This window comes from Kutzneria kofuensis, from assembly GCF_014203355.1.
In the GTDB taxonomy this organism is placed as follows: Bacteria; Actinomycetota; Actinomycetes; order Mycobacteriales; family Pseudonocardiaceae; genus Kutzneria; species Kutzneria kofuensis.
Genome location: NZ_JACHIR010000001.1, coordinates 4283484 through 4339662 on the forward strand (window position 1 = coordinate 4283484; position 56179 = coordinate 4339662).

Here is a 56179-nt window from a genome sequence, read left to right on the forward strand (position 1 = left end):
GGCCGGAGCTACTGGGGGCGGTTGAGCGCACGAACGAACGGTTGGAAGCTGCGGGGATCGGTCAGTCGTAGTACGGCGCAGCCGATGCAGTCAGCCCGTGGTTGATGCGGAGCCGGACGGATGGGTAAATGTTCAGGCCGTCCAGCTCGGCCGGCTCGACCCAATGGACTTCGCGGGACTCGCTGCTCGTTCGAGGCTCGCCTCCGACTGGGCTGGCGCGGAAGCAGACGGAGAACTCCTGCCGGACCTCGCCGTCGTCGTAGCTGATGACGTGCGCGGGGTTCGAGTAGATGCCGACCAATCCGGTGACCTCGATGTCGATGCCGGTCTCTTCGAGGGTTTCCCGGACGGCGGTCTGTGCGATGGTCTCCCCCACGTCCTGGCCGCCGCCGGGAATGGCCCAGAGGTCGTTGTCGGTCCGCCGGATCATCAGCACACGGCCGGCGTCGTCCTGCACGAAAGCGCTTGCGGCGGGAACGATGCTGTTCGCCTTCGGCGCGGCGGGGTCGTTCAGGTAGTCCCTCTTCGGCACGTGTCTTGCCTACCACTTGGGCGGCTTGGCTGCCTTCCACACGGTCTCGAAGCTCTCCGAGTAGGAGTCGAACAGGTCCCCCGCTGATAGCCGGCGCAGGTGGAGGGCGGGCGCGTGGGCGGCCTGGAAGCCGTAGATGTGCGGGTTGACGATCATCTCGTCGTCGAACCGGTAGAGCGAGTTGTAGAGCGTGGTGCCGTGGCACCGGATGTCGATGCCGGGCTCGCCGTCCAGCGGCCGGAAGAACGCGAGGGTCTGGCCGATCTTGGCCGCGATGGCGTTCTTGCCGATCCCCTCCTCCGTGCTACGGCGGACGACCTCCCGACTGGCCGGATCGCCGAACAACAGGCGGATCCGTGCGCCGGCCTGTGCCTTCTCCCGGAAAGCCTTGATCAGGTTGCGGTCCTCGGTGAGGAACATCCCCACGTACACCAGCACCTCGACCTCTTCGGCAGCGTTGTCGATCAGGCGCGACCACAGCTCGCGTGGGATCGAGTTGCGGTGGGGATAGACCTTGATGACCTCGGACCCGCCGATCTCAGTTGCCCGCTCGGGCGCGACGGCGTCCGGCCAGAGGTAGTTCTCGGCTTCGCGGACCAATGCCGCGATGGCGTGCCGATGCTTCGCGTACGGCGTTCGTCCCTTGGTGATCCACCGCTCCACGGTCTTCGGATCGACTCCGATGCCGTTCGCCACCTGTTCAGGTGTCAGCCCGTTGCGCAGCAGAGCATCGCGTAGGCGCTCGTTCGGCATCTCAGCTCCGGGACAAGTAGGGACGTCTTGAGGCTAGCAGGACGTCCTCAGAAATCCCGTCGTGCGGTGCTCGCGTCCTGCCGATCGGCCGAAAGTGGACGTTGAAACCGATCGCCGGAGAGCCGGCGGGCAGACGGGAGACGACGCTATGACCACTGCATCCGGAAGCCGGAACGCGAGGAGCCGTTCCGCGGCTCGCCTGTCCATTGCGAACGCGTGACCGGGCAGGACGGCGAGATGCGCGACCTGGTGCACGTCCACCTGACGGCGGACCTGCCGATGCGGGCCAATGCGTTGCCGTTCGCCGATCGGGTCGAGATCAAGCTCGGCAAGGCGTTCCCGGTTGCCTTGATCATCGACCGTCGGGCCTTGGACCACCTGGAGGAGGCCATTCGACAGGGCCGTGCCGGCCTTGCGGCGGCGGAGACCGGGAAGGGGGTGTCCTGATGCTGGTGCTGTGCCGCGAGAAAGACGGCAAGCCGATGGTGGCAGAGGTCGGGTGGTCACAGGTTCCGGTGACGGTGACGGACGTCAGTGAGTTCCACGTGACGGTGAGGTTCGGCGATGGGGCCGACCAGTTGAACCTGGTGTTGGCCCGGGACGTCGCGGCGCGGCTCGTTGCTCGGCTCCTGCCGTTGATGGCGAAACACGTCACCTGGCTCGTCAAGCGGGGCGAGGGCTGATGGCCGATCTGCTTCGGCTCGTGCCATTCCACAAGGAGATCTAGAGATGCCGCACACAAGCACAGTTCGCAATCGTGCCGTGGAGGTGCGAGCTGCTGGCTTGCCGGACGAGCTGAAGACGTCCAAACACCGCCGTGAGTTGTTGGAACTTGTGGCAAAGCTCTGCGAGGCCCGGCGCCCCGACGGCGTCGCCTCGATAGCCACGCGTGTCGGTTGGGTGTTGAACAAGGCTGCGCTGCACTTCGCGCTGGCTGCTGCCTGCGTGGCGATGGCCGAGCTGTACAGCGTCGAAGCGAAAGCGGTGCGTCGGCAGCTCAAGGACAACAGGCCAGACCTGGTGGCTGGCCGTCACGCCGCGAAGGCGCTCGGACCAGCTGAACTGGCCGGTCTGCTGTCAGGGCTCGGCGCTGAGCCGGAGCTCGTCGACGAGAAGGCGCACTGGTATGCCGCGCGCCTGGCCGTGCTCGAAGCGCTAACCAAGAAGTTCAAGCAGGGGGCTGATTGGGAGCGGAGCATCGCGCAGGGCCAGCAGCGTCGCGGCGACAGCTTGATGGTCGGCAGGGCGAGCTAGCAGCGGGACGCGGTCACAGAACCATGCACGTCGAGGGGACAAGGGTGGCGAACGAAGTGCAGTGGACTGAGGAGGACTGGAACGAGTTGCGCGCCCTGTCCTCGCGAGTGGAAGCCCAGCTCAGGGAGGTCAGTCGTCGCCTTGATCGCGTCGAGGAGCACCTGGGCCTGACTGACCGAACACCGCCGACTCGACGGCCGCAAGACGGTCGGTGATCTCGGCCAACGATTCGCTCATACGACGGAAACTGTCCAGCAGCTCACGCGGGGTCGTCGCCGGCTCAGCGTGAGCTGCTGGCTTCTGTACGACGTAGGTGCCCTCACCGTGGCGCGTCACGACCAGGCCCTCATCCTGCAAGCTGTCGAGTGCCTTGCGGATGGTCATTACGGCGCGGCCGTACTTCTCGGTCAGCTCGGTGAGCGACGGAAGCTTGTCGTTGATCTCCACCGCGTCCGACGCGATGAACTGGCGGAGATCGTCAGCGATCTGTTGGTACGCCGGTCGCCGGTCGGTCGGGTCCAAGGTCATGGGCATGACTGTACCGCCATAGCTAGCAGAGATACATATCACCCGATCGGACTAGGCCTTACAGTACTAACACTGCTAGTACAGCTGGTAGTGTCGTTCTCGTCAGGTTGAGAACGACTCCAGGAGGCAAGGCCATGCAGCAGATCCCGGTGAACCTGAGCGGCTACAAGCTCATGGTCACGGAGGAGCCGGCGATGAAGACGCGCACCGTGGACGGGCGGGACGAGTTCGTCACCGACCAGAACGGCGTCACCATGTTCGTCGTCGGGCTGTTCGCGAAGCAGCGGCCGGCGGCCGGTCAGAAGGCCCCGAAGGGCGAAGAGATCAAGGTGACCCTGACCGCTGACCCGGGCGAGGGCTTCGAGGACGGCACGTACGTCGAGTTGATCGACGCGACGGTCACGCCGTACTCGTTCAAGAACGACAAGGGCGAGACCGTCTCCGGTATCGCCTTCAAGGCGACCGGACTCAAGCCGCTGGGCTGACCCTCACCACTCTGGGCCGAGGGCTGATTTCTCACTGATCATCTAAGCCGTTTTCTTGGGCTGCTTGTTCTTTGGCAATTCCACAGTGGGCCGAACCATGCCTGAAACCGGTGCTGTCGTAGCGCACCGGTGGCTTCGTTGGCCCCCGGTCGCACAGATGCCCGGGGGCCTTCGTGGTCGACCACGAGAGCGGCCAGTTGAGCGTGAACGCGTTGTGCGGCAAGGCGTCCCCGCCTTGCTCGGCTGACAGATTCGGCCCCGAACCAGGGGTGATCGCCTATGTAGCGTCTCGCAGCCAACGAACCACGCCGCACGGCGCCTTCCCCTGGTCCGGGGTCTTCCCTTTCGCAAAGGAAGCAGGGGTGAGGCTATGGGCATCGTGCTGGCCGCGTCCAGTGCGACCCCCGGATCGGCGAATGTCCTGCTGGTCCTCGGTGTGGTCGCTGCGGGTGCCACGGCGTTCTTCGTGATGCGGTGGCTCGGGAAGGTCCTCGCGGCGGTCCTGGAGATCGCCGCCGTGATCTTCCTGGTGTGCAAGGCAATCAAGAGCGTGGGCGTCGCCGTGTGGTGGGTCCTGTCGACGATCCGACGGTTCTGGCGGACCTCGGCCGGCGTTCTCGCGCTGGCTTACCTGGTCTCGCTGGTCGGATGGGTGCCGCTGGTGATCGCCCTGGTCACGGCTGCATTGGGCTGCGTCGTCTGGTGGCACGAACACGTGACCACCTTCGAGCGCTTCATCAGCCGGCGGCTGCGGTCCTGGTGGCTGCGGTGGACGATCTACCAGCCGCGCTGGAAGAACTGGGTACGTTCCTGCGGGTTGGCGGTGTACGCCCGTGGCGAGAACCTGGCCGAGCTGGGGCTGCCGTCGATCAAGGCGGTGCGGTCGGGGCCGTCGTGGGACGAGGTGATTGTCCGCCTGGTGCCCGGTCTGACCGTCGAAGACGTCGAGCAGTCCACCCGGGCCTTGGCGGTCGCTCGCGGTGCTGATCGGTGTCTGGTGCGGCAGCTCGGGCCGTCGACGGTGTCCCTGGACTTCCAACGTCGTGACGTGCTGGCTTCGCTGGTCGACTGCGCCACGTTGGACGTCGACGCCGCCGGCACCGATGTCGACCTGGAACGGGTCTACGCGGGGCTGAGCGAGTACTCCCGGCCTTGGCACGTGCCGCTCCTGGCCTGCCACTGGTTGGTGGGCGCGGAGTCCCGGGCAGGCAAGAACTCCTTCACCTGGCAGGTTCTGCGCTCGGTCGCTCCGGCGCTGCGTGACGGCCTGGTCGTGGCACACGCGATCGACCCCAAGGGCGTGGAACTGGCGTACGGGCGCAAGGTGTTCACCACCTACACCGATACGGCGGCTGGCGCCCTCGAACTGCTCGACCATCTGATCGACATTGCCAACGCTCGTAAAGCTGAGCTGCGGGGCAAGGCGCGAAAGGTCGTCATCTCGCGTGAGCAGCCGCTGCACCTGGTCGAGTTCGACGAGATCGCGGCGTTGTCGAAGTACGCCGGCTCCCAGGTCAAGGCCAAGCTCGATCAGCGGGTCGGGCTGCTGCTGACGCAGGCGGCCGCGCTGGGTGTGTGCCTTCGCGGGTACGTGCAAGACCCCGCCAAGGACACCGTGGCGTTCCGGGACCTGTTCACGCGGCGGCTGTGCCTGCGCGTACCGACCGAGCAACAGGTCGACATGGTCCTCGGCGATGACGCCGTCAAGCGCGGGGCCTGGGCACACCGGATTCCGCAGACGCCGCAGGGCAAGGGCGTCGGCTACGTGTTCGGAGAGGGCGTCCGGGAACCGATGCGGGTCCGGATCGGCTGGAATTCCGACCCCTCGATCAAGGAACTGGAGCAGTACGTCACGGCACGCGGACAGGTTCTCGCGCTGCCGGCTGCCGGCCAGACCGATGCCGTCGCCTGAACCGCTCAAACCGTTGACTTCCAAGGAAAGGCAGTCTGCCATGTCCACTCTGGACAAGCTCATGAACGCCTACCGGTCCCACTTCGCGGGCAGGGACCTTCCGGAACCCAGTTCGGTGAACTTCCACGTCGCCCCGGACCGGATCGACGTACAGCCCTTCAGCACGGACGACGTGACGCACCTGGTGAACCTGCTCCGCTGGGCACAGACCCTGAACGGGGTCACCGGCCGACAGTGGCGAACTCCAGGATCCGACAGCCTGCACATCCATCTGTCGGGCCGAACCGACAGCGGAACAAACGTGACGGTCTACGGCGGAATCCCGTACCCGCACGTTGACGGCCTGGTGCGGCTCGCGCCGGGCGAGTCGGAGTCCGTGACCCCTGACGAGGTCTACCTGCTTGCCGATCTTCTCCAGCAGGACGCTGCCTGACGCAGAGAGAGGGGCCGTCGTGTCGGTCGACAAGGTAGCGACCGGGATTCGGTTCGCCGTGGCCGCCGTGCTCGGGCTGATCGGCGCGGCGGCCGGCTTTACCCACACCCACGATTGGGCGGCGCACCACGGTCAAACCGGGTGGCTGGCGTGGGCGGATGCCGTGGTGATCGAGGGCATCTCGGTCGTGGCGGCGTTCGAGATCCACCGAGACCGGCAGACCAATCGGCGGGCTCGGTTCTCGCTCCCGGTCGCGGTGCTGATGGCGGGATTCCTGGTGCAGATGTCCGCCCAGGTCGCTGAGGCCGAGCCGACTCCGGCGGGCTGGCTGTTGGCGGCGATGCCGGCGCTGGGGTTCTTGACGGTGGTGAAGCTGCTTATGCGGCGACTGCCGAGCGAACCGACAGGGCCACAGGCTGAGCCTGAGCCAGCGGCCGTCGAGGGCAAGTCCGCGGTGACCTCGCCACCGTCACGGCTGCGTCTACCAGCACCGATGGCAGCCAAGGTCACCTCGGCCGTCGCGGCTGCCCGGTCTGAAGGGCGGGAGCCGACCATCGCGGATGTGCAGCGCGCGGCCAACGTCTCGGACGGAATGGCCAGCCAGATTCTCGCGTCGCTGACGGCGCAGTAGTCAGGGCCAGGCACGGCAGAAACGTCGTGCCTGGCCCCTTTTTTTGCCCAAATCAAGTTGATCAAGGGGGCTGTTGTGGCTGTGACCCCGTTGTCTCTGGACGAGCGGATCGCTCGTCGTGTCCAGGCCGTTGACTTCCAGGCATGGCGCGCCAAGGTCGAGCGAGTCGGCGGCTGCCTGCACCCGGTCCGCATGTCGGGCGCGTGGCAGGTTCAGGACCAGGCCGGCGAGGTCCTGGCCGCACGGTCCGGGCACATCTTCGCCCCGTGCGGCAACCGGCGGGAGTCGGTCTGCCCCACCTGCTCGGACCGGTACGCGGCCGACGCCTTCCACCTGATGCGGGCGGGCCTGTCCGGCGGGGACAAGGGCGTTCCGGTGTCGGTGGCCGAGAAGCCTCGGGTGTTCGCGACGCTGACGGCTCCCTCGTTCGGGCCGGTGCACAACCGCCGGACCTCGGCGCGCGGCCGAACGATCCCGTGTGCGTGCGGGGAACGCCATCACGAGGCAGACCCCCGGGTTGGGGCGCCGCTGGACGCCGGCACCTACGACTACGTGGGCGCGGTGCTCTGGCAGGCGCACGCCGGCAAGCTGTGGCACCGGTTCACCATCGCCTTGCGCCGCAAGCTCGCGCACGCGGCCGGGCTCACGGTCCGCGAGTTCAAGGACCACGCGCGGCTGTCGTACGCCAAGGTCGCCGAGTACCAGCGGCGCGGCCTGGTCCACTTCCACGCGATGGTCCGCGTCGACGGGCCCGGCGGACCAAGCGACCAGACGCCGGCGTGGGTGACGGCCGAGCTGCTGACTGATGCGATCGTTGCGGCGGCCGGCGCGGTCCAGCTCGACATCAGCCGGCCTGACGGTGCACCGTTCAGCCTCACATGGGGTCGCCAGGTCGACGTCCGTCAGATTCGGCCGACCGCTGCGGCTGAGGTCGAGGACGAGCGGGGCGAGATCTCCGAACAGCGCCTGGCGGCCTACGTGGCGAAATACGCCACCAAGGGCACCGGAAAGAGCGAAGCCGCGGACCGACCGATTCGTGGACAAGTCGACATCGATCACCTCGACGTCACGCCACACCACCGCCGGATCATCCAAACCTGTTGGGACCTCGGCGGCCTCGCCGAATACGACGAACTGAACCTGCGGAAGTGGGCGCACATGCTCGGCTTCCGGGGGCACTTCCTGACGAAGTCGAAGTACTACAGCACGACGTTCAAGGCCATTCGCGGAGAGCGCTCGGCGTTCCGGGCTGAGCAAGCGCTCGAACGCCTCGGCGTCGATCCGGACTCCGTGGTCGTCGTCAACCACTGGGACTTCGCCGGCATCGGCTACGCCAACGACGCAGAGATGGAGCTCGCGCACGGCATAGCCGAACGAAAGCGGCAACTACGCAAGGAGGGGAGGTAGCGACATGGGCAAGCTGTGGGGGCCAAAGGAACTGGCGGATTTCCTCAACGTTCCGCTTCAGACCGTCTATCAGTGGCGCACCAAGGGATACGGGCCGCCTGGTCGGCGGATGGGCAAGCATCTTCGCTATCTGCCCGCCGATGTCGTGCGCTGGGTCAAAGATCTACCTACGGGGGCGTGAGTCATGGGGCATATCCAAGACCGGTGGTACAACAAGGTCCCAGACCCGAAGAACCCCGGAAAGACGAAGATGGTGCCGACGGCCCTGCATGGCAAGGGGCTGCGGTACAAGGTCCGGTACATCGATCCCAACGGCGACGAGCGGTCGAAGTCCTTCCCGGACAAGCAGAAGAACAAGGCGGAAAGCTTCCTTGTCGAAGTCGAGTCGGACAAGCGTGAGGGCAAGTACGTCGACCCGAACGCCGGAAAGATCACCTTCAAGGCGCAAGCGGAGAACTGGCTCCTTGGCTACTCGCCCGACGCAGCCACTCGACAGACTGTCAGGAGCAGGCTTCGAAGTCAGCTGTACCCGTTCTTCGGCGAGATGCCGTTGTCGTCCATCACCCCGGCCGTGATCCGCAAGTGGCTCGGCAGCCTGGAAGAGCAGAACCTTGGCGGGACGTACAAGGCGGTTCTGTTCGAGATGGCGTGCTCGATCCTGAACTCTGCCGTGGACGACAAGCGGATTCAGGCCAATCCCTGCAAGGTGCGCAGCATCGTCAGGCCACAACGTCAGGTGCGCAAGGTCGTCGTGTGGTCGGACGAACGTTTCCAGGCTGTTCGCGGTGGTCTGCCCGAGCGATACCGGGTGGTGACATCGCTGGGAGCAGGGTGCGGGCTGCGACAGGGCGAGATCCTGGCCTTCTCGCCCGACGACATCGAGGAGAAGGCTCACCGGATCAACGTCGTCAGGCAGATCAGAGTGATTGATCGAACGTTGGTGTTCGCGCCGCCCAAGCGGAAAAAGGAACGCCAGGTCCCGCTGTCCTCGGCGGTCCGGAAGTCGATCAGGGACCACCTCAAGGCGTACCCTGCGGTTCCGGTGACGCTGCCGTGGGGCAAGCCATCGGGCGAGTTGGTGACCGTGAACCTGCTCCTCGTGCCAGAAAGCGGCGAGCTGTACACCGGTGACGAGTTCGGGAAGGTCATCTGGCAGCCGGCGTTCAAGCGGGCCGGCCTGACGTACATGAAGCGACAGGACGGCATGCACGCGATGCGGCACCTGTTCGCCTCGGCGCTGCTGTCTCAGGGAGTGTCGATCAAGGCGTTGGCTGACTACCTTGGTCACGCCGATCCGGGCTTCACGCTCCGGACGTACACACACCTGATGCCCTCGGCGCACGACAGTGCTCGTGCTGCGGTGGATGGCATGCTCGGCGAGTGAGGAAGGGGCACCCAGCTGACGTTGGGTGCCCCGTCCTCGTTGACGGCCTGTAGACGGCCTGGGATCCCCGGTCAGGGGATATGGATCCCAGAAATGGCCCTGGATATGACAAGCCGCTGGATCTCCGACGTGCCCTCGAAGATGGTGAAGATCTTGGCGTCGCGGTGCATGCGCTCCACCGGGTGCTCGCGCGTGTAGCCGGCGCCGCCGAGGATCTGGATCGCGCGCTCGGTGGACCAGACGGCGACCTCGCTGGCCTTGAGCTTGGACATGGAGCCCTCGCCGGCCTCGAACGGCACGTTGTTGCGGCCCATCCAGGCCGCCCGCCACACCAGCATGCGCGCGGCGTCGATCTCCATGCGCATGTTGGCCAGGTCGAAGGCGATCGACTGGTTCTCGATGATCTTGCGACCGAAGGCCTCGCGGTCCTTGGCGTACTCCAGCGAGTACTCGTAGGCGGCGCGGGCGACGCCGACGGCCATCGCGCCGACGGTGGGCCGGGTCGTCTCGAAGGTCGCCATGGCGGCCTGCCCGCCGGCCTTCTTGCCCTCGCGGGCCCGGGCGAGCCGGGCCTCCAGGCGCTCCTTGCCGCCGAGCACGCAGCGGCCGGGCACCCGCACCTCGTCGAAGAAGACGTCGGCGGTGTGCGACGCGCGCAGGCCGTGCTTCTTGATCTTGCGCGTGCTGGCGACTCCGGGGGTGCCGGGCGGCACGATGAAGCCGGCCTGGCCGCGGGCGCCCAACGCGGGGTCGACGACGGCGGTGACGACGTGCACGTTGGCGATGCCGCCGTTGGTGGCCCACGCCTTCTGGCCGTTGATCACCCACTCGTCGGTGGCCTCGTCGTAGCGGGCCCGCGTCCGGTAGCCGCTGACGTCCGACCCGGCCTGCGGCTCGGAGGCGCAGAACGCCGCCACCTTCGGGTCGTTCTCGTCCCCGAAGCACTCGGGCACCCACTCGGCCAGCTGCTCGGGCTCGCCGGAGGCGAAGATGCCGGCCACCGCGAGGCCGGTGCCCATGATCGCCAGCGCGATGCCGGCGTCACCCCAGAACAGCTCCTCGGTGGCGATGGGCAGGGACAGACCGATCGGGTCGGCGAACCAGGTCGCGAGCGACTCGAAGCCGTAGAGACCGATCTTCGCGGCCTCCTGGATGATCGGCCACGGGGTCTCCTCGCGCTCGTCCCACTCCGGCGCGGCCGGGCGGATGACGTCCTTGGCGAAGCCGTGCACCCAGTCACGCAGATCGCGCTGGTCCTCGTTGAGTTCGAGGGAGAAGCCGGCCATCGGGAGTTTTTCCTCTCACGCCTTGGGGATGTCGAACAGGCTCATGAAGCCGGCCGCGAAGCCGAGGTCGCCCTTGACCTTCAGCTTCCCGGTCATGAACAGCACGGGGGCCGACGCGTTGCCGGTGGCCAGCTTGAGGAACTCCAGCGGCGCCAGCGTCACGGTCGCCCGCGGCTCGTCCTGGCCGTCCTTGGTGATCGCGCACGTGCCGTCGTTGATGTGCACCTGGTAGCGGTCGAAGTCGTCACCGTTGATCAGGCGGAAGTGCACCACCGCCCGGGTCGAGCCGGCGCGCTCGGTGCGGAAGTGCACCTCCATCCGCCGGAACACCTCGTCCAGGATCGGCCCGCGCAGCGCGGGCTCGGCCATCACGGCCTCGATCTGCTCCTTGGACGCCCGGGAGATGATCCGCGCGAAGTCCTGCGGCGGCATCGCGCTGAGGTCGAACTCGGCGCCGCCCTGTGCCGCCTCGGTGAAGGAGGACAGCAGCGCCACGAACTCGTCCTTGCTGAGCTTCTTCGGGTCGATCGATGTCAACTGCTCGATGTCGGCCATTGCCCACCTCCACGTACCTACTCGCGAGTAAGACTACTGTGTAGTAGGTAGGTGGGCAAGCTAGCCTGCATCGGATGCGGACGAATGACGCGGCCGGCCGGGTCCGGGCCAAGCGGCTGCCACGCGAGGTGCGTGAGCGGCAGATCCTCGACGCCGCCGTCGAGGTCTTCTCCCAGCGCGGCTACCACGCCGCGTCGATGGACGAGATCTCCGAGGTCGCCGACATCTCCAAGCCCATGGTCTACGCCTACCTGGGCTCCAAGGAGGACCTGTTCGCCGCGTGCATCCGCCGCGAGGCCACCCGGCTCATGGAGGCCATCGCCGCCGGCGTCAGCGAGGCCGGCGACCGGCCGGACGTGCAGCTCTGGCACGGGCTGCGGGCATTCTTCGGCTTCGTCGGCGAGTACCGCGACAGCTGGCGGGTCCTGCACCGCCAGGCCAGCGCCCAGGGCGGCCCCTTCGCCCAGGAGCTGCTCGACATGCGCCGCCGCGCCATCAGCCTCGTCGCCGCCCTGCTGATGAACACCTCCGACAGCGAGGCCGCGTCCCTCCACGCCGACGCCATGGCCGCCGCCCTGGTCGGCGCCGGCGAATCCCTGGCCGACTGGTGGCTCGACCACCCCGAGGAGTCGGCCGGCACCGTCGCCGCCCGTCTGATGAACCTCGTCTGGATGGGCTTCGGCAACCTCGTCGACGGCCAGATGTGGCAGCCGCCCAGGTAACTACGAGGCCGGCACGAGGGCGGCGACGGTGCCGGCGAGGTGGGGGCGGCCGGTGCGCACGTCGTGGACGGCGAACTCCCAACCGTCGCCGGTGGTCGAGGCGCTGAAGCCGACCTTGGCCGGCAGCAGGATCGGCAGCTTGAACCGGACGTCGACGGTGTAGGCGGAGGGCAGCCGGCCGTCGAGGGCGGCGAGGCTGCGGGCCTTGGTCCACATGCCGTGGGCGATGGCCCGCCGGAAGCCGAACAGGCGGGCGGCCAGGGCGTTGAGGTGGATGGGGTTCCGGTCGCCGGACACGGAGCCGTACTGCCGGCCGATGTCGGCCGGGACCGACCACACGGCGGAAGGCGCCGGTGCCTCGACGGAAGGCGAGCCGCCGGAGCCGGAGCCCGAACGGCGCAGGTAGGTGCTGACGTCGGTCCACACAACCGAGGAATCGACCAGCAGCTCGCTGACGATGTCGAACTGGTGGCCCCGCTCGTGCGGCCGGAGGTCGACGGCCCGAACGCGGAGGTCGAACGGTTCCGAGGCGAGAACGGGCCGCACCACGGAAATCCGGTTGGCGACGTGCACCAGACCGGGCAGCGGGAAGGGAAAGCCGGGAGAGGTCATCAGCCGCATCTGCAACGGGAAGGCCAGCACATGCGGATAGGTGGCCGGCAGCTCGTCACGCAGCCCGAACCCGCAAACCCGGTTGTACGCGGCCAGATGCTCGACGTCGACGGCGACATCGGGCCGCGAAAGCACATCGGAGGGCAGCGAGGAGCCGCCGCGGCGGAAGGCGGTCAGCGCGGCACGCAGGTACATCACGCCCCCAGCAGGCTCTGCCCGCACACCCGGACCACATTGCCGTTCACCCCGGACGACGCCGGATTCGCGTACCAGGCAATGGTTTCCGCGACGTCGACGGGCAGGCCGCCCTGCGACATGCTGTTCATCAGCCGACCGGCCTGCCGGATGAAGAGCGGCACGGCGGCGGTCATCCTGGTCTCGATGAAGCCGGGGGCGACGGCGTTGATGGTGCTGCCGCGGCTGGCGAGCTCGGGCGCCAGCGACCGGACCATGCCGATCACGCCGGCCTTGCTGGTGGCGTAGTTGGTCTGCCCGACATTGCCGGCGATACCGGCGATGGACGACACGCCGACGATCCGACCGTTGCGCCGGAGCGCGCCGGCCTTCAACAGCCCGTCGTTGACGCGGAGCTGGCTGGCGAGGTTCACCGACAGCACGGCGTCCCACTGGTCCTCGGTCATCTTCGCCAGCGTCTTGTCCCGCGTGATGCCGGCGTTGTGCACGACGATGTCCACGCCCTCGTGCCGCAGCTGGAAGTACTCGACGAGCCGGGCGGGCGCGTCCGGCGAGGTGATGTCCATCTGCAGGGCGGAGCCACCGACGCGGTTGGCGACCTCGGACAGCTCACTGCCCTGCGCGGCGATGTCGAGGCACACGACATGCGCGCCGTCACGGGCGAGCACCTCGGCGATGGCGGCGCCGATGCCCCGCGAGGCGCCGGTCACCAGCGCGACCCGGTCGGCGAGCGGGTGCTCCCAGTCCAACGGCTCGACGACCTCGGCGGCCCCGACCCGGATGACCTGCCCGGACACGTAAGCCGATTTGGCGCTGAGCAGGAAGCGAAGGGTCGACTCGACGTTCGGCTCGGCGCCTTCGGAGACGTAGACGAGCTGGGCGGTGCTGCCGGACCGCAGTTCCTTGGCGACGGAGCGGACGAAACCCTCCAGCGCCCGCTGCGCGACGACAGCCGGCACGCTGGTCAGCTCCTCGGGCGGGGTGCCGAGCACCACGACCCGTCCGCACGGCCCGAGCTGTCGGATGACCGGGTTGAAGAAGGCGTGCAGTGCGCGTAGCTGCTCTGGGTTGTCGATTCCGGTGGCGTCGAACACCAGTCCCCCGTACGGCGCGTCCCCGCCGGTGGCGTGCGCCTTGAGCACGGCGTCGAGGCGGCCGGCGCCGCCGGTCAACACCGGACCCGCCAGCGCAGGCTGCCCCGGCCGGTGCCGCCGCAACCGAGCGGGCCGCGGCAGGCCGAGCCGGCTGGTGACGAACCGCCCGAAGCCGGACTGGGCGAACTGGAGGTACGGATCTGACATGCGAGACGCCTCCCTACTCGCTGGTAAGTCTACTCATAAGTAGGTTATTGTCGAGGCATGACCCCGACCGTTCAGCGCGTGGCCGTGCTCGGCGGCAACCGCATCCCGTTCGCCAGGTCCAACGGTCCGTACGCCACGGCGTCCAACCAGGACATGCTGACCGCCGCACTGGACGGGCTGGTCAGCCGGTTCGGGCTGCAGGGCGAGCGGGTCGGTGAGGTGGTCGCGGGTGCGGTGCTCAAGCACAGCCGTGATTTCAACCTAGCCAGGGAAGCCGTCCTCGGCAGCCGACTGTCGCCGCAAACACCCGCCTACGACATCCAGCAGGCCTGCGGCACCGGCCTGCAGGCGATCATCGCCGCCGCCAACAAGATCGCGCTCGGCCAGATCGACTCGGCCATCGCCGGCGGCGTCGACACCACCAGCGACGCCCCGATCGGCGTGAACGAGGGCCTGCGCCAGATCCTGCTGGAGTTCAACCGGGCCAAGACGGTCGGCGCCCGCCTGCGCGCGGCGACCAAGCTGCGCCCGACGCACGTGGTGCCGAACATCCCGCGCAACGCCGAGCCGCGTACCGGCATGTCGATGGGTGAGCACGCGGCGGTCACCGCCAGGGAATGGGGCATCGCCCGCGAGGACCAGGACGAGCTCGCGGCCGCGAGCCACCGAAACCTCGCCGCTGCCTATGAGCGCGGCTTCTTCGACGACCTGGTCACGCCATACCTCGGTCTGACCCGGGACCAGAACCTCCGCGCGGACACCAGCGTGGAGAAGCTGGCCAAGCTCAAGCCGGTGTTCGGCGACACGATGACGGCCGGCAACTCCACCCCGCTCACCGATGGCGCCTCGGTGGTCCTGCTCGCCGGCGAGGACTGGGCCAAGCGGCACCGGATCCCGGTGCTGGCCTACCTGACCTGGACCGAGACCGGCGCGGTCGACTACGTGCACGGCGACGACGGCCTGCTCACCGCGCCGGTCCACGCGGTGCCGAGGATGCTCGAGCGCGCCGGCCTCACGCTGGCCGACTTCGACTTCTACGAGATCCACGAGGCCTTTGCCTCGCAGGTGTTGGCCACGCTCGCGGCGTGGCACCGCAACGGCGTCGGCGACATCGACCGGGCCAAGCTCAACGTCAACGGCTCCTCGCTGGCGGCCGGGCACCCGTTCGCCGCGACGGGCGGTCGAATCGTTGCCACGCTGGCGAAACTGTTGAACGAACGCGGATCCGGTCGCGGTCTGGTCTCGATCTGCGCGGCGGGCGGCCAAGGCGTCGCCGCGATCCTGGAGAAGCCCTAACTTCTTGCCCCGTGACCGAGGGCGACGAGGACGAGGGGAACGACAGCGGCGAGGTCGACCTGGGGCGGCTGCTCGCCCTGTCCGATGGTGTGTTCGCCATCGCGATGACGCTGCTGGTACTGGACATCAGGATCCCGGACGACGTGCACGGGGACGACTTCCTGCGCGCCATGGCCGATCTGAAGCCGGCGATCGCCGGCTATCTGATCAGCTACCTGGTGATCGGCGTGCTGTGGCTGACGCACCACCGGCTGTTCCGCCGGCTGCGGGTGCGCCACTCGCGGATCATGACGCTGAACGTGGTGCTGCTCGGACTCGTCGCGCTGCTGCCGTTCCCGTCGTCCCTGCTGGCCAAGCACGGCGACGAGCCGCTGTCCTATGCGCTCTACGCCGCCAACGTGTGCGCGGTGTTCGCGATGCAGGTGCTGATCATCGCGGTGTCCCAGCGCAACGGCGACATCGTGCCGATGCGCGGCCGCTTCCCCCGGCTCGGCTGGTACTTCCAGCCGATGGCCGCCGGCCTGGTCTTCGCGGTGTGGGCGATCGTCGCCGTGTCCGGATACCCCGGCCAGGCCAACTACGCCTGGTGGCTGCTGGTGCCGCTGATCCTCGGGATCCGCAGGCTAAATCAACCTAAGCCAGTATTGGCTCAATCCTAGACAGCGCTAGAGAAGCCCAGACGGAAGCGCAGCCGGCACACCACGGCGGTCGTGTGCCGGCCGACGCAGCGAGCGACCACCGCCCCACGTCGGTTGCGCAGCACCCGTTCCCACCGCGCGGCCGGCTCGATCTCCCCGATCAGCACCACCACGTGCTCGTCGCTCAGCGACTTCACGTAGCGGGCGATCGGCGGCCCGAGCACCCGGTGCTTCGAGTCCAGCAGCACCAGCGGCACCTCGGGGCGCCACTCCTGCCAGTCGGCCTGGAACCGCCGGGCCCGGTCCTGCTCGTCGTCGAACGACACGTGCACGGCCACCACCCGGTCGCCCATCGACAGCGCGGTCGACAGGCACTCCGCGGTCAGCTTGGTGATCGCGACGACCGGCACCACCACGACCGAGGACGTCCGCCGCGGTCGCCTGGGCATCGTGCCGACGCCGATGTCCCGCCCGATCCGGTCATAGGCCCGCCTGACGAGGCTGAACAGCACCACGAACACCGGGATCACCAGCACGATCAGCCACGCGCCCGCCAGGAACTTGGACGCGGTGACGTCGATCAGCGCGGCGACCGTCAACACGGCGCCGAACCCGTTCAGCGCGGCCCGCGGCAGCCAACCCCGACCACGCTCGGCCCGCCAGTGCCGGACCATGCCGACCTGCGCCAGCGCGAAGCCGACGAAGACGCCGATCGCGAACAGCGGCACCAGCACGTCGACGCGGCCCTCGGTGCCCACGAGCAGGGCGCCGGACAGCACGGCCAGCACCAGCACGCCGTGCCGGTGCACGAGCCGGTCGGCCCGCAGCCCGAACACGTGCGGCAGGTAGTCGTCGCGCGCCAGCTTCGCGGCCAGCACCGGCAGCCCGCCGAACGAGGTGTTCGCGGCCAACGCCAGCAGCAGCACGGTCGACAGCTGGATCACCACGTACAACCAGCCGTCGCCGACCGAGCCCTCGGTGACCAGCGACAGGATCGTGCGGCCCGCCACCGGACGCACGTCGAACCGCTGGATCAGCACGGCAAGCCCGATCAGCAACACGCCGAGCACCAGGCCCAGCCCGGCCTCCGCGCGCCGGGCCCGCAGCCGGCGCGGCGTCCGGAACGACGGCGTGGCGTTGGCGATGGCCTCCACACCGGTCAGCGCCGAGCACCCGTTGCCGAACGCGGCCAGCACCAGCAGCACGCCGACCCCGCCGACCGTGGTCGGCTGCGACGCTGGCGCGGTGATCTCCGGCCGGAACAACCCGACCACGATCACCACCAGCACCGAGGCGACGAACACGGCCGCCGGCAGCGCGAACGCCTTGGCGCCGACCACGATGCCGCGCAGGTTCACGCCCGTGACGATCAGCAGCACCAGCACGCACAGCTCGGTCGTCCACGGCAGCAGCACCGGGAACGCCGATGTCAGCGCGGCCACGCCGGCCGCCACCGAGACGGCCACGTTGAGCACGTAGTCGACAACGAGCGACGCACCCGCGACCAGGCCGGCGCGCCGGCCCAGATATCTGGTGGCCACCGTGTAGGCGCCGCCACCGTCCGGGAACGCCTGGATCACCTGGCGGTAGCAGGCAATCAGCACGCCGAGCAGCACCACGATCCCCAGCGTCACCGGCAGCGTCCAGCCGAGACCGGCCGAGCCGGCCGCGGCCAGCACCAGCACGATCGCCTCCGGCCCGTAGGCCACCGACGCGATCGCGTCCAGTCCGAGCCCGGCCATCCCGGTCACCGCGGTCAGCCGATGCCGCTGATCCCCGTGGGCCACGCGGGCCGGTCGGGTCGCAGTTGTCGTCACGCCCGCACTGTGCGACCGGTTTCGGTTGCCGTACAGCGGTTTTGACGCGTTCCTAACGTGTGAGCTTGGCCCGCTGGCCCGATGCGAACTGGGGCAGCAGCTCCCTGATCACCTCCTCCTCGCCGGTCATCGACACACAGGCCAGGTAGCGATCCGCCGCCAGCCAGCAGATCCCCAGCTTGCCGCCGGCCTCCCGGTCCAGCAGGAAGCCGCGGTACGGATCCATCTCGTCGATCAGCAGGGTGGACGGCGCGAGCGCGCTCAGGATGGCGATCGGCCCCTCCTCGTTGCCCAACTCCACCAGCATCACGTGCGCGCTCGCGGTCGGCGACGCGAAGCTGCGGAAGTGGCCGCCGAGCAGGCCGTGGCTGCGGAAGGTCAGGGCCTGGCTGCTGTGGCTGCTCCAGTCCGCCGCCGGCATGGACACCAGCTTGTAGTGGCTGTCCACCGCGGATTCCCGGCTCATCCGGAAGCCCTCGGGCACCTCACTGATCACCAGGTCGGCCCGCTCCCGGTCGCGCTCGCCCGGCTCGTCGCCCAGCAGTGTGGCGAACGCGAGCGGATCCGCCCCGCCGGTCTCGATGGCGGTCATCATCGAGCGCAGCGCGGCCAGCTCCTGGCGCAGCGCGTGCCGGCCGGCCTCGGTGATCGAGATCCAGGTCCGCGGCTTGCGGTCCTCGATCACCTTGTCCGTGCCCACCAGCCGCGCGTCCTCCAGCACGCGCAGGTGCCGACTCAGCCCGCTGTCCGGCTGGCCGAGCAGGTCGCGCAGCACCGTGAAGGCCACCCGGGGCTCGCTGCTGAGCACGGTCAGAATGCCCAGCCGAACCCGCTGGTGGACCACGTCGTCGAGGCGTTGCGCGGGGTGGGGATCCATCCTGTCCTCTCGGCTTGTCGCTTCGTCCGCACTTATCAAAGCGCAAGTACTGCACGGCTCGCAACCGATAGTGAAGTCTTCCGGTGTATTGAGTCTGCGCTAGACGCGCCGATACGGTCCGATGATGGATCCGGTGCGCAACCCGTTCGCCCCCGGGGCCGGGCAACGACCGCCCGAGCTGGCCGGCCGGGACCGCGAACTCGCCGCCTTCGACGTCGTGCTGGAACGGGTCGCGCGCGGCCGGCCGGAACGCAGCCTCGTGCTCACCGGGCTGCGCGGGGTCGGCAAGACCGTGCTGCTCGGCGAGCTGCGCTCGATGGCCGTCAAGCGCGGCTGGGGCGCCGGCAAGATCGAGGCCCGGCCGGACGCCGAGCTGCGCCGGCCGCTGTCCGCCGCGCTGCACCGGGCGATCCGCGACCTGGCCGTGCGCCACCGCGACCCCGAGCGGGTGGAGACGGTGCTCGGCGTGCTCAAGGCGTTCGCGCTGCGGGCCAACCCGGACGGCACCAAGCTGCGGGAACGCTGGCAGCCGGGCATCGACGTGCCGGCCGCGCAGGGCCGCGCCGACTCCGGCGACATCGAGATCGACCTGGTCGAGCTGTTCACCGACGTCGCCGAGCTGGCCCAGGACGTCGGCACGGGGGTGGCGCTGCTCATCGACGAGATGCAGGACGTGCAGCCCGACGACATCTCCGCGCTGTGCGCCGCCTGCCACGAGCTGTCCCAGTCCGGCGCACCGCTGGTGGTGGTCGGCGCGGGCCTGCCGCACCTGCCCGCGCTGCTGTCGGCCAGCAAGTCCTACTCCGAGCGGCTGTTCCGGTACGTGCTGATCGGGCAGCTCGACCGCGAGGACGCCGACCACGCGGTGCTCGCGCCGGTGGCCAGGGAGGGCGCGGAGATCAGTCCGCTCGCGCTGGACGCGCTGTTCGACGCCTCCAGCGGCTACCCGTACTTCGTGCAGGCGTACGCGAAGGCGGCGTGGGACGCGGCGCCGGCGGATCCCATCACCCCGGAGGATGTGGCGATGGCCGCGCCGGAGGCGGAGGCGGAGCTGGCGGTCGGCTTCTTCGGGTCGCGGTACGAGCGCGCGACTCCCGCCGAGCGCGAGTACCTGCGCGCGATGGCCGATCTGACCGCGGGCCGTGACGAGGCCGTCGGCACCACGGATGTGGCCGTCTACCTGGGAAAGAAGCCCTCCTCGCTGTCGCCGGCCCGGGACAACCTGATCAAGAAGGGGCTCGTCTACTCGGCGGAGCGCGGGCGGATCGCGTTCACCGTGCCGCACTTCGGCCGGTTCCTGCTCGGGCGGGAGGAGTAGCTCATTCGGCGTACACGGGCGTGTCACCGGATGAACTTGGGGTGACATCGGCGTAGACGCCGATGATTCGTCGGCATGTGCCGCACCTCACCGGACAAAGTGGTGGTTTGCGGGTCGCGCGGGTGCATACTGGTACTACCGCACCAGAAGCCAGACCTTGAGAGGGATGCAAACCCGATGAACATCGCCGCGAAGATCCGCGCCCGCCGTGCCGAGGCTCGTACTCGCAGGGCCGTGAGCAAGGCGATCGACGCTGCTGCCACGCCGGCCATGCGCCACGAGCTGATGCTGCTCGCCCAGGCGCACATGCAGGGCCTGCGCTGACCTGACACTTCTCGACCGGCCACCGCAGCCGCGCCCGCTTCGACCCGGGCGTGCCCTTCCAGCTGCGAGCCATTGCCGGTCGGCGCGGGATGCAGGGCCCGCGCCGACCGGCGCCACCCCCGATGCGTCTCCTCCGCACCGGGCGACAACGGTTCACCCGAAAGTGACTCACGTCACACCGCCGGTCCGCTGTAACGCGTTCCGTGACGGCAGCGATGAGCCGAATGACCCCGCAGTGCTGTCGGACCCCCGACCTGGCAGCACTGCGGGGTTTCCCATACTCAGCGAGTGACTGTCGAGACCCGCGCGTTCCGCCGACTGGCGGCCCGCGCCGCCACCGAGGTGTTCGCCCCCGCGGTGGTGGTCGTGGAGATCTCGTTCCTCGTCGGCCTGCACGCCGGCAACACCATGGCACCGGTCTGCTCTGGGGTTTGCTGACCGCGCTGTTCTCCAGCGTCATTCCATTCGGCGCGATCCTGCTCGGCGTCCGCCGCGGCCGGCTGACCGATCACCACGTGGGCGTGCGCGAGCAACGCCGCATCCCGTTGCTGATCGCGCTGGCGTCCGTGCCCGTGGGTCTAGCCGTTCTCGCACTGGCCGGCGCGCCGCGGGAAATGCTCGCGCTCGTCACGTCGATCTTCGCCTCGCTCGTGGTCACGCTCGCCATCACGCACTGGTGGAAAGTTTCCGCGCATGCGGCGGTCGCCAGTGGCGCCGCGGTCATCTCGACGCTGACGCTCGGCGCCGGGTGGCTGGCCACCTTCGTCGCGGTCGCGATCGTCTGCTGGTCTCGAGTGGAGCTGCGCGACAACACCGTGAAGCAAGTTCTTGTCGGCGCCGTTCTGGGGGTCGTTGTCGGCGGATCGGTGTTCACCGCACTCCGATGAGCCACTGTGACGCCGGTCATAGTGATCGCGATCAGGGGTGGTTTCGGGGGGACCCAGGGGGTGCGTGCAACGCCCTGACCTGCGCGGATGGATCTTGGCTCCGGACGCCAGGGGGCCGATTTGGAAGCGGCTTGGATCGGCTGCTAATGTTCTCCACGTACCGCAGGGCAGGACGGAAACGGACGCCAGCGGGTCACCGACAAAGCCACTGAGAAAGTCTGGTAGAGTCAGTGACGCCCGGGACGAACCCCAGGAAATCGGCAAGAACAAGCCGATTTGACAGGGAGAATCCGGACCGGATAAGCTTCAAACACAGCAAAACGGAAACACCAAAGCCCCCGATCGAGGCTTGAAAGAGTCGAGTGACGGTGTGCGTGTGTTCTTTGAGAACTCAACAGCGTACTGTAATAGCCAGTAACAATGAATAAACCCTTAGTGGGTTCCTTTGAGATGGTTATAACTGGTTTGATTGCCAGTTTGTACTAGTCTCGATCAAACACAATCCTTATTGGAGAGTTTGATCCTGGCTCAGGACGAACGCTGGCGGCGTGCTTAACACATGCAAGTCGAGCGGTAAGGCCCTTCGGGGTACACGAGCGGCGAACGGGTGAGTAACACGTGGGCAACCTGCCCTGCACTCTGGGATAAGCCCGGGAAACTGGGTCTAATACCGGATATGACCACTACAGGCATCTGTGGTGGTGGAAAGTTCCGGCGGTGCAGGATGGGCCCGCGGCCTATCAGCTTGTTGGTGGGGTAGTGGCCTACCAAGGCGACGACGGGTAGCCGGCCTGAGAGGGCGACCGGCCACACTGGGACTGAGACACGGCCCAGACTCCTACGGGAGGCAGCAGTGGGGAATATTGCGCAATGGGCGAAAGCCTGACGCAGCGACGCCGCGTGAGGGATGACGGCCTTCGGGTTGTAAACCTCTTTCAGCAGGGACGAAGCGCAAGTGACGGTACCTGCAGAAGAAGCACCGGCTAACTACGTGCCAGCAGCCGCGGTAATACGTAGGGTGCGAGCGTTGTCCGGAATTATTGGGCGTAAAGAGCTCGTAGGCGGTTTGTCGCGTCGACTGTGAAAACCTACAGCTTAACTGTGGGCTTGCAGTCGATACGGGCAGACTTGAGTTCGGTAGGGGAGACTGGAATTCCTGGTGTAGCGGTGAAATGCGCAGATATCAGGAGGAACACCGGTGGCGAAGGCGGGTCTCTGGGCCGATACTGACGCTGAGGAGCGAAAGCGTGGGGAGCGAACAGGATTAGATACCCTGGTAGTCCACGCCGTAAACGGTGGGAACTAGGTGTGGGGGGCTTCCACGTCCTCCGTGCCGTAGCTAACGCATTAAGTTCCCCGCCTGGGGAGTACGGCCGCAAGGCTAAAACTCAAAGGAATTGACGGGGGCCCGCACAAGCGGCGGAGCATGTGGATTAATTCGATGCAACGCGAAGAACCTTACCTGGGCTTGACATGCACTGGAAACCAGTAGAGATATTGGCCCCCTTGTGGCCGGTGTACAGGTGGTGCATGGCTGTCGTCAGCTCGTGTCGTGAGATGTTGGGTTAAGTCCCGCAACGAGCGCAACCCTCGTTCCATGTTGCCAGCGCGTAATGGCGGGGACTCATGGGAGACTGCCGGGGTCAACTCGGAGGAAGGTGGGGATGACGTCAAGTCATCATGCCCCTTATGTCCAGGGCTTCACACATGCTACAATGGCCGGTACAAAGGGCTGCTAAGCCGTGAGGTGGAGCGAATCCCAGAAAGCCGGTCTCAGTTCGGATCGGGGTCTGCAACTCGACCCCGTGAAGTCGGAGTCGCTAGTAATCGCAGATCAGCAACGCTGCGGTGAATACGTTCCCGGGCCTTGTACACACCGCCCGTCACGTCACGAAAGTCGGTAACACCCGAAGCCCGTGGCCCAACCCGTAAGGGAGGGAGCGGTCGAAGGTGGGACTGGCGATTGGGACGAAGTCGTAACAAGGTAGCCGTACCGGAAGGTGCGGCTGGATCACCTCCTTTCTAAGGAGCACCCAACACGAGGCCTGTGGCCGAGTGGAGGATCACTTACTGGAGCGACCGTCTTCAGAGTGATTGCTCATAGATGTGGATGCTGGCTAGATGCAACAGAGCTGGTTGGCCGGCTCGTTAGTACTGCTCTTTGGAGCGTGGAACGCGATGCTGTGCGGGCTGGTTGGGGTTGTCAGTACGCTGTTGGGTCCTGAGGGAACACGCGAAAGCGGTGTTGCTTCGAACCACAGGGTTCGGCCCGAGTTCAAACCGGCCACACGGAGTGTGTGGAGCTAGGTGGCTCGTGAATGGGTTGGACTTCCTGGTTGTTCTTTGAGAACTACACAGTGGATGCGAGCATCTTTGTGGCAAGTTATGAAGAGCACACGGTGGATGTCTTGGCACCAGGAGCCGATGAAGGACGTAGGAGGCTGCGAAAAGCCTCGGGGAGCTGCCAACCGAGCTGTGATCCGAGGGTGTCCGAATGGGGAAACCCGGCCTCAGTCATGTGGGGTCACCCGCGCCTGAATATATAGGGTGTGTGGAGGGAACGTGGGGAAGTGAAACATCTCAGTACCCACAGGAAGAGAAAACAACCGTGATTCCGTGAGTAGTGGCGAGCGAAAGCGGATGAGGCTAAACCATGGACGTGTGATACCTGGCAGGGGTTGCGTTTGTGGGGTCGTGGGATATTGCTTGTCTGGGCTGCTGACCAGGCGGGAAGTCAGAAAACAGTGTGTTAGTGGAATCAGTTTGGGAAACTGGACCGTAGAGGGTGATAGTCCCGTACGCGAAAACATGCTGTCTTCCTTGCAATGCTCCCAAGTAGCAGCGAGCTCGTGGAATTTGCTGTGAATCTGGCGGGACCACCCGCTAAGCCTAAATACTCCCTGGTGACCGATAGCGGACTAGTACCGTGAGGGAAAGATGAAAAGTACCCCGGGAGGGGAGTGAAAGAGTACCTGAAACCGTGTGCTTACAATCCGTCAGAGCCTCCTTTGCAGGGGTGATGGCGTGCCTTTTGAAGAATGAGCCTGCGAGTTAGTGGTACGTGGCGAGGTTAACCTGTGTGGGGTAGCCGTAGCGAAAGCGAGTCCGAATAGGGCGTTTTAGTCGCGTGCTCTAGACCCGAAGCGGGGTGATCTAGCCATGGCCAGGGTGAAGCGCGGGTAAGACCGTGTGGAGGCCCGAACCCACCAGGGTTGAAAACCTGGGGGATGAGCTGTGGTTAGGGGTGAAAGGCCAATCAAACTCCGTGATAGCTGGTTCTCCCCGAAATGCATTTAGGTGCAGCGTCGCGTGTTTCGTGGTGGGGGTAGAGCACTGGATGGCCTAGGGGGCCTACAAGCTTACTGAAGTCAACCAAACTCCGAATACCATTACGTGAGAGCGCGGCAGTGAGACTGCGGGCGATAAGGTTCGTAGTCGAGAGGGAAACAGCCCAGAACACCAGCTAAGGCCCCAAAGTGTGTGCTAAGTGGGAAAGGATGTGGGGTCGCCCAGACAACCAGGAGGTTGGCTTAGAAGCAGCCACCCTTTAAAGAGTGCGTAATAGCTCACTGGTCAAGTGGTCCTGCGCCGACAATGTAGCGGGGCTTAAGCACACCGCCGAAGCTGTGTCATTCGCACATGTGATCCGCGTCAGCTTGCTGGCGTGCAGTCGTGTGGATGGGTAGGGGAGCGTCGTGTGGGGGATGAAGCGGCAGGGGAACCTAGCCGTGGACTCTACGCGAGTGAGAATGCAGGCATGAGTAGCGAATGACGAGTGAGAAACTCGTCCGCCGGATGACCAAGGGTTCCTGGGCCAGGCTAATCCGCCCAGGGTAAGTCGGGACCTAAGGCGAGGCCGACAGGCGTAGTCGATGGACAACGGGTTGATATTCCCGTACCCGTGTAAACGCGTCCATGGTGAGGCTAGTGATGCTAACCGCCCGCGAGCCGCTGAGTCTTCGGATGAGGTGGGGAGTGCGCGGGATCCGATCTAGTAGTAGTCAAGCGATGGGGTGACGCAGGAAGGTAGCTCCGCCAGTGAGTGGTAGTACTGGTGTAAGCGTGTAGGCTGTCAGGGTAGGCAAATCCGTCCTGATGTGTGGCTGAGACGTGATGCGTAGCCGATTGAGGCGAAGTAGAGTGATCCTATGCTGTCGAGAAAAGCCTCTAGCGAGTGTTTATGCGGCCCGTACCCCAAACCGACACAGGTGGTCAGGTAGAGAATACCGAGGCGTTCGGGTGAACTGTGGTTAAGGAACTCGGCAAAATGCCCCCGTAACTTCGGGAGAAGGGGGGCCGAGGGACTTGAAGCCCCTTGCGGGCTAGGGTTTTTCGGCCGCAGAGAGCAGCGAGAAGCGACTGTTTACTAAAAACACAGGTCCATGCGAAGTCGTAAGACGATGTATATGGACTGACGCCTGCCCGGTGCTGGAACGTTAAGGGGACCGGTTAGTCTTTCGGGGCGAAGCTGAGAACTTAAGCGCCAGTAAACGGCGGTGGTAACTATAACCATCCTAAGGTAGCGAAATTCCTTGTCGGGTAAGTTCCGACCTGCACGAATGGCGTAACGACTTCTCGACTGTCTCAACCACAGGCCCGGTGAAATTGCATTACGAGTAAAGATGCTCGTTACGCGCGGCAGGACGGAAAGACCCCGGGACCTTTACTATAGCTTGGTATTGGTGCTCGGTTCGGCTTGTGTAGGATAGGTGGGAGACTGTGAAGCTGGCACGCCAGTGCTGGTGGAGTCGTCGTTGAAATACCACTCTGGTCGTTCTGGGTGTCTAACCTCGGACCGTGATCCGGTTCAGGGACAGTGCCTGGTGGGTAGTTTAACTGGGGCGGTTGCCTCCCAAAGGGTAACGGAGGCGCTCAAAGGTTCCCTCAGCCTGGTTGGCAATCAGGTGTTGAGTGCAAGTGCACAAGGGGGCTTGACTGTGAGACTGACGGGTCGAGCAGGGACGAAAGTCGGAACTAGTGATCCGGCCATGGCTTGTGGAAGCGTGGTCGCTCAACGGATAAAAGGTACCCCGGGGATAACAGGCTGATCTTGCCCAAGAGTCCATATCGACGGCATGGTTTGGCACCTCGATGTCGGCTCGTCGCATCCTGGGGCTGGAGTAGGTCCCAAGGGTTGGGCTGTTCGCCCATTAAAGCGGTACGCGAGCTGGGTTTAGAACGTCGTGAGACAGTTCGGTCCCTATCCGCCGTGCGCGTTGGAGATTTGAGGAAGGCTGTCCCTAGTACGAGAGGACCGGGATGGACGGACCTCTGGTGTGCCAGTTGTCCCGCCAGGGGCATGGCTGGTTGGCTACGTTCGGGAGAGATAACCGCTGAAAGCATCTAAGCGGGAAGCTTGTTCCAAGATGAGATCTCCTACCTCCTTGAGAGGGTAAGGCCTCCTATAGACGATGGGGTTGATAGGCCAGAGATGGAAGCTCGGTAACGGGTGGAGTTGACTGGTACTAATAGGCCGAGGGCTTGTTTACAAAGACGCTTCGCATCCACTGTGTGGTTCTGAAGGAACCAACCAGCGAGGGCTGGGACCTGTGATGGGTTCTGGGTCTTGGCTGTGGGATTCTTTCATAGTGTTTCGGTGGTGTTGGCGGAGGGGAAACGCCCGGTCCCATTCCGAACCCGGAAGCTAAGCCCTCCTGCGCCGATGGTACTGCACTCGTGAGGGTGTGGGAGAGTAGGACGCCGCCGAACATAATTTGCCCGGTGCGGGTCGAGTTGAGCGATACAACGCTCCTCGACCCGCACCGGGCCTTTTTACGTTGTACGTTCATGGGCGTGCCGAAGCCGCTGCTCGTCATCGACGCCGCCAACGTCGTCGGATCCGTGCCCGACGGCTGGTGGCGCGACCGCGCCGGCGCCACAACCCGCCTCCGTGACTCCCTCACCGACCTCTCCACCACCGGCCTCCCCCAGACCGGCTCCCCCATCGACGTGATCCTCGTCGTCGAAGGCAAGGCCCGCACCGTCACCAGCTCCGACACCGTCCAGGTGCACGTCGCTCCTCACTCCGGCGACGACGCCATCGTCGACCTGGTAGCCGACCAATCCACTTCCGGCCGCCCCATCTACGTCGTCACAGCCGACCGCGGCCTCCAACGCCGCGTCGCCCCCTACGGCGTCGAGATCCTCGGCCCCCACACCGTGCGCTGACCTCGCCGTTCACATGCTGGACCGTGGAACAGTGGGCTCCCCTGCTGGTGTTGACTCAACACGTGACCACAACGAAGCGTCGTGCGCGGGTGCGTGCCCCTGAACTGGTGGGGCGGGGCTGGCTGAACACCGGGGGCAAGGCGATCACGCTCGCGGAGCTGCGCGGTCGGATCACGCTGCTGGACTTCTGGACCTTCTGCTGCATCAACTGCCTGCACGTGCTGGACGAGCTGCGGCCGCTGGAGGCGGAGTTCCCGGACGTGCTGGTCACGATCGGGGTGCACTCGCCGAAGTTCGTGCACGAGGCCGACCCGGACGCGTTGGCGGCGGCGGTGGAGCGGTACGAGGTGCACCACCCGGTGCTGGACGACCCGAACCTGACGACGTGGCAGAACTACGCGGTGAAGGCATGGCCGACGCTGGTCCTGGTCGACCCGGAGGGCTACGTGGTGCACGTGGCGGCCGGCGAGGGACACGTGGAGGCGTTGCGGCGCATCATCGCGGAGCTGATCGACGAGCACGAGGCGAAGGGCACGCTCCGCCGAGGTGACGGCCCGTACGTGCCGCCACAGCAGCAGGCGACGGAACTCCGCTTCCCGGCGAAGATCGCGGTCACGCCGCAGGACACGCTCCTGGTCACCGACTCCGCGCACCACAGCGTCGTCGAGTTGGCGGCCGACGGGGAGACGGTGCTGCGTCGCATCGGCACGGGCGAGCGCGGCCGCGCGGACGGCGGCCCGAACGAGGCGACGTTCTCCGAGCCGGCCGGCATTACCTTGCTGCCCAAGGAAATCGCCGCCGAGGTGGGCTACGACGTGGTGGTCGCGGATACCGTGAACCACCTGCTGCGTGGCATCGACCTGACCACCGGCAACGTCACCACGATCGCCGGCACCGGCGAGCAGTGGCGGATGGGTGACACCGACGGACCGGCCGACAAGATCGACCTGACGAGCCCGTGGGACGTGGCGTGGTGGGCGCCGGCCAACGGTGTTGTCGTTGCCATGTCAGGAAATCACACGCTGAGCCGGTTCGACCCGATCGCCAGGACGGTCAGCCGCTTCGCCGGCACGACGGTGGAGGGCCTGAAGGACGGCCCCGCGTCGGAGGCGTTCTTCGCGCAGACCTCCGGCCTCGCCGCGGACGGCGACAAGTTGTGGCTGGCGGACTCGGAAACCTCGGCGCTGCGCTGGATCGACAGCGACTTCGAGGTGCACACGGCTGTCGGCCAAGGATTGTTCGACTTCGGTCACCGCGACGGCGCCGCGGACCAGGCGCTGCTGCAACATCCGCTCGGCGTCGCGGTGCTGCCGGACGGCAGCGTGGCCGTCGCGGACACGTACAACTCCGCGATTCGGCGCTACGAACCGGAAACCGGCGAGGTGTCGACGCTCGCCACCGACGTCGCCGAACCGTCCGGGGCGGCCATTGTGGACGGTGAGCTGGTGGTCGTCGCCTCCGCGGCGCACCGGCTGGAGCGTCCCGTGCCGCCGGGGGTTTCCGCCAAGCTGGTCGCCGGCGACGCGCACCAGGTGCGCCGGCCGCCGTCGGACATCGGTGTCGGCGAGATCGAACTGGCCGTCGTGTTCACGCCGCCGCCCGGCCAGAAGCTGGACGACCGCTACGGCCCGTCCACCCGCCTGGAGATCACGTCCTCGCCGCCGGAGCTGATCGCCCACGGTGCCGGCGAATCCACCGACCTGACCAGGAAGTTGACCATCGCCGACGGCTTCACCGAGGGCGTGCTGCACGTCGTCGCGCAGGCCGCCAGCTGCGATGACGGCCCCGGCGTCGAGCACCCGGTGTGCCGCCTGACCCGGCAGGACTGGGGCGTGCCGGTGCGCGTCTCCGCACAGGGCCCGGCCAGGCTGGCCCTGGTCATGGGCGGGGTCGACGAGCAGGCGAAGTAGAATCCGTACGTGGCAGAGTCGAAGCTCCAGATCCAGATGCTGCACGACCGGGTGCTGGTGAAGATCTCGCCGGAGGATGGTGAGCGTCGCAGCAGCGGTGGCATCGTCATCCCGGCCACCGCGCAGGTCGCGAAGCGATTGGCCTGGGGCGACGTGCTGGGCGTCGGCGGGCACGTGCGCAACGTGAAGGTCGGCGACCGGGTGCTGTTCAACCCGGAGGACCAGCTCGAGGTCGAGGTGCAGGCGCAGACCTACACGGTGATGCGGGAGCGCGACATCCACGCCGTCGCCACCGAGGAGACCGAGCAGGGCACCGGGCTGTACCTCTAGAGCCCCTGCTCCTTGGCCCGCCGGCGCTGCTCCTCGGCACGCTCGCGGCAGCGCCGCAGGAACTCCGCGTCGTCGTCGGGGTTGCCGGCGACGTGCCGGCCGGGCCGGTCGTACTCCGGGAACTGCGACGTGCCCCGAGTCGGGTAGCCGCGCGTCTGGAACCGTGGCTTGCCGACGGCCAGCCACAGGATCGAGCCGACCAGCGGCAGCAGCAGGACGACCAACAGCCACAGCATCTTCGGCAGGTGCCGGCACACCGAGTCGTCGGTGACGATCACGTCCACCAGGCAGAAGATCCACAGACAGAAGATCGCAACGCCGACGGCTCCGTCGAAGTAGAGCACCGCTATCACTCCCCCGCTCGAACTGGTCGACGCAGATCCTGGCACGGACCCCCGACAATCCGCGCACAAGTCACGAAAAAACCGGCGGCGGCCCCTGCGTGAAGCAGGAACCGCCGCCGGTGACCGGGGTGAGCGAGACTCAGAAGGCGGCCTCGTCCAGGTCCATCAGCGCGTTGTCGGTGGTCTCGGCGATCTTGCGGCGGGCCGACAGCTCGGGCAGCACGTTCTTGGCGAAGAACGACGCCACCGCGACCTTGCCCTCGTAGAAGGCCTTGTCCTTGGCCGACGGGGTGCCGGCCAGCGCGGCCAGCGCCACCTCGGCCTGGCGCAGCAGCAGCCAGCCGACGAGCACATCGCCCGCGGACAGCAGCAGCCGCACGGTGTTCTGGCCGACCTTGTAGACGTTGCGCACGTCCTCCTGGGAGGAGGTGAGGAAGCCGATCATCGTGCCGAGCAGGCCCTGCAGGTCCTGCAGCGCCTGGCCGAGCGCGGCCCGCTCCTCCTTGAGCCGGCCGTTGCCGCCCTCGTTGTCCAGGAACTTCTGGATCTCGTTGTTGATGAAGCCCAGCGCCTGGCCCTTGTCCCGGATGATCTTGCGGAAGAAGAAGTCCAGGGACTGGATGGCGGTCGTGCCCTCGTACAGGCTGTCGATCTTGGAGTCGCGGATGTACTGCTCGATCGGGTAGTCCTGCAGGAAGCCGGAGCCGCCCAGGGTCTGCAGCGACTGCGCCAGCTGCTCGTAGGCCCGCTCGGAGCCGACGCCCTTGACGATCGGCAGCAGCAGGTCGTTGATCTTCTCCGCGAGCTTGACGTCGCCCTGGCCGGCCAGGATCTGGTCCTGGAACGTCGCGGTGTACAGGTACACCGCCCGCAGGCCCTCCGCGTACGCCTTCTGCAGCATCAGGCTGCGGCGCACGTCCGGGTGGTGGGTGATGGTCACCCGCGGCGCGGTCTTGTCGGTCATCTGGGTCAGGTCGGCGCTCTGCACCCGCTCCTTGGCGTACGCCAGGGCGTTGAGGTAGCCGGTGGACAGCGTGGCGATCGCCTTGGTGCCGACCATCATCCGGGCGTACTCGATGACCTGGAACATCTGCGCGATGCCGTCGTGCACCTCGCCGAGCAGCCAGCCCTTGGCCGGCACGCCGTGCTGGCCGAAGGTGACCTCACACGTGGTGGAGACCTTGAGGCCCATCTTGTGCTCGACGTTGGTGACGAAGGCGCCGTTGCGCTCGCCCAGCTCGCCGGTGTTGGTGTCGAAGTGGAACTTCGGCACCAGGAACAGGCTCAGGCCCTTGGTGCCGGCCTTGGCCTCGATGCCGGGGCCCTCGGGGCGGGCCAGCACCAGGTGCATGATGTTCTCGGTCATGTCCTGGTCGCCGGACGTGATGAAGCGCTTGACGCCGTCCAGGTGCCAGCTGCCGTCCTCCTGCAGCACGGCCTTGGTGCGGCCGGCGCCGACGTCGGAGCCGGCGTCCGGCTCGGTCAGCACCATGGTGGCGCCCCAGCCGCGCTCGATCATCAGCTCGGCCCAGTGCTTCTGCTCCTCCGTGCCGTTGCGGTGCACGACGGCGCCGAAGTTCGGGCCGGCCATGTACATGTACAGCGCCGGGTTGGCGCCGAGGATGAGCTCGGACGCGGCCCACTGCACCGACGGCGGGATGCCGAAGCCGCCGAGGTCGTTGGGCAGGGACAGGCGGTACCACTCGCCTTCCCACAGCGCCCGGTAGGACTTCTTGAACGACTCGGGCAGCGTGGCCGAGTGCGTCTTGGGGTCGAAGACCGGAGGGTTGCGGTCGGCGTCGGCGAAGGACTCCGCCAGCGGCCCGGTCGCCAGGTTGTTCAGCTCGCTGAGCACGCCACGAGCCGTGTCCTCGTCGGCCTGCTCGAACGGCCCGGTGCCGAGGCTCTCCTGGACGTTGAACACCTCGAAGAGGTTGAACTCCAGGTCACGCACGTTGCTCTTGTAGTGGCCCATGGCTTCCTTGCTCCCCTACTAGCCGGTAACAACAGGATATTACCTGCCAGTAACACCGGCAAGGCCCTTCGCCCGGTTGTGGCGACACATCAGAGCGCGGCCCTGCTCAGCGTGACCATGCGAATACCCAGACCGACCAGGACGAGCCCGCTCACCCGGTCCATCCAGCGGCGCACCACCGGCCGGCTGAGCAGCCGCCGGGCGAGGCCGATCGCCAGCACCACGAGGGTGTAGTAGCTCGCGCTGAGCGCCATCTGCACGGCCGCGAGCACGAACGTGTCCAGCAGCGGGTTGCCGTCCGGCGGCAGGAACTGCGGCAGCAGGGCGAGATAGAGCACAGCCGCCTTGGGGTTGGTCACATTGGTCATGAAGCCGGCCCGCAGCGACGCCAGCGGGCTGCGCTTGGCCGCCTGCTCGGCCGCCGCCAGCTGGGCCGGCTCGCGCCGGGAGCGCAGCAGTGACTGGATGCCCAGCCAGCACAGGTAGACCGCGCCGGCGACCTTCAGCACGACGAACGCGATCTCGGAGGTGCGGACGAGCGCCGTCAGCCCGAACGCGGACGCGGTGGCCCAGACCACCAGCCCCATCGTGTTGCCGGCGACCGTGGCCAGCCCGGCCGCGCGCCCGGACCGCAGCGACTGCGTCAGCATCACGGCGAGCGAGGGCCCGGGAGCAATGATGATCAGCAGGCAGGTGACGACGAACGCCAGGGAGATCACGGCCCCTAGTTCACCTGTCCGTGCCGGCCACGAGCAACCCGATTCGGTAGGAGATGGCGACGGCGTGTGCCCGATCACGCGCCCCGAGCTTGCGCAGCATCCCCTTGATGTGGGTCCGGACCGTCTCCACGGACACGAAGAGTGCTGCGGCGATCGCGCGGTTCTCGAGGCCGTCCGCGATCAGCTGGAGCACCTCGAACTCGCGCCGGGTCAGCACGCAGCTCGCCGGCTGCCCGTCCGCGTCGGCGGCCGCGAGCAGCGGGGCCAGCGTCGGGTCGACGTAGCGGCGGCTGATCGGCGTGTTGTGGATGGCCTGCAGGACCTCCGGCGGCTCCGCGTGCCTGGGCACAACGCCGCGGGCGCCCCGGCGAAACGCCCGCTGGGCGTACTCCGCCGTGCAGTGCGCCTCGCGGAGCACCGTGAGCACCACCAGGCGGTCGTTCTGCTCGGTGAGCAGCCGGGTGAAGTGGCCGAGCGGGTCCAGCGCGGAGTCGACGAGCAGCACGTCCGGGCGGTGTCGCTCGTGCAGCTGCACGGCCGTGCGGTGATCGCGGGCGGCGCCGCTCCAGTGCAGGCCAGGGGTCCGGTTGACCAGCGCGGACAGGCCCTCGCGGAACAGCGGCACCTGGTCGAGCAGGGCGACGCCGATGGTGGCCTGGCTGCGCCGCTGGGCCGGGGCGGTGGGCTGGCCCGCGACGTGTGGTGCCGTCATGTGGAGGGGACGCGCGGCTGGTCCGCGCCTGACGTGGCCAACTCTCGGAGCAGCGCTTTTATCCCCCGTGTGGGGGACGCCAGCGCCAGTTGTTCACCTATCTGAAAGTCAGTCACAAATGTGACTCAATACCCCGGGAAGGGTTCCGCGCGCGGAAATACGCACGTAGGACCTACGTCACACATCCTGAGTGGATGCCGGGTCCGTCCGCCGCCGGATCGCGGTCTTCCGCACGGAACCGACTCCCGCGGGTCGGATCAGAGAAACGAGGCGATCTGGCGTGCAGCAAACGGAGGGTCTGCCGGCACGGCGGAACATCAACAGAGGAACGCTGTTCTTCTTCGGTGCCCTCGGCGGCATCCTGTTCGGCTACGACCTGGGCGTCATCTCAGGTGTCCTGCTGTTCATCAAGAAGATCTGGAACCTCAGCGGGCTCCAGCAGGGCTTCGTCAACGGCGCCCTGGCGGCCGGCGCCATCATCGGCGCGTTGACCGTGATCAAGCTGGCCGACGGCCTCGGCCGCCGGCGCACCATCATCGTCGCGGCCACCGTGTTCGCGCTCGGCACCATCGGCTGCACCTTCGCGCCGAACTTCGAGACGCTGGTGGCGTTCCGGTTCATCGTCGGCATCGCGGTCGGCGCGTCGTCCGCGACCGTGCCGACGTACCTGGCCGAGCTGGCCCCGGGCAAGGTCCGCGGCATGCTGGCCTCGCTGAACCAGCTGATGATCGTCGGCGGCATCCTCATCGCGTACATCGTCGACGACATCCTGGCCGACTCCGGCAACTGGCGGGCCATGATCGCCGCGGCGTTCATCCCCGCGATCATCCTGCTGGTCGGCATGCTGCGTATGCCCGAGACGCCGCGCTGGCTGCTCAAGAACGGCCGCGAGGACGAGGCCCGGGCGGTGCTGTCCAGCACGCTGCAGGGCCAGGGCGTGGACGAGGAGTTCGCCGAGATCAAGGAGGTCATCCGGCTCGACGGCCAGCAGCAGAAGGGCACGCTGCGCGACCTGACCGCCAAGTGGGCCCGGCCGGCCCTGATCGTGGCCCTGATCCTGGCCATCGGCCAGCAGTTCTGCGGTGTCAACGCGGTCAACACCTACGCCCCGATCATGTTCAGCAACCTGGGCTACGGCGCGTCCGCAGCGCTGCTCGCGTCCGTCGTGCTCGGCATCGTGAAGGTGCTGTTCACGGTGGGCGAGATGTTCGTGGTGGACCGCTGGGGCCGCAAGCCGCTGCTGCGCGTGGGCGCTGTGCTGATGGCCGTCACGCTGATCGTGCTCGGTCTGTGCGTGAACTTCATCAAGGACACCAGTGTCGTCGGCCCCATCACCCTGGTGCTGCTGATCCTGTTCCTCGCCGGCTACGAACTCGGCTGGGGCGCGGTGGTCTGGGTCATGATCGGCGAGGTGTTCCCGCTGAAGGTCCGCGGCATCGGCACCGGCACCGCGAGCGTCGTGCTGTGGGCGGCGACGTTCACCATCACCTTCGTGTTCCCGGTGATGTACACGGGCCTTGGCCTGGCCGGTGCGGCGTGGATCTTCGCCGCCGTCTGCGTGATCCTGGTGGTGCTGGTGAGCAAGTTCGTGCCGGAGACCAAGGGGCGCACGCTGGAGCAGATCGAGCTGGACCTGCGCGAGCGCGTGAACGTCTGAAAACTGTCCGACCCCCTGGGTAGCGTGGCTTCATGGCTACCCGACTGGACAACGTGGTCGTCGACGCGGCCGACCCGCTCGCACTCGCGGGCTTCTGGTCGGCCGCGCTCGGCGTGCCGATCACGTATCAGGACGAGAACGAGGTCGATGTCGGCTTGCCCGGCTTCGACCTCTGTTTCGTTCCGGTGTCCGACCCCAAGGTCGAGCAGAACCGCGTGCACCTCGACCTGGCCAGCCAGTCGGCCGAGGACCAGGTCGCGATCGTCGACCGCGTGCTCGGTCTCGGCGCCCGGCATGCCGACGTCGGTCAAGGCCCCGATGTGCCGTGGGTCGTGCTCGCCGATCCCGAGGGCAACGAGTTCTGCGTGCTGGAGGCCCGTGACGAGTACCGCGGCATCGGTCCCGTCGCCGCCGTCGTCGTCGCCGCCCACGATTCCCTTGCCATGGCCCGATTCTGGTCCGAGGCCACCGGTCGTCCGCTGAGCCGCTCCGGTTCCAACTGGGCGTCGCTCGCCGCCGATGCGGGCGCTTGGCTGGAGTTCATCGACAGTCCCGCCACCAAGTCCGCCAAGAACCGCGTGCACCTCGACGTCCGGCCCCGGCCTGACGACGACCAGGCCGCCGACGTCGCCCGCCTGCTCTCCGCCGGCGCCTCGCCCGCCGATGTCGGCCAGGGTGACACGCCGTGGACCGTGCTCGCCGACCCCGAGGGGAACGAGTTCTGTGTGCTCCGCCCGGCGGGCTCATCCATCCGAACGGGCGATTAGGGCCTTACGACTCTGCGGAGTGCCGCTGGGGCTGCGTACCGTGCTGATCGCGCGGCGATCCGCGCACGTGTGGAGAACTCGTCCTGCGGACGCCCCCCGACGCAGGACGAGCCATCCACCGAGTCGCGCTCACCTGCCGGCTCGTCGTTCACCCGATCGTCGAGCCGGGACGGTGACTCCCTTGGACCTCATCGCCTTCGTCCCCACGACCGACCTTCCCCGTGCGGTCGCCTTCTACGGCTCCGTCCTCGGCTGGTACGTCCCCGACATCCGCGCCACCATCGCCGAGCTCACCTCGCGCGGTGGCACCTTCACTCGCTACGACGGCATGCCCCAGGACTCCCTCGGCGTCTGGACCACCCCACCGGCGACCGGATCGCCTGGTTCCCCGATCCCGACGCCAACACCCTCTCCCTGACCCAGTTCGCGTGACCGTGCCGCAGCCGGCAAGGCCTTGAAAGCGAAGGGAACGCGCTCGAAACCTTCGCGGAGGCGAGGGAGGGCAAGGGAACATGAGAGGGGGAAAGCGAAGGAAGGGAGACAGTGGCGAGGGCTGGAGGCACTCAGCGTTGACGACCCACGCCCCATCCCCTCAGGGCCCCGCCAACCCACCGTGGGGTCAAGGGGGCGAAGCCCCCTTGCTTGGGGCGTGGGGCGAGAGCCCCACAAAACGCGGCGAGGGGCCCAGGTTCGCGCTGTCCGCGAACACAGGCCCCTCGGCACCGAGCGGGTGACGGGAATCGAACCCGCGTTTACAGCTTGGGAAGCTGTCATTCTACCATTGAACTACACCCGCATGATCGTCCGTAGCTTACACGATGAGGCGGGGGCGTCCAGCACTCGGGGTGGGCGGCTACCCTGTCTGGGTGCTGCTGAGTGACCGGGACCTGCGCAAAGAGATCGAGTCCGGACGGCTGGTGTTGGAGCCGCTGGATGTGGATCTTGTTCAGCCGTCGAGCATCGACGTGCGGCTGGACCGGTTCTTCAGGGTGTTCAACAACACCAAGTACACGCACATCGACCCGAGTCGCCAGCAGGACGACCTGACGACGCTGGTGGAGACGGAGGGGGAGGAACCCTTCGTCCTGCACCCGGGGGAGTTCGTGCTGGGCTCGACGTTCGAGCGGGTGAGCCTGCCCGACGACCTGGCCGGGCGGTTGGAGGGGAAGTCCTCGCTGGGACGGCTGGGGCTGCTGACGCACTCGACGGCGGGGTTCATCGACCCGGGCTTCGAGGGGCACATCACGCTGGAGCTCTCCAACGTCTCGAACCTGCCGATCACGTTGTGGCCGGGCATGAAGATCGGCCAGCTGTGTCTGTTCCGGCTGGAGAGCCCGGCGGAGCACCCGTACGGGTCGAAGCAGGCGGGCTCGAGGTATCAGGGCCAGCGCGGGCCGACGCCGTCGAGGGCGTACCTGAACTTCCAGCGCACGGACACGAGGCGCTGACAACTCACTCGGCGACGAACTCCCGGCCGTAGCGGGCGAGCACCCGGGCACGAAGGGCCTGGTCCTCGCGGGGCACGGGCTCCAGGAAGATCTCGTCGAGCGCGGGGAACTCGGCGGTGAGCTCGGCGGCGATCCGGACGCAGGCGCGTTCGAGGTCGGCGGCGCCGAGGTTGTCGTCGAAGTCGAGACGGGCACAGAGCAGCACGCGGTCGGTGCCGGTGAGCATGGTGAGCAGGTCGACGACCACCTCGACCTCGGGGGCGGCGGCGAGCCGGGCACGGACGGCCCGCACCATGACGGCGTCGGCCTGGCGGCCGATGAGCAGGCCCCGGTTGGTCCGCCCGAGCACATAGGCGCAGCCGGCGAGCAGCACGGCGATGAGCAGCGAGGCGACGCCGTCGTAGACGACGGAACCGGTGAGCTCGTGCAGCAGCAGCCCGAAGAACGCCAGCAGCAGGCCGATGAGGGCGGCGGCGTCCTCGAAGAACACGGTCTTGGCGGTGGGATCGTCGATGTCCCGCAGGTACTTCATGATCGTCGTGCCGTCCTCGGCGGCCTCCTTGCGGATCTGCACGACGGCCCGGGCCAGCGACACGGACTCCATGGCGAAGCCGAGCGCGAGCACGATGTACGCGACGGTCGGGTTGCCCTCATCGGTGCTGCCGCTGACCAGAGCGTCGTAGCCCTGGATGAATGCGAACACGGCGCCGGAGGTGAAGATCGACACGGCGGCGAGCAGCGACCAGAAGTAGCGCTCCTTGCCGTAGCCGAAGGGATGCCTGCGGTCGGCGGGCCGCTCGGACCGGCGCAGCGCGGTCAGCAGCAGCGCCTCGGTGATGGAGTCGGCCACGGAGTGCCCGGCCTCGGCGAGCATGGCGGCGGAGCCGCTGATCACGCCGGCCACGGCCTTCATCAGGGCGATCCCGACATTGATGCCGAGCGCCACCAGGACGGTGAGTGTGCTCTCACCGCTGCCTTCGTCAGCCACGATGCCCACCGTAACCGAGTTGGGACGCAACCGGGTGATGAGATCACGCGTCCTGTCATGTTCACCTGAACAGTCGCCGATGGACAGAGGCTTTCCCTTGCGGCGTAAGGCAACCGATGCGACGAACGAGGCGTCTCCTGACCACGATCGAACACCACCGCAGGGGGGAACTTTCCGATGAGGCGCTTCGCCGTGGCGGCCCTGGCCGTCGGCCTACCACTACTGTCCGTCGCCACCGCGCAGGCGGACACCAACACCGTCACCATCACGGGTGTCGCCTGGAAGGACGTCAACGGGGACGGCGTCCGCCAGCCCGACGAGCCGCTGCTGCCCGGCATCAAGGTCGGCCACACGACCACCGACGCGACCGGGCACTACACGCTGCACGACCAGTCCGCCGACCCGTCGGTGCAGGCCAGCCAGTTCAGCATCGACGACGGCAGGTTCGTGCTGACCCGCCCGCACCAGGGCGGCACGGCCACGGACTCCGACTACGACTGGGTGAACGGCTGGCTGGAACTGCGCCAGACGCCGGTCGACGGCGTGATCGACAACATCGACGTGGGCTACATGCCCACCAGGTCGGACGCCGCCGTGAAGGTGACGCCGTCGCAGCCCGACCCGGTGCACGTCGGTGACGACGTCACGTACCAGCTGGACATCACGAACAACGCCTTCCCGTCCTACGTCACCGTGGAGGTGGCCTTCCCGGACGGCGTCACACTCGACCCGTACCAGGGCCCGAGTTCGGGTGCGACGCAGGTGGGCCCGACCACGCTGGACATCGACTTCCTCCGCAACCAGGAACCGAACGCACCCCGCACCCGCACGGTCAGCGCCAAGGTGACCAAGCCGATCGACGGCCGGGTCACCGCGAAGCTGCTCACCGCCCAGGCGGACATCGACCCGGGGAACAACGAGGCGTCGGCGCCGCTGGTCGCCGTGGCGCCGACGACAACGACGACCCAGCCGGCGCCGACCACGACGGCGAAGCCGACGGCCAAGCCGCAGCCGGTGACACAGACCGCGCAGCTGGCGAACACCGGTGTCGACCCGGTGTGGCCGCTGGGCGCGGGCCTGGTGTTGCTGGCGGCCGGCGTCGGCACGGTCGTCCTGGCCCGACGTCGCCGCGCCTGAACAGAAAACCGAACAGAAAAGGGGCGGTGCCACGAACGGCACCGCCCCTTGACGCGTACAGCTACACCTTCGCGGGCTGCTCGTCACCACGCTTGACCGCGGCGAGCAGCAGCTGCGCCACGTCGACGACCTCGACGTGCTCGCCGGCGGCCTGCTCCGACTTCCGCGCGGTCAGGCCGTCGCTGAGCATCACCCGGCAGAACGGGCAGCCGGTGGCGATCTTCGTCGGCGCGGTGCCGAGGGCCTCGTCCACCCGCTCGACGTTGATCCGCTTGCCGATCCGCTCCTCCATCCACATCCGCGCGCCGCCGGCGCCGCAGCACATGGAACGGTCGCCGTGCCGCGGCATCTCCCGCAGCTCGGCCCCGGTGGCGCCGACGAGCTCACGCGGCGCGTCGTAGACCTTGTTGTGCCGGCCCAGGTAGCACGGGTCGTGGTAGGTGACGTCCTCGGCGATCGGCGCCACCGGCACCAGCCGCTTCTCCCGCACCAGCCGGTTGAGCAGCTGCGTGTGGTGCACGACCTCGAACGTGCCGCCCAGCTGCGGGTACTCGTTGGCCAGGGTGTTGAAGCAGTGGGCGCAGGTGACGACGATCTTGCGCTTGCCCGGCTCGCGGCCCTCGAAGACGGTGTTGAGCACCTCGACGTTCTGCTGCGCCAGCATCTGGAACAGGAACTCGTTGCCGGCCCGCCGCGCCGGGTCGCCGGTGCAGGTCTCCTCCGGCCCGAGCACCGTGTACTTCACGCCGGCGTTGTGCAGCAGCTCGGCGACGGCCTGGGTGGTCTTGCGGGCGCGGTCCTCGAACGCCCCGGCGCAGCCGACCCAGAACAGGTACTCGACGTCGTCGGCCAGCTCGCCGTCGAACACCGGCACCTCGAACGGCAGGCCCTCGGTCCAGGCCAGCCGGTCCTTGGCGTTCTGGCCCCACGGGTTGCCCTTGTTCTCCAGGTTCTTGAACATCCCGCCCAGCTCGGTCGGGAAGTTCGACTCGATCAGCACCTGGTAGCGCCGCATGTCGACGATGTGGTCGACGTGCTCGATGTCGACCGGGCACTGCTCGACGCACGCGCCGCAGCTGGTGCACGACCACAGCACGTCCGGGTCGATGACGCCCATCTCCTCGGCGCCGCCGATCAGCGGCCGGCCGGACTCGGCCAGGGCAAGCACGTCGATCTTGGCCAGCCGGGCCTCGGCGTCGTCGCCGACGATGCCGATCTCGTCGCCGGCCATGTCCTTGCGGCCGCCGGCCAGCAGGTACGGGGCCTTGGCGTAGGCGTGGTCGCGCAGTTGGGTGATCACCAGCTTGGGCGAGAGCGGCTTGCCGGTGTTCCAGGCCGGGCACTGCGACTGGCAGCGGCCGCACTCGGTGCAGGTGCTGAAGTCCAGCCAGCCCTTCCAGCTGAAGTCCTCGATCTTGCCGGCGCCGAAGACGTCCTTCTCGGGGTCGGCCTCCTCGAAGTCCAGCGGCTTGCCGGCGCTCATCATCGGCCGCAGCGCGCCGAGCGCCACCCCGCCGTCGTCCTCGCGCTTGAAGTAGATGTTGAAGAAGGCGCTGAACCGGTGCCAGGCCACGCCCATGGTCAGGTTCCTGGCCACGACGGCGAGCCAGATCATGCCGGACAGCAGCTTGATGATCGCCATCACGGACACCAGGTCCGGGTTGGCCGGCAACAGGTGGCCGAGCGGGCCGGAGACGAAGTTGGCCCACAGCGGCTGGTCCTCCAGGCCGCTGGCCTCCTTGAACGCCTTCACGCCGAGGATGCCCAGGCCCTCGATGATGACCACGGCCTCGACGAAGTAGGCCTGCTTGAAGTTCGAGCCGGCGAACCGGGACAGCCGGTCGGCCCGCCGCGGGTGGTTGAGCTGGCGGATGACCGCCAGCGCCACGCCGCCGACCACGGTGCCGACGCCGAGGACCTCGGTGACGAAGTTCCACACGGCCCAGTCGCCGATGACCGGCCAGTGCCAGGCCGGCACGAAGACCTCGCCGTAGGCCTCGAACAGCACGAGCGAGCCGATCAGGAAGCCCCACATGACCAGCCAGTGCCACGGCGCGACGGTGCGCACCTTGGCCATCCTGGTGTGCGCCGCGAACTCCTTGACCAGGGTGGCGAGCCGGGGCAGGAACGGGCCGTTGCGGGTGGGGTCGGGCTGGCCCAGCCGGATGGTTCGCACCTGGCGCAGCACCGCGGCGACGAACATGCCCCACGCGACGACGCTGACGGCAACACCGATCACGCCGAGCGTGACCTGCAGAGCACCCATTGCTCCCTCGCCCTTCCGTTTCGGACAAGTCGTCCGGGAAGCCTAATCGAAGTTACTGGTCGGTAACTACTTGACGTGGCGTGGCTCGCACCACTCCGGGAACACCGGCCGGGGCTCTCGCGTTGGACGAGCAGGAAGCTTGAGCGGACTGGACTCAACTCCGGTCCGTTTGGCAAACTTGAGTCGACGCTGCTCAACCGGCAGCGGTGCACAGTTCAGGGAGGCAGTTCAATGGCGCGTGCGGTCGGCATCGACCTGGGGACGACCAACTCCGTCGTCGCCGTCCTTGAGGGCGGTGAGCCGACGGTGATCGCCAACTCCGAGGGTTCGCGTACCACCCCGTCCATCGTGGCGTTCGCCAAGAACGGCGAGGTTCTGGTCGGCCAGCCGGCGAAGAACCAGGCCGTGACCAACGTGGACCGGACCATCCGCTCGGTCAAGCGGCACATCGGCACGTCCTGGACGCAGGAGATCGACGGCAAGGCGTACACCGCGCAGGAGATCTCCGCGCGGGTGCTGATGAAGCTGAAGCGGGACGCGGAGGCCTACCTGGGCGAGGAGATCACCGACGCGGTGATCACCGTCCCGGCCTACTTCGAGGACGCGCAGCGGCAGGCCACCAAGGAGGCCGGCCAGATCGCGGGCCTGAACGTGCTCCGCATCGTCAACGAGCCCACCTCCGCCGCCCTGGCCTACGGCCTGGACAAGGGCGAGAAGGAGCAGACCATCCTGGTCTTCGACCTGGGTGGCGGCACCTTCGACGTCTCGCTGCTGGAGCTGGGCGACGGCGTGGTCGAGGTGCGTGCGACGTCCGGTGACAACCACCTGGGCGGCGACGACTGGGACCAGCGGATCGTCAACTGGCTGGTGGAGAAGTTCAAGTCCGCCAACGGCATCGACCTGACCAAGGACAAGATGGCGCTGCAGCGGATCCGGGAGGCCGCGGAGAAGGCCAAGATCGAGCTGTCCTCCTCCTCCACCGCCAGCATCAACCTGCCCTACATCACCGTGGACAGCGACAAGAACCCGCTGTTCCTGGACGAGACGCTGTCGCGGGCCGAGTTCCAGCGGATCACCGCCGACCTGCTCGACCGCTGCCGCGCGCCGTTCAACAACGTGATCAAGGACGCGGGCATCAAGATCGGCGACATCGACCACGTCGTGCTCGTCGGCGGTTCGACGCGTATGCCGGCCGTGACCGAGCTGGTCAAGGAACTGACCGGCGGCCGTGAGCCGAACAAGGGCGTGAACCCGGACGAGGTCGTGGCCGTGGGCGCCGCGCTGCAGGCCGGCGTGCTGAAGGGCGAGGTCAAGGACGTCCTGCTGCTGGACGTCACCCCGCTGTCCCTGGGCATCGAGACCAAGGGCGGCATCATGACCAAGCTCATCGAGCGCAACACCACGATCCCGACCAAGCGGTCCGAGATCTTCACCACGGCCGACGACAACCAGCCGTCCGTGCAGATCCAGGTCTTCCAGGGCGAGCGCGAGATCGCGGCGCAGAACAAGAAGCTCGGCATGTTCGAGCTGACCGGGCTGCCGCCGGCCCCGCGTGGCGTGCCGCAGATCGAGGTCACCTTCGACATCGACGCCAACGGCATCGTGCACGTCCAGGCCAAGGACCTGGGCACCGGCAAGGAGCAGTCGATGACCATCACCGGCGGCTCGGCGCTGCCGAAGGACGACATCGACCGCATGATCCGGGACGCCGAGGAGCACGCGGAGGAGGACAAGCGCCGCCGCGAGGAGGCCGAGACCCGCAACCAGGCGGAGACGCTGGTCTACAGCACCGAGAAGTTCATCAAGGACAACGACGAGAAGCTGCCGGCCGACACCAAGGAGAAGGTGCAGGCGGCCATCGTCGAGGCGCAGGAGGCCCTCAAGGGCACCGACATCGGCGCCATCAAGTCCGCGGTGGAGAAGCTGGCCACCGAGTCCCAGGCGCTGGGCTCCGCGCTGTACGCCAACGCCCCGGGCGCCGAGGGCGCGGCCGCCGGTGACGCCGGCGCCGCCGGTGCGCAGGCCGGCCCGCAGGCCGACAACGTGGTGGACGCCGAGATCGTGGACGAGGACCCGAAGAAGTGAGCGACGAGCAGGAGCAGCCGGTGGTCGTGAACGACCGCCGACGGATCGACCCGGAGACGGGCCAGCTCCGCGAGCCGGAGCCGGGCGAGCTGGCCGAGGAGACCGAGTCCGTCGGCCGGCACGCCGCCGACGAGCCCGCGGCCGACCCGGCAGCGGAGCTCAAGGCGCAGCTGGACGAGCGGACCGCGGACCTGCAGCGGCTGCAGGCCGAGTACGCCAACTACCGCAAGCGGGTGGAGCGGGACCGCGAGGTCAACGCGCTGGCCGCGAAGGGGCAGATCGTCACCGAACTGCTGGGCGTGCTCGACGACGTGGAGCGGGCGGCCGCGCACGGCGACCTGACCGGCGCGTTCAAGTCGGTCAGCGACAAGCTGGCGGCCGTGCTCCAGGCCAGCGGCCTGGAGCCGTTCGGCCACGAGGGTGAGGAGTTCGATCCCTCGGTGCACGAGGCGGTGCAGCACAACACCTCGGCCGAGGTGACCGGTCCGACCGTGACGGCCGTGCTGCGGCGCGGCTACCGGTTCGGCGAGCGCCTGCTGCGGCCGGCGCTGGTCGCGGTCACCGACCATGAGCCGGCGTCCGCTGAATAAGTCGAAAGTTCGAGGAGGGAGGGACGCCCGGTGAGCGCTCGGGATTGGATCGACAAGGATTTCTACGGCGACCTGGGCGTCTCCTCCGACGCCTCGGCCGACGAGATCAAGAAGGCGTACCGGAAGCTGGCCCGGGAGCTGCACCCCGACGCCAACCCGGGTGACGCCAAGGCCGAGGCCCGCTTCAAGGCGGTGTCGCAGGCCTACGGCGTGCTGTCGGACGCGGAGAAGCGCAAGCAGTACGACGAGGCGCGGCGGCTGTTCGGCTCCGGCGGGTTCCGGCCCGGCGGGGGCGGCTTCGGCGGCGGCACCAGCTCGTTCGACCTCGGCGACCTGTTCGGCGGGGCCCAGGCGGGCGGCGCCGGCGGTCTCGGCGACCTGCTCGGCGGCCTGTTCAACCGGGGCGGCCGGGCCTCGTCGGCGTCCGCGACGCGGGCCCGGCGCGGCGACGACGTCGAGACCGACGTGCGGATCGACTTCGTGGAGGCGGTCAAGGGCGCGACGGTGCCGCTGCGGCTGTCCAGCCCGGCGGCCTGTGGCACCTGCGGCGGCTCCGGCGCGAAGCCGGGCACCACGCCGCGCACCTGTCCGACCTGCAAGGGCGCCGGCCTGGTCAGCCGGAGCCAGGGCGCGTTCGCGTTCAGCGAGCCGTGCCGCGACTGCCGGGGCACCGGCAAGATCATCGACGACCCGTGCCCGGAGTGCGGCGGCGAGGGCGTGAGCACCAAGGTGCGCACGCTCACCGTGCGGATCCCGGCCGGCGTCGACGACGGTCAGCGGATCCGGCTGGCGGCGCAGGGTGAGCCCGGACGCAACGGCGGCCCCAACGGCGACCTGTTCGTGCGGGTCCACGTCACGCCGCACGCGGTGTTCGGACGTTCCGGTGACGATCTCACGGTGACGGTTCCGGTGACCTTCCCCGAGCTGGCGCTGGGCACCACACTGACGGTGCCGACGCTGGACTCGAAGGTCAACGTGAAGGTGCACCCGGGCACGGCCAGCGGCCGGATCCTGCGGGTGCGCGGCAAGGGCATCGAGCGCAGGGACGGCCGCAAGGGAGACCTGCTGGTGACGCTCCAGGTCGCGGTGCCGTCGCGGCTGGACGGCAAGGCCGAGGAGGCGCTGAAGGCGTACGCCGAGGCCACCGCCGGCCACGACCCGCGGGCCGAACTGGACGCGCTGCTGGGAAAGGGTGACACGTGATGGGCAACCCGTTCTCGTTCCCGCCGGGAGCCAACGAGGACACCCCGGTGTTCGTGATCTCGGTGGCGGCCCAGCTGTCCGGGCTGCACGCGCAGACGCTGCGCAGCTACGACCGGCTCGGCCTGGTGTCGCCGGGCCGGGCCAGCGGCGGCGGCCGGCGCTACTCGGCCCGGGACATCTCCCTCCTCCGCGAGGTGCAGCGGCTGTCCCAGGAGGAGGGCGTCAACCTCGCCGGCATCAAGCGCATCATCGACCTGGAGAACCAGGTGGACGCGCTCAAGGCCCGGCTGACCGAGGTGCTGGAGGAGCTGGCCGCGGCCCACGCGGCGGCCGAGCAGGCGGCGGCCGCGGTGCACGCCTCGTACCGGCGGGACCTGGTGCCGGTACGCCAGCAGCAGTCGATCGTGGTCTGGAAGCCCAAGCAGCAGTAGGCGAGACAGCAAAGGCCGGCGGATGCGTCCGCCGGCCTTTGTCGTGTTCTCAGTCCAGGGTGAAGGGGTCGTAGCGGATGTGGTCCAGCGGGGTGCCCGCGACCAGCATCCGGGAGACCGTGGCTCTGATCATCGCCGGGGAGCCGCAGACCAGCACCTCGCGGTCGGACCACGAGCCGTAGCGGGTGACGACGTCGGCCAGCGAGCCGTGCTCGTAGCCCTGCAGGCCCGGCTCGGACTCCACCACGGGCACCACGGTCAGCCACGGGTTGCTCTGCGCGATGCGCTGCAGGTTCTCCAGGTCGTACAGGTCCTCACGGGTGCGACCGCCGACGAACAGGTGCACCCGGGGGTTCTCGCCCCACTGGGCCAGGTTGTCCACGATCGCGCGCATCGGCGAGACGCCGGTGCCGCCGGCGACCATCAGGATGTCCCGGTCGCTCTCGCGGTCCACGGTGAGCCGGCCCATCGGGGCGCCGAGCCGCCACTGGTCGCCGACCTGGGTGTGCGCCACGATCGAGCGGCTGACCCAGCCGCCGTTGACGGCCCGGATGTGGAACTCGATGGTGCCGTCGTCGCGCGGGGCGTTGGCCGGGCTGTAGTAGCGCCACAGCCGGGGCCGCTGCGGGGTCTCCACGCTCACGTACTGGCCGGGCAGGTAGGGCACCGGGTAGTCGGGCTGCACCCGCACCATGGCCAGGCCCCAGCTCAGCCGCTTGTGCTCGACGACGGTGGCCGGCCAGAAGGCGGGGCCCTCGTCGGCGGCCGCGGCCTCCTGCATGGACCGGGCCATGATCGTGTAGGCCTCGGCCCAGGCCCGCTCGACCTGCGGCGTCCACGACTTGCCGGCGAACTTCTTGATCGCGGCGAGCAGCGCGGTGCCGACGGCCTCGTAGTGGCTGGCGACCACGCCGAACTTGCGGTGGTCCCGGCCGAGCTGGCGCAGGAACGGGATCAGGTCGTCGGGGCGGTCGACCATCTGCACGACGTGCACCAGGGCGCGGAGCAGGCGGCTGCGCTGCACCTGCATGTTCACCGGGAACATGTCACGGGTGGTCGGCGCGAGGCTGAACAGCATCCCGTAGAAGAACTTCGCAACCTCGTCCGCGCACGGCTCGACGACCGCGAAGCTCTCGCGAATCATCCGCACCATCGCGGTGACACCAGGTGGCGGTTCGCGGTGTGGGTTGGTCGAAGGCAAGGGGTTCAACACGGCGTTGGCTGTCATGGTCCGGGCGCAGTCTCCACGTAGTCAGGGGCACCTGGCAAGGCGCCCCGTGGTCAAGCATCCGTCCCCCGACGGGGTGGACCCTAACTCGACATCGAGTCTTTGTGGGACTTGATGCCACGTTCGAGTGGACTGGGGTAACTAACCGTTGACAGACCTTCCCACGAACGGGCGAAGAATGGGCCGGGGGTGTGCAGAACGCGGCCGACATGACACGGTGGATCACCGTGACCCCCGTCCACCTTGCTCCGACCGGTACCGCTGGTCCCGAGCTGCTCCAGCTGGAGCTGTCGGATGCGCCGTCCCCCGCGGTGACCGACATCACCCTGCACCCCGACGATCCGCTCGGCGAGACGCGTGACGCCGAGCACTTACCCGGTTCCCGCGGCGAGCACCTCCTGCAGCGCGCCTTCGGCACCGTGGACCGGGCCAACCGGTTCTATCGCGATCAGGTCCTCGACCATCTCAACGACGAGATGCGCTCCTTCGTTACCCGCATGGACATGGCCTTCATCGGCACCTCCGACGCCGCCGGCGAGTGCGACGTGACCTTCCGCGCCGGCCCGCCCGGCTTCGTGCAGGTCCTCGGCGAGCGCTGGCTGGCCTACCCCGAGTACCGGGGCAACGGCGTCATGGCCAGCCTCGGCAACATCAGCGAGAACGCGCACGTCGCGATGCTGCTCGTCGACTTCGTCACCGACCTGATCGGCCTGCACGTCAACGGCCGGGCCCGTATCGTGGACGACGCCGAGCTGCGCGCCGTGCACCCCGACCTGCCGGCCGAGTTCGAGCGCGGCCGCACCCCGGAGCGCTGGGTGGTGCTGGAGGTGGTCGAGGCCTACATTCACTGCCGCAAGCACATCCCCAGGCTGGTCCCGGTCGACCGGACCCGGGACTGGGGCACCGACGACGGCCGCCGCAAGGGCGGGGACTTCTTCGGCGTCCGATCGGCCAGAACGGCGGCCCGCTAGCGGGGATCGGACACCCCGACCACTACGGTTTGACGTTCGTGTGACGCGGATGGAGGACCAGGAGTGGACGAGCACGATCAGGCTGACCGCCGGGAGGCAGCCCAGGCCGTGGAGCGGGCGCTGTCGGTGCTGTTCGGCCGGGCCCGCAGCTTCTCCCTCCAGGTCGCCAAGGAGGTCCACCCGGGGCTGGACACCGCCTCCTACGCGCTGCTCGTGCACCTGTACGAAACGGGCCCGGTGCGCGCCGCCGAGATCGTGGAGCGCACCGGCCTGGACAAGTCCACGGTGAGCCGGCAGATCGCCCGGCTGGAGGAGCTCGGCCTGCTGGAGCGGGCCGTGGACAGCGCCGACGGCCGGGCCCGCATCGTGCAGCTGACCGCCACCGGCCACGACCGGCTGGCCGCCGTCCGCGCCGACCGCCGCAAGTTGCTGCGGGAGCGGCTGTCGCACTGGTCCACCGACGACATGCACACGTTTTCCACCCTGCTGGATCGGCTGAACGAGGTGCTGTGATGGGGCCTTCGGCCGACGAGTCGCTCGAGTTCATCCGCCAGCTGCGGATGCTCAACCAGCTCCAGAACGCGGTCCGGATGCGGTTCTGGGACGACGAGTTCGGGCTGCACCCGGCGGCCGGCGCGCTGCTGGCCGACGTGGTGGCCCGGGGCGAGTGCCGGGTGTCCGACCTGGCCGAGCACCGTGTGGTCGACACCTCGGTGGTCAGCCGGCAGATCGCCCAGCTGCAGAAGGTCGGCCTGGTCGACCGCCGGCCGTCGCCGAGCGACGGCCGGGTGGCCCTGATCAGCCCGACCGAGCGGGGCGTCGAGGTGCTCGCTGGCTGGAAGCGGCGGCAGGCCGAGCTGATCCGCGGCGCGTTCGCGGACTGGGACGACGAGCGCCTGGCGGCGACCAACGGGGTGCTGCGCGAGCTGGTCGCGACGCTGCGGGCGACCTTGGAAGCGTGACCACCCGGACGGCGCAGTCCTGTGGATCGTCACCTGGGGATTGTGGACAACCGGGATACCGCTGGGGACAACCGCGATTCGCATGTGGGTGAACGCCGTATAGGCGGGTGCTGACCTGCCCCGACGGCGTTGGGTGACCCGGCTCACTCGGGTATGCTCTGACTTGAGCGGAACAGACTCAACTTTTCTGACGTTGAAGCGAGTGTCCCGAAGTCTCGCCCCGAAGGTGGGAGATGAACCAGTTCAACCCGACCACGAAGACGCAGCAGGCGGTGTCCGAGGCGGCGCAGGCCGCGACGATGGCCGGCAACCCCGACATCACGCCCGTGCACCTGCTCGCCGCGCTGCTGGCCCAGGGTGACGGTCTGACCGCCCCGCTGCTCACCGCGGTCGGGGCCGATCCGGCGCAGGTGCGCGCCGAGCTGGAGAAGCTCGCGCACTCGCTGCCGTCGGCGACCGGCGCCACCATGTCCGCCCCGCAGCTGTCCCGCGACGGGCTGCGGGTGATCACGCACGCCCAGCGGCTGGCCACCGAGATGGGCGACGAGTACGTGTCCACCGAGCACCTGCTGGTGGGGCTGGCCGCCGAGGGCGGGCAGGTCGCCGACCTGCTGCGCCGGCACGGCGCCACCCCGGACGCGCTGCGCGAGGCCTTCACCAAGGTCCGCGGCTCGGCCCGGATCACCAGCCCGGACCCGGAGGGCACCTTCCAGGCGCTGGAGAAGTACGGCGTCGACCTCACCCAGCGGGCCCGCGACGGCGAACTCGACCCGGTGATCGGCCGCGACGCCGAGATCCGGCGGGTCGTGCAGGTGCTGTCCCGGCGCACCAAGAACAACCCGGTGCTGATCGGCGAGCCCGGCGTCGGCAAGACCGCCATCGTCGAGGGCCTGGCCCAGCGGGTGGTGGCCGGCGACGTGCCGGAGTCGCTGCGCGGCAAGCGGGTCGTCGCGCTCGACCTGGGCTCCATGGTCGCCGGCGCGAAGTACCGCGGCGAGTTCGAGGAGCGGCTCAAGGCCGTGCTCAAGGAGATCACCGACTCCGACGGCCAGGTCATCACCTTCATCGACGAGCTGCACACCATCGTCGGCGCCGGCGCGACCGGCGAGGGCGCGATGGACGCCGGCAACATGATCAAGCCGATGCTGGCCCGCGGCGAGCTGCGCATGGTCGGCGCCACCACGCTGGACGAGTACCGCCAGCACATCGAGAAGGACCCCGCGCTGGAGCGGCGGTTCCAGCAGGTGCTGGTGGGCGAGCCGAGCGTGGAGGACACGATCGGCATCCTGCGCGGCCTCAAGGAGCGCTACGAGGTGCACCACGGTGTCCGCATCACCGACACCGCGCTGGTGGCCGCCGCGACCCTGTCCGACCGGTACATCACCGCCCGCTTCCTCCCGGACAAGGCCATCGACCTGGTCGACGAGGCCGCGTCCCGGCTGCGGATGGAGATCGACTCCCGGCCCGTCGAGATCGACGAGGTGGAGCGCGCCGTGCGCCGCCTGGAGATCGAGGAGATGGCGCTGGAGAAGGAGTCCGACCAGGCCTCCAAGGACCGGCTGGAGTCGCTGCGGGCCGAGCTGGCCGAGAAGCGCGAGCAGCTGTCCGCGCTGACCGCCCGGTGGCAGAACGAGAAGGGCTCCATCGAGAAGGTCCGGGAGCTCAAGGAGCAGCTGGAGCAGCTGCGCGGCGAGTCCGAGCGGGCCGAGCGCGACAGCGACCTGGGCCGCGCCGCCGAGCTGCGCTACGGCCGGATCCCGGCGCTGGAGAAGGAGCTCGCGGCCGCGACGGCGAGCACGCCGAGCGGCGACGTGATGCTCAAGGAGGAGGTCGGCCCGGACGACGTCGCCGACGTCGTCAGCGCGTGGACCGGCATTCCGGCCGGCCGGCTGCTCGAGGGCGAGACGGCCAAGCTGCTGCGGATGGAGGACGAGCTCGCACGGCGGGTCGTCGGCCAGGCCGAGGCGGTGCGCGTGGTGTCCGACGCGGTGCGCCGGACCCGGGCCGGCGTGGCCGACCCGGACCGCCCGACCGGCTCGTTCCTGTTCCTCGGCCCGACCGGCGTCGGCAAGACCGAGCTGGCCAAGGCGCTGGCCGAGTTCCTGTTCGACGACGAGCGGGCGATGATCCGGATCGACATGAGCGAGTACGCCGAGAAGCACTCGGTGGCCCGCCTGGTCGGCGCCCCGCCCGGCTACGTCGGCTACGACCAGGGCGGCCAGCTGACCGAGTCGGTGCGCCGCCGGCCGTACGCCGTGGTGCTGCTCGACGAGGTGGAGAAGGCCCACCCGGACGTGTTCGACGTGCTGCTGCAGGTGCTGGACGACGGCCGGCTGACCGACGGCCAGGGCCGCACCGTGGACTTCCGCAACACGATCCTGGTGCTCACCTCCAACCTCGGCTCGCAGGCCATCGCCGACCCGGTGCTGACCGAGCAGCAGCGCAAGGACGCGGTGCTGTCGACCGTGCAGCGGCACTTCAAGCCGGAGTTCCTCAACCGGCTGGACGACGTGGTGGTCTTCCACGCGCTGGCCACCGAGGAGCTGACCGCGATCGTGGACATCCAGGTGTCCCGGCTGGCCAAGCGGCTGTCGCAGCGCCGGCTGACGCTGGAGGTCTCGCCCGCCGCCCGCGACTGGCTCGCCCTCAACGGGTTCGACCCGGTGTACGGCGCGCGGCCGCTGCGCCGGCTGGTGCAGTCCTCGATCGGCGACCAGCTGGCCAAGGAGCTGCTGGCCGGCGAGATCCGGGACGGCGACACCGTGCTGGTCGACGTGGTGGAGGACAACTCCGGCCTGATGGTCGGCCGCGCCCTCACCAGCTGACCGGCAGCTCCCGCAGGGCCCGGACGATCAGCCCGTTCTTCCAGACGAGCCGGTCGTCCGGGACCGCGACCCGAAGATTCGGGAATCTGGCCAACACCGAGCGCAGCGCCAGACGCAGCTCGGTGTTGGCCAGATGCGCACCCAGGCAGTAGTGCGGGCCGTAGGTGTAGGTCAGATGGTCGCCGGCGTTCGGCCTGGTCACGTCGAACACGTTCGGGTTCTCGAATGCCTCCGGGTCGCGGTTGGGCACGTGCGGCGGCAGCATCACCGTCTCGCCGGCCCGGATCAGCTGACCGCCGAGTTCCACGTCCTCGGTGGCGGCCCTGGGCATGTCCGCGTTGGAGAACTTGACGTAGCGCAGGATTTCGTCCACGGCGTTGGGCACCAGGTCGAGGTCGCGGCGCAGCCGGTCGAACTGCTCGGGATGCCGGGACAGCGTCACGATGCCGTTGGCGAACTGGTTGACCGTGGTCTCGTGGCCGGCCACGAACAGCGTCTGCAGGTTGATCACCAGCTCGGCCTGGCTGAGCCCGTCGCCGTCGTCGCGGGCCTGCACCAGCGCGGTCGTCACGTCATCGCCCGGGTGCGCCCGCTTGTGCTCGATCAGCCCGCCCAGGTACGCCTGCAGGTCGTCCTGGGCGGCCAGGATCTCCTCGACCGGGTACAGGGAGACCGCCATCAGCTTCTCGGCCCAGTCGCGCATCCGCGCGATGTCCATGTCCGGCACGCCCATCAGCTCGCAGATGACCGTGATCGGCAGCGGCGCGGCGAACAGTCCCAGCAGGTCGGCGGGTGCGCCGTGGTCCTCGACGTCGTCCAGCAGCCCGTCGATGATCTGCTGGATCCGCGGCGCGAGCGCGTCCACCCGGCGCGGCGTGAAGGCCTTGGCCATCAGCCGGCGCACCCGGGTGTGTTTGGGCGCGTCCAGGTTGGTCACCACGTCCGGGGCGTCCGCGGTGGTGCTGGACTTCGGCGTCGCCGGGGTCATCGCCGCCTCGCGGCTGAACCGCGGGTCGGTCATCACCTGGCGGGCCGCCCGATAGCCCAGCACCAGCCAGCCCTCCGGCCCGCCGGCGCCGATCCGCACCCTGGCCACCGGGCCTTCCGCCAGCAGGGCCAGCGCCGCGGGGTCCGTGTCGAGCGACTGCGGCGTGTCGAACGGGATGACTGGAAGGCTCATCGTTACCCCTCGTCCGGAGAACTGACCCACTAGTGATCTTCGTTATCGGCCGGGCGGCCGCTACCCTGCCTGTTGTGATACCTGCGTGGGTCTGGTTCACGGCGTTCGTCGTCCTGGCAGTGGCAGGGCTGGCACTGCTGGCGACAGACCGCGCCCAACGCACGGCTCGTAACCGAGAGCGACGGCGTTGGGCGGGTCTGCGGGGCTGGCAGTTCGCCGAGACGGACCACGTGTTGCCGACCCGCTGGCACCACGGGGCCATCGCCTACTACGGCAGCGGCGTGGCCCGCGACGTCGTCGCCGGGTCCACCTTCACCGCCGACGGGCGGCGCCAGGTGTACGTGCTCGACCTGGAGAACGGCGGCAAGGTCAACTCCGTGCTGGTCGGCATCCGGTGCCGCCGCAGTCACCCGGTCGTGGTGGAGTTGTGGCTGCCCAGCGTGCCCTTCCAGCGGGAACAGATGCCGGACCTGCTCGGCCCGGTCGGCCAGCGCTACGCCTTCGTGTCCGACCTGACCGCCGCCCGCATGCTCATCACGCCCGACCTGGTCGAGGCGGCCGAGGAGATCGGCGGCGACGTCACCGTGGTCTGGCTGGAGGAGGACTGGGTGCTCGCGGCCGCCCCGCCCGGGGCCAGCCCGGCCCGGCTGGAGCGGCTGCTGCGCGACGTCGGCGAGCTGGCCGACGTGGTCGACCCGTTCGAGGCGGACACGCCCAGTAACGACGCGTCCGACGACAACCCCGGCGGCGAGGTCTACCGGCCCTCGTTCGGCGGCCGGAACGGGGCCTGAGGTCGAGGCCGAAGGATACGGCCGGCGGTGACTCGCCGGTAACGTTCGATGCATGGCCACCTGTCTCGTCACCGGATCCACCTCCGGCATCGGCGCCGCCTTCGTGCGCCGGTTCGCCGCCGACGGCGACCGCCTCGTGCTCGTCGCCCGTACCGAGTCCCGGCTGGTCGAACAGGCCGAGGAGCTCAAGCGCCGGTTCGGCGTCGAATCCGAGGTGCTACCGGCCGACCTGGCCACCGAGGCGGGGCGGGCGGCGGTGGAGGCCCGGCTGCGCGACGCCTCCCGGCCGGTCGACGTGGTGGTCAACAACGCCGGCTTCGGCACCTCCGGGGAGTTCTGGACCTCCCCTGTCGAGGACATGCAGAAGCAGTTGGACGTCAACGTCACGGCCGTGATGCGGCTGACCCACGCCGCCCTGGCGACGATGGTGCCGCGCGGCGCAGGCGTGATCATCAACGTCTCCAGCGTCGCCGGCTTCATGCCCGGCCGCGGCTCCACCTACTCGGCCAGCAAGGCCTACGTCACGTCGTTCACCGAGGGGCTGTCCATCGCGCTGGCCGGTTCCGGCGTGCGGCTGATGGCGCTGTGCCCCGGCTTCGTGCACACCGAGTTCCACCAGCGGGCCGGCATCGACATGAGCAAGACGTCCGAGCTGCTGTGGCTGGACGCCGACCAGGTCGTCACCGAATGCCTGGCGGATCTGGGGCAGGGCAAGGTGGTCTGCGTGCCGGGCCTGCAGTACAAGGCCATCGTCGGCGTCAGCCGGCTGGTGCCGCGCGGATTGGTGAGGAGGATCGCCGGGCGCGTCGCCGCCGGCCGCGGCCGGACATGAGAGGGTGTGGATCCGTGCGAGTGGAATCTCCGGCGAAGTCCGAACTGGCCCGTCTTGTCTCCGAGCTTGCCGTCGTGCACGGCCGTGTCACCCTGTCCTCCGGCGCCGAGGCCGACTACTACGTCGACCTTCGGCGCGCGACGCTGCACCACGCGGCGGCGCCGCTGATCGGCAAGCTGCTGCGGCAGCTGACCGCCGACTGGGACTACGTCGCCGCCGGTGGGCTCACGCTCGGCGCCGACCCCGTGGCCTGCGCGATGATGCACGCCGCCGCGGCCGAGGGCGATGTGCTTGACGCCTTCGTGGTACGCAAGGAGACCAAGACCCACGGCATGCAGCGCCGGATCGAGGGCATCGAGGTCGCCGGGCAGCGTGTGCTCGCCGTCGAGGACACGTCGACGACCGGCGGCAGTGTGCTCACCGCCGTGCAGGCGCTGCGTGAGGCCGGCGCGACCGTGGTCGGCGTCGCCACGGTTGTCGACCGGAACACCGGGGTACGTGAAGCCATCGCGGAGGCCGGTCTGCCCTACCGGTACCTTCTCGATCTCTCCGATCTCGGTCTGTAGGAGGCGTCCTTGGTCGCTGCCCTGTCCGTCGTGGTGGTGCTGCTGCTGACCGCGCTCGGCGTCACGCTGAGCCACAACAGGTTCACCGTGCAGCGCGAGGCGGTCGAGCGGATGTGGCGGCGGGTGGACGCGGAGCTGCAACGCCGGCACGACCTGATCGGCGGCATCGTCGCCGTGACGAAGGCGGGCGGCGTGAACGTGAGCACGATCGTGCAGGCGCGGTCGCAGGCGATGGCCAGCCGGGGCGCGGGGCCGGTGGCCCAGAGCCGAGCCGAGCAGCTGCTCAACCAGCAGCTGACGGCGTTTCTGGCCGGCGTGCCGGCGCGGCTGCGGGAGGACCGGGACTTCGGGCTGCTGTGGGAGCAGATGGGCGAGAGCGACGAGCGGGTGGCGGCGGCGGCCCGCGACTACAACGACAGCGTGCACGCGCTGAACAGCCGGATCGTCGCCTTCCCCAGCAACATCGTGGCCGCCACGACCAAGGTGGCCCGGGCACAGTACTTTCTGCCGGGCGGGCGAACCCGGTGACCGAGGACGAGATGGGCCCGACCGAGTGGGTCGCGGCCGGTGCGGAGGTCGGCGTCGGGCCGTGGCCGGGACCGTGGCCCGACGACGACCGCTACGACCCGGAGCTGCTGGCCGAGGGCGACCGGCGCAACGTCGTCGACCACTACCGGTACTGGCGGCGCGAGGAGATCGTCGCCGACCTCGACCGCCGCCGGCACCCGTTCCACGTCGCCATCGAGAACTTCCAGCACGACCACAACATCGGCACGGTTGTCCGCACCGCCAACGCTTTCGCCGCCCGCGCCGTGCACATCGTCGGGCGGCGGCGCTGGAACCGGCGCGGGGCCATGGTCACCGACCGGTACCAGCACCTGCTCCACCACGAGGACGTCGAGTCGTTGGTGGCGTTCGCGCGGTCGGAGCGGCTGGAGATCATCGCC

General features: G+C 68.2%; 56 protein-coding genes, 1 tRNA gene and 3 rRNA genes (2 of these 60 only partly in view). 42 read left to right on the top strand and 18 right to left on the bottom strand.

The genetic code is table 11. The features are described from left to right. A protein-coding gene (locus BJ998_RS19780) for an HD domain-containing protein (RefSeq protein WP_312890223.1) crosses the window boundary here: on the top strand, nt 1-71 show its 3' portion. It extends 487 nt beyond the left edge of the window; 71 of the gene's 558 nt are visible here — the last part of the coding sequence; the start codon falls outside the window, past its left edge; its stop codon occupies nt 69-71. Here the strand turns inward: BJ998_RS19780 and BJ998_RS19785 are convergent. Together BJ998_RS19785 and BJ998_RS19790 are read right to left on the bottom strand one after the other, a co-directional pair. Continuing rightward, nucleotides 62-532 carry an NUDIX hydrolase gene (locus BJ998_RS19785; RefSeq protein ID WP_184863734.1) on the bottom strand — a complete coding sequence of 157 codons (471 nt, stop codon included), beginning with the start codon at nt 530-532 and terminating at the stop codon, nt 62-64. The genes BJ998_RS19780 and BJ998_RS19785 overlap by 10 nt on opposite strands. A 9-nt stretch (nt 533-541) precedes the next feature. Then, the gene (locus tag BJ998_RS19790) at nt 542-1285 is read right to left on the bottom strand and encodes a DUF5919 domain-containing protein (protein WP_184863736.1); all 744 of its coding nucleotides are present in this window, start codon (nt 1283-1285) and stop codon (nt 542-544) included. Between the two features lie 216 nt (nt 1286-1501). Between BJ998_RS19790 and BJ998_RS19795 the strand changes: the two genes are divergently transcribed. From BJ998_RS19795 to BJ998_RS19805, 3 genes are all read left to right on the top strand, one after another. Further along, on the top strand, nt 1502-1732 hold the full coding sequence (locus tag BJ998_RS19795) for a hypothetical protein (RefSeq protein WP_246489984.1): 231 nt from the start codon (nt 1502-1504) through the stop codon (nt 1730-1732). After that, the gene (locus BJ998_RS19800; RefSeq protein WP_184863738.1) at nt 1732-1968 is read left to right on the top strand and encodes a hypothetical protein; all 237 of its coding nucleotides are present in this window, start codon (nt 1732-1734) and stop codon (nt 1966-1968) included. The genes BJ998_RS19795 and BJ998_RS19800 overlap by 1 nt, the downstream gene beginning before the upstream one ends. 100 nt (nt 1969-2068) lie before the next feature. After that, nucleotides 2069-2539, top strand: a complete 471-nt coding sequence (locus BJ998_RS19805) for a hypothetical protein (RefSeq protein ID WP_184863740.1) — start codon at nt 2069-2071, stop codon at nt 2537-2539. A 129-nt stretch (nt 2540-2668) separates the two neighbouring features. Here the strand turns inward: BJ998_RS19805 and BJ998_RS19810 are convergent, their stop codons facing one another. Then, nucleotides 2669-3067 carry a GntR family transcriptional regulator gene (locus tag BJ998_RS19810; protein ID WP_184863742.1) on the bottom strand — a complete coding sequence of 133 codons (399 nt, stop codon included), beginning with the start codon at nt 3065-3067 and terminating at the stop codon, nt 2669-2671. 134 nt (nt 3068-3201) lie between these two features. Between BJ998_RS19810 and BJ998_RS19815 the strand changes: the two genes are divergently transcribed. From BJ998_RS19815 to BJ998_RS19845, 7 genes are all read left to right on the top strand, one after another. Then, nucleotides 3202-3552, top strand: coding sequence for a hypothetical protein (locus BJ998_RS19815; RefSeq protein ID WP_184863745.1), 351 nt, complete (start codon nt 3202-3204; stop codon nt 3550-3552). Nucleotides 3553-3922: 370 nt separating this feature from the next. After that, nucleotides 3923-5464, top strand: coding sequence for a cell division protein FtsK (locus BJ998_RS19820; protein ID WP_184863747.1), 1542 nt, complete (start codon nt 3923-3925; stop codon nt 5462-5464). Between the two features lie 40 nt (nt 5465-5504). Further along, on the top strand, nt 5505-5897 hold the full coding sequence (locus BJ998_RS19825) for a hypothetical protein (RefSeq protein ID WP_184863749.1): 393 nt from the start codon (nt 5505-5507) through the stop codon (nt 5895-5897). Nucleotides 5898-5916: 19 nt separating this feature from the next. After that, nucleotides 5917-6528, top strand: coding sequence for a DUF2637 domain-containing protein (locus BJ998_RS19830; RefSeq protein ID WP_184863751.1), 612 nt, complete (start codon nt 5917-5919; stop codon nt 6526-6528). An 81-nt stretch (nt 6529-6609) separates the two neighbouring features. After that, nucleotides 6610-7935 (top strand): replication initiator, encoded by a 1326-nt coding sequence (locus BJ998_RS19835; RefSeq protein WP_312890224.1) that lies wholly within the window; start codon nt 6610-6612, stop codon nt 7933-7935. A 4-nt stretch (nt 7936-7939) separates the two neighbouring features. Then, a complete protein-coding gene (locus tag BJ998_RS19840) occupies nt 7940-8116 on the top strand; it encodes a helix-turn-helix domain-containing protein (RefSeq protein WP_184863753.1) in 177 nt (58 codons plus the stop codon). Nucleotides 8117-8185: 69 nt separating this feature from the next. Beyond that, complete coding sequence (locus tag BJ998_RS19845) at nt 8186-9319, top strand: tyrosine-type recombinase/integrase (protein WP_246488624.1); 1134 nt, start codon at nt 8186-8188, stop codon at nt 9317-9319. 71 nt (nt 9320-9390) lie between these two features. On the opposite strand, the gene BJ998_RS19850 is transcribed toward BJ998_RS19845, so the two are convergent. Together BJ998_RS19850 and BJ998_RS19855 are read right to left on the bottom strand one after the other, a co-directional pair. Further along, nucleotides 9391-10605 (bottom strand): acyl-CoA dehydrogenase family protein, encoded by a 1215-nt coding sequence (locus BJ998_RS19850; RefSeq protein WP_184863757.1) that lies wholly within the window; start codon nt 10603-10605, stop codon nt 9391-9393. 15 nt (nt 10606-10620) lie between these two features. After that, nucleotides 10621-11160, bottom strand: a complete 540-nt coding sequence (locus tag BJ998_RS19855) for an SCP2 sterol-binding domain-containing protein (protein ID WP_184863759.1) — start codon at nt 11158-11160, stop codon at nt 10621-10623. Nucleotides 11161-11234: 74 nt separating this feature from the next. Between BJ998_RS19855 and BJ998_RS19860 the strand changes: the two genes are divergently transcribed. Continuing rightward, entirely contained in the window at nt 11235-11882 is a 648-nt protein-coding gene (locus tag BJ998_RS19860; RefSeq protein ID WP_184863761.1) for a TetR/AcrR family transcriptional regulator, read from the top strand. Here the strand turns inward: BJ998_RS19860 and BJ998_RS19865 are convergent, their stop codons facing one another. Together BJ998_RS19865 and BJ998_RS19870 are read right to left on the bottom strand one after the other, a co-directional pair. After that, the gene (locus BJ998_RS19865) at nt 11883-12689 is read right to left on the bottom strand and encodes a MaoC family dehydratase (RefSeq protein ID WP_184868797.1); all 807 of its coding nucleotides are present in this window, start codon (nt 12687-12689) and stop codon (nt 11883-11885) included. Continuing rightward, entirely contained in the window at nt 12689-13990 is a 1302-nt protein-coding gene (locus BJ998_RS19870) for a 3-oxoacyl-ACP reductase (protein ID WP_184863763.1), read from the bottom strand. Before BJ998_RS19870 ends, BJ998_RS19865 begins: the two co-directional genes overlap by 1 nt. A 57-nt stretch (nt 13991-14047) precedes the next feature. Here BJ998_RS19870 and BJ998_RS19875 point away from each other — a divergent pair, with 57 nt between their 5' ends. Both BJ998_RS19875 and BJ998_RS19880 read left to right on the top strand, forming a co-directional pair. Continuing rightward, a complete protein-coding gene (locus tag BJ998_RS19875) occupies nt 14048-15286 on the top strand; it encodes an acetyl-CoA C-acetyltransferase (protein WP_184863765.1) in 1239 nt (412 codons plus the stop codon). An 11-nt stretch (nt 15287-15297) separates the two neighbouring features. After that, nucleotides 15298-15945, top strand: a complete 648-nt coding sequence (locus tag BJ998_RS19880; protein ID WP_184863767.1) for a TMEM175 family protein — start codon at nt 15298-15300, stop codon at nt 15943-15945. On the opposite strand, the gene BJ998_RS19885 is transcribed toward BJ998_RS19880, so the two are convergent. Together BJ998_RS19885 and BJ998_RS19890 are read right to left on the bottom strand one after the other, a co-directional pair. Next, nucleotides 15942-17741, bottom strand: a complete 1800-nt coding sequence (locus tag BJ998_RS19885) for an APC family permease (protein ID WP_312890225.1) — start codon at nt 17739-17741, stop codon at nt 15942-15944. The genes BJ998_RS19880 and BJ998_RS19885 overlap by 4 nt on opposite strands. Nucleotides 17742-17793: 52 nt before the next feature. Then, entirely contained in the window at nt 17794-18618 is an 825-nt protein-coding gene (locus tag BJ998_RS19890; protein ID WP_184863769.1) for a transcriptional regulator, read from the bottom strand. A 124-nt stretch (nt 18619-18742) separates the two neighbouring features. Here BJ998_RS19890 and BJ998_RS19895 point away from each other — a divergent pair, with 124 nt between their 5' ends. From BJ998_RS19895 to BJ998_RS19935, 10 genes are all read left to right on the top strand, one after another. Then, nucleotides 18743-19936 carry an ATP-binding protein gene (locus BJ998_RS19895; protein ID WP_184863771.1) on the top strand — a complete coding sequence of 398 codons (1194 nt, stop codon included), beginning with the start codon at nt 18743-18745 and terminating at the stop codon, nt 19934-19936. 177 nt (nt 19937-20113) lie between these two features. Further along, nucleotides 20114-20260 carry a hypothetical protein gene (locus tag BJ998_RS19900; protein WP_184863773.1) on the top strand — a complete coding sequence of 49 codons (147 nt, stop codon included), beginning with the start codon at nt 20114-20116 and terminating at the stop codon, nt 20258-20260. 288 nt (nt 20261-20548) lie between these two features. Next, nucleotides 20549-20698: a hypothetical protein gene (locus tag BJ998_RS47585; RefSeq protein ID WP_246488625.1), complete on the top strand. Its 150-nt coding sequence runs from the start codon at nt 20549-20551 to the stop codon at nt 20696-20698. Next, nucleotides 20692-21147 carry a hypothetical protein gene (locus BJ998_RS19905; RefSeq protein ID WP_246488626.1) on the top strand — a complete coding sequence of 152 codons (456 nt, stop codon included), beginning with the start codon at nt 20692-20694 and terminating at the stop codon, nt 21145-21147. The genes BJ998_RS47585 and BJ998_RS19905 overlap by 7 nt, the downstream gene beginning before the upstream one ends. Nucleotides 21148-21652: 505 nt before the next feature. Continuing rightward, nucleotides 21653-23169: ribosomal RNA gene (locus tag BJ998_RS19910) — 16S ribosomal RNA — on the top strand. Nucleotides 23170-23523: 354 nt separating this feature from the next. After that, nucleotides 23524-26636 (top strand): 23S ribosomal RNA (locus BJ998_RS19915). A 103-nt stretch (nt 26637-26739) separates the two neighbouring features. Then, nucleotides 26740-26856 (top strand): 5S ribosomal RNA (gene rrf, locus BJ998_RS19920). Together the 16S, 23S and 5S rRNA genes form the textbook arrangement of a ribosomal RNA operon. A gap of 78 nt (nt 26857-26934) precedes the next feature. After that, on the top strand, nt 26935-27315 hold the full coding sequence (locus BJ998_RS19925; protein WP_184863775.1) for a hypothetical protein: 381 nt from the start codon (nt 26935-26937) through the stop codon (nt 27313-27315). An 89-nt stretch (nt 27316-27404) separates the two neighbouring features. Then, nucleotides 27405-29225: an NHL domain-containing thioredoxin family protein gene (locus BJ998_RS19930; RefSeq protein ID WP_312890557.1), complete on the top strand. Its 1821-nt coding sequence runs from the start codon at nt 27405-27407 to the stop codon at nt 29223-29225. A gap of 36 nt (nt 29226-29261) precedes the next feature. Beyond that, nucleotides 29262-29555, top strand: a complete 294-nt coding sequence (locus BJ998_RS19935) for a GroES family chaperonin (RefSeq protein WP_184868800.1) — start codon at nt 29262-29264, stop codon at nt 29553-29555. Here BJ998_RS19935 and BJ998_RS19940 read toward each other — a convergent pair. The 4 genes from BJ998_RS19940 to BJ998_RS19955 all read right to left on the bottom strand — a co-directional run bounded on the left by BJ998_RS19940 (nt 29552) and on the right by BJ998_RS19955 (nt 33305). Then, entirely contained in the window at nt 29552-29899 is a 348-nt protein-coding gene (locus BJ998_RS19940; protein WP_184863777.1) for a PLDc N-terminal domain-containing protein, read from the bottom strand. The two genes, BJ998_RS19935 and BJ998_RS19940, sit on opposite strands and share 4 nt — an antisense overlap. A gap of 139 nt (nt 29900-30038) precedes the next feature. Beyond that, nucleotides 30039-31874 (bottom strand): acyl-CoA dehydrogenase, encoded by a 1836-nt coding sequence (locus tag BJ998_RS19945; RefSeq protein ID WP_184863779.1) that lies wholly within the window; start codon nt 31872-31874, stop codon nt 30039-30041. Between the two features lie 89 nt (nt 31875-31963). Beyond that, nucleotides 31964-32593 (bottom strand): LysE family translocator, encoded by a 630-nt coding sequence (locus BJ998_RS19950; protein WP_184863781.1) that lies wholly within the window; start codon nt 32591-32593, stop codon nt 31964-31966. A gap of 10 nt (nt 32594-32603) precedes the next feature. Next, nucleotides 32604-33305: a response regulator transcription factor gene (locus BJ998_RS19955; protein WP_184863783.1), complete on the bottom strand. Its 702-nt coding sequence runs from the start codon at nt 33303-33305 to the stop codon at nt 32604-32606. A 280-nt stretch (nt 33306-33585) separates the two neighbouring features. On the opposite strand from BJ998_RS19955, the gene BJ998_RS19960 reads away from it, so the two are divergent. From BJ998_RS19960 to BJ998_RS19970, 3 genes are all read left to right on the top strand, one after another. After that, complete coding sequence (locus BJ998_RS19960; protein ID WP_312890227.1) at nt 33586-34962, top strand: sugar porter family MFS transporter; 1377 nt, start codon at nt 33586-33588, stop codon at nt 34960-34962. 32 nt (nt 34963-34994) lie between these two features. After that, nucleotides 34995-35729, top strand: a complete 735-nt coding sequence (locus tag BJ998_RS19965) for a VOC family protein (RefSeq protein ID WP_184863786.1) — start codon at nt 34995-34997, stop codon at nt 35727-35729. A gap of 181 nt (nt 35730-35910) precedes the next feature. Beyond that, entirely contained in the window at nt 35911-36147 is a 237-nt protein-coding gene (locus BJ998_RS19970) for a VOC family protein (protein WP_246488627.1), read from the top strand. A gap of 307 nt (nt 36148-36454) precedes the next feature. On the opposite strand, the gene BJ998_RS19975 is transcribed toward BJ998_RS19970, so the two are convergent. Beyond that, nucleotides 36455-36525, bottom strand: a tRNA-Gly gene (locus BJ998_RS19975). Nucleotides 36526-36595: 70 nt separating this feature from the next. Between BJ998_RS19975 and dcd the strand changes: the two genes are divergently transcribed. Further along, nucleotides 36596-37177: a dCTP deaminase gene (gene dcd, locus BJ998_RS19980; protein WP_184863788.1), complete on the top strand. Its 582-nt coding sequence runs from the start codon at nt 36596-36598 to the stop codon at nt 37175-37177. Between the two features lie 4 nt (nt 37178-37181). Here dcd and BJ998_RS19985 read toward each other — a convergent pair whose 3' ends face one another. After that, complete coding sequence (locus BJ998_RS19985) at nt 37182-38165, bottom strand: cation diffusion facilitator family transporter (protein ID WP_184863790.1); 984 nt, start codon at nt 38163-38165, stop codon at nt 37182-37184. 177 nt (nt 38166-38342) lie between these two features. On the opposite strand from BJ998_RS19985, the gene BJ998_RS19990 reads away from it, so the two are divergent. Continuing rightward, nucleotides 38343-39302, top strand: coding sequence for an LPXTG cell wall anchor domain-containing protein (locus tag BJ998_RS19990; protein ID WP_184863792.1), 960 nt, complete (start codon nt 38343-38345; stop codon nt 39300-39302). 61 nt (nt 39303-39363) lie between these two features. Here BJ998_RS19990 and BJ998_RS19995 read toward each other — a convergent pair whose 3' ends face one another. Next, nucleotides 39364-41568 (bottom strand): (Fe-S)-binding protein, encoded by a 2205-nt coding sequence (locus tag BJ998_RS19995; RefSeq protein ID WP_184863793.1) that lies wholly within the window; start codon nt 41566-41568, stop codon nt 39364-39366. A gap of 231 nt (nt 41569-41799) precedes the next feature. Here BJ998_RS19995 and dnaK point away from each other — a divergent pair, with 231 nt between their 5' ends. Genes dnaK through BJ998_RS20015 form a run of 4 tightly spaced genes read left to right on the top strand, consistent with a single transcriptional unit; the run spans nt 41800 to nt 45877 of the window. Further along, the gene (gene dnaK / locus BJ998_RS20000; RefSeq protein WP_184863795.1) at nt 41800-43653 is read left to right on the top strand and encodes a molecular chaperone DnaK; all 1854 of its coding nucleotides are present in this window, start codon (nt 41800-41802) and stop codon (nt 43651-43653) included. Then, entirely contained in the window at nt 43650-44243 is a 594-nt protein-coding gene (gene grpE, locus BJ998_RS20005) for a nucleotide exchange factor GrpE (protein WP_184863797.1), read from the top strand. Before dnaK ends, grpE begins: the two co-directional genes overlap by 4 nt. Nucleotides 44244-44273: 30 nt before the next feature. Further along, a complete protein-coding gene (gene dnaJ, locus BJ998_RS20010) occupies nt 44274-45446 on the top strand; it encodes a molecular chaperone DnaJ (RefSeq protein ID WP_184863799.1) in 1173 nt (390 codons plus the stop codon). After that, nucleotides 45446-45877: a heat shock protein transcriptional repressor HspR gene (locus tag BJ998_RS20015; protein WP_184863801.1), complete on the top strand. Its 432-nt coding sequence runs from the start codon at nt 45446-45448 to the stop codon at nt 45875-45877. Before dnaJ ends, BJ998_RS20015 begins: the two co-directional genes overlap by 1 nt. 49 nt (nt 45878-45926) lie before the next feature. Here BJ998_RS20015 and BJ998_RS20020 read toward each other — a convergent pair whose 3' ends face one another. Continuing rightward, a complete protein-coding gene (locus BJ998_RS20020; protein ID WP_184863803.1) occupies nt 45927-47030 on the bottom strand; it encodes an FAD-binding oxidoreductase in 1104 nt (367 codons plus the stop codon). Nucleotides 47031-47332: 302 nt separating this feature from the next. Here BJ998_RS20020 and BJ998_RS20025 point away from each other — a divergent pair, with 302 nt between their 5' ends. The 4 genes from BJ998_RS20025 (at nt 47333) to clpB (ending at nt 51863) form a co-directional block, all read left to right on the top strand. After that, entirely contained in the window at nt 47333-48076 is a 744-nt protein-coding gene (locus BJ998_RS20025) for a pyridoxamine 5'-phosphate oxidase family protein (protein ID WP_312890228.1), read from the top strand. A gap of 63 nt (nt 48077-48139) precedes the next feature. Next, nucleotides 48140-48589, top strand: coding sequence for a MarR family winged helix-turn-helix transcriptional regulator (locus tag BJ998_RS20030; RefSeq protein WP_184863807.1), 450 nt, complete (start codon nt 48140-48142; stop codon nt 48587-48589). After that, complete coding sequence (locus BJ998_RS20035) at nt 48589-49038, top strand: MarR family winged helix-turn-helix transcriptional regulator (RefSeq protein WP_184863810.1); 450 nt, start codon at nt 48589-48591, stop codon at nt 49036-49038. Before BJ998_RS20030 ends, BJ998_RS20035 begins: the two co-directional genes overlap by 1 nt. 233 nt (nt 49039-49271) lie before the next feature. Continuing rightward, a complete protein-coding gene (gene clpB / locus BJ998_RS20040) occupies nt 49272-51863 on the top strand; it encodes an ATP-dependent chaperone ClpB (protein ID WP_184863812.1) in 2592 nt (863 codons plus the stop codon). On the opposite strand, the gene BJ998_RS20045 is transcribed toward clpB, so the two are convergent. Beyond that, nucleotides 51853-53043 (bottom strand): cytochrome P450, encoded by a 1191-nt coding sequence (locus tag BJ998_RS20045; RefSeq protein WP_184863814.1) that lies wholly within the window; start codon nt 53041-53043, stop codon nt 51853-51855. The two genes, clpB and BJ998_RS20045, sit on opposite strands and share 11 nt — an antisense overlap. A 77-nt stretch (nt 53044-53120) precedes the next feature. On the opposite strand from BJ998_RS20045, the gene BJ998_RS20050 reads away from it, so the two are divergent. The 5 genes in view from BJ998_RS20050 to BJ998_RS20070 are tightly spaced (at most 52 nt apart) and all read left to right on the top strand, a layout consistent with a single transcriptional unit that may run on beyond the window. Further along, complete coding sequence (locus tag BJ998_RS20050; protein WP_184868802.1) at nt 53121-53834, top strand: TtfA family protein; 714 nt, start codon at nt 53121-53123, stop codon at nt 53832-53834. A gap of 52 nt (nt 53835-53886) precedes the next feature. After that, a complete protein-coding gene (locus BJ998_RS20055) occupies nt 53887-54666 on the top strand; it encodes an SDR family NAD(P)-dependent oxidoreductase (RefSeq protein ID WP_184863816.1) in 780 nt (259 codons plus the stop codon). 14 nt (nt 54667-54680) lie between these two features. Next, nucleotides 54681-55232 carry an orotate phosphoribosyltransferase gene (gene pyrE, locus BJ998_RS20060; RefSeq protein WP_312890229.1) on the top strand — a complete coding sequence of 184 codons (552 nt, stop codon included), beginning with the start codon at nt 54681-54683 and terminating at the stop codon, nt 55230-55232. A gap of 9 nt (nt 55233-55241) precedes the next feature. After that, the gene (locus BJ998_RS20065) at nt 55242-55760 is read left to right on the top strand and encodes a LemA family protein (protein ID WP_184863820.1); all 519 of its coding nucleotides are present in this window, start codon (nt 55242-55244) and stop codon (nt 55758-55760) included. A gap of 11 nt (nt 55761-55771) precedes the next feature. Further along, nucleotides 55772-56179, top strand: partial view of a TrmH family RNA methyltransferase gene (locus tag BJ998_RS20070; RefSeq protein ID WP_184868803.1) — the 5' portion only. Its footprint extends 234 nt past the window's final position; 408 of the gene's 642 nt are visible here — the first part of the coding sequence; the start codon lies at nt 55772-55774; its stop codon lies off the right edge, out of view.

What these genes read in the sequence shown, in the direction of transcription:
- BJ998_RS19945 (WP_184863779.1), bottom strand. Translation starts at nt 31,874, where the DNA reads ATGGGCCACTACAAGAGCAACGTGCGTGACCTGGAGTTCAACCTCTTC.
- BJ998_RS19990 (WP_184863792.1), top strand. Translation starts at nt 38,343, where the DNA reads ATGAGGCGCTTCGCCGTGGCGGCCCTGGCCGTCGGCCTACCACTACTG.
- BJ998_RS19965 (WP_184863786.1), top strand. Translation starts at nt 34,995, where the DNA reads ATGGCTACCCGACTGGACAACGTGGTCGTCGACGCGGCCGACCCGCTC.
- BJ998_RS19935 (WP_184868800.1), top strand. Translation starts at nt 29,262, where the DNA reads ATGCTGCACGACCGGGTGCTGGTGAAGATCTCGCCGGAGGATGGTGAG.
- BJ998_RS19790 (WP_184863736.1), bottom strand. Translation starts at nt 1,285, where the DNA reads ATGCCGAACGAGCGCCTACGCGATGCTCTGCTGCGCAACGGGCTGACA.
- BJ998_RS19855 (WP_184863759.1), bottom strand. Translation starts at nt 11,160, where the DNA reads ATGGCCGACATCGAGCAGTTGACATCGATCGACCCGAAGAAGCTCAGC.
- BJ998_RS19925 (WP_184863775.1), top strand. Translation starts at nt 26,935, where the DNA reads ATGGGCGTGCCGAAGCCGCTGCTCGTCATCGACGCCGCCAACGTCGTC.
- BJ998_RS19800 (WP_184863738.1), top strand. Translation starts at nt 1,732, where the DNA reads ATGCTGGTGCTGTGCCGCGAGAAAGACGGCAAGCCGATGGTGGCAGAG.
- BJ998_RS19995 (WP_184863793.1), bottom strand. Translation starts at nt 41,568, where the DNA reads ATGGGTGCTCTGCAGGTCACGCTCGGCGTGATCGGTGTTGCCGTCAGC.
- BJ998_RS19865 (WP_184868797.1), bottom strand. Translation starts at nt 12,689, where the DNA reads ATGTACCTGCGTGCCGCGCTGACCGCCTTCCGCCGCGGCGGCTCCTCG.
- BJ998_RS19815 (WP_184863745.1), top strand. Translation starts at nt 3,202, where the DNA reads ATGCAGCAGATCCCGGTGAACCTGAGCGGCTACAAGCTCATGGTCACG.
- BJ998_RS20055 (WP_184863816.1), top strand. Translation starts at nt 53,887, where the DNA reads ATGGCCACCTGTCTCGTCACCGGATCCACCTCCGGCATCGGCGCCGCC.
- BJ998_RS19825 (WP_184863749.1), top strand. Translation starts at nt 5,505, where the DNA reads ATGTCCACTCTGGACAAGCTCATGAACGCCTACCGGTCCCACTTCGCG.
- BJ998_RS19820 (WP_184863747.1), top strand. Translation starts at nt 3,923, where the DNA reads ATGGGCATCGTGCTGGCCGCGTCCAGTGCGACCCCCGGATCGGCGAAT.
- BJ998_RS19810 (WP_184863742.1), bottom strand. Translation starts at nt 3,067, where the DNA reads ATGACCTTGGACCCGACCGACCGGCGACCGGCGTACCAACAGATCGCT.
- BJ998_RS20020 (WP_184863803.1), bottom strand. Translation starts at nt 47,030, where the DNA reads ATGGTGCGGATGATTCGCGAGAGCTTCGCGGTCGTCGAGCCGTGCGCG.
- BJ998_RS20045 (WP_184863814.1), bottom strand. Translation starts at nt 53,043, where the DNA reads ATGAGCCTTCCAGTCATCCCGTTCGACACGCCGCAGTCGCTCGACACG.
- BJ998_RS19850 (WP_184863757.1), bottom strand. Translation starts at nt 10,605, where the DNA reads ATGGCCGGCTTCTCCCTCGAACTCAACGAGGACCAGCGCGATCTGCGT.
- BJ998_RS19955 (WP_184863783.1), bottom strand. Translation starts at nt 33,305, where the DNA reads ATGACGGCACCACACGTCGCGGGCCAGCCCACCGCCCCGGCCCAGCGG.
- BJ998_RS19890 (WP_184863769.1), bottom strand. Translation starts at nt 18,618, where the DNA reads ATGGATCCCCACCCCGCGCAACGCCTCGACGACGTGGTCCACCAGCGG.
- BJ998_RS19870 (WP_184863763.1), bottom strand. Translation starts at nt 13,990, where the DNA reads ATGTCAGATCCGTACCTCCAGTTCGCCCAGTCCGGCTTCGGGCGGTTC.
- BJ998_RS19840 (WP_184863753.1), top strand. Translation starts at nt 7,940, where the DNA reads ATGGGCAAGCTGTGGGGGCCAAAGGAACTGGCGGATTTCCTCAACGTT.
- dnaK (WP_184863795.1), top strand. Translation starts at nt 41,800, where the DNA reads ATGGCGCGTGCGGTCGGCATCGACCTGGGGACGACCAACTCCGTCGTC.
- BJ998_RS19895 (WP_184863771.1), top strand. Translation starts at nt 18,743, where the DNA reads ATGGATCCGGTGCGCAACCCGTTCGCCCCCGGGGCCGGGCAACGACCG.
- BJ998_RS20035 (WP_184863810.1), top strand. Translation starts at nt 48,589, where the DNA reads ATGGGGCCTTCGGCCGACGAGTCGCTCGAGTTCATCCGCCAGCTGCGG.
- BJ998_RS19900 (WP_184863773.1), top strand. Translation starts at nt 20,114, where the DNA reads ATGAACATCGCCGCGAAGATCCGCGCCCGCCGTGCCGAGGCTCGTACT.
- clpB (WP_184863812.1), top strand. Translation starts at nt 49,272, where the DNA reads ATGAACCAGTTCAACCCGACCACGAAGACGCAGCAGGCGGTGTCCGAG.
- BJ998_RS19875 (WP_184863765.1), top strand. Translation starts at nt 14,048, where the DNA reads ATGACCCCGACCGTTCAGCGCGTGGCCGTGCTCGGCGGCAACCGCATC.
- BJ998_RS19860 (WP_184863761.1), top strand. Translation starts at nt 11,235, where the DNA reads ATGCGGACGAATGACGCGGCCGGCCGGGTCCGGGCCAAGCGGCTGCCA.
- BJ998_RS20015 (WP_184863801.1), top strand. Translation starts at nt 45,446, where the DNA reads ATGGGCAACCCGTTCTCGTTCCCGCCGGGAGCCAACGAGGACACCCCG.
- BJ998_RS19845 (WP_246488624.1), top strand. Translation starts at nt 8,186, where the DNA reads ATGGTGCCGACGGCCCTGCATGGCAAGGGGCTGCGGTACAAGGTCCGG.